The sequence below is a fragment of the Micromonospora sp. DT31 genome, from assembly GCF_049841795.1.
GTDB lineage: Bacteria > Actinomycetota > Actinomycetes > Mycobacteriales > Micromonosporaceae > Micromonospora.
On the sequence record NZ_JBNCKZ010000004.1, the window covers coordinates 111,888 to 166,952 of the forward strand.

Genomic DNA, 55,065 nt, shown 5'->3' on the forward strand with positions numbered 1-55,065 from the left:
TGGCCGCCCAGCCCGCGGTGACCTCGGTGATCGCCGGCGCGACCACCCCCGAGCAGGTGAAGGCGAACGCCGAAGCGGGCACCTGGCAACCCTCCGACGAAGACCTGAGCGCCCTGGCCGCCATCCTCTGACCGTCCCTGCCGGTACCGACGCGCCCGCCCACCGGGCCGGCCCGCGCGCCGGGCGTGCGCCCACCGGGGCCCGCCCGCGCGAGGAGGCACCCATGGCGTTCCACTCAAGGGCGGCACTCACGATGGGTGGAACGGTATGGGTGCCAAGAGGGCCTTGAGACACCCGTGGCGTTCCACTTCCCGCCAGATTCAGTCGCGAGTGGAACGCCATGGGTGTCTGCGGGCGGCCTCCTGGCGCCTGTGGTGTCTCGGGCGGCTTGGCTCGGCTCGGCTCGGAGGCGGGTGGCGGGTGGCGGGCCGGGAGTGCGGCTGCGGGGTGCGGATCAGTGGTTCGCGGCGGCGGCGCGCCGTTCTGCCAGGGCCTGGCGTACCAGGGCCACGGTGGCGTCGGGACGGCGTAGCACGTCGTCGGCGGTGAACCGGAGCACGACCCACCCGGCCGCGCGGAGCGCGTTCAGGCGCGCCACGTCCCGCCGGAAGTGAGCCCGCTCCCGGTGGTGGTCGCCGTCGTACTCGACCGCGAGGCGGAGAGCCGGCCAGGCCAGGTCCACCCGGGCCACGAAGCGTCCGCCGGCGCGCACCTCGTGCTGGGCGGTGAGCGGGCCGAGACCGGCATCGAGGAGGAGCAGCCGCAGCCGCGTCTCCATCGGGGACTCGCTCAACGGCTCGGCCATCGCCAGCACCTCGCGCAGCAGCGGAGTGCCCGGCCAACCCGGCCGGTCGGCGACGTAGGCCCGCAGGACGGGCAGCTTCACGACCCGGCGACGCAGCAGCGCGTCGACGGCGACCAGCGCCTCGGCGAGTGAGCCCTGCCGGCTTAGGTCGAACGCGGTACGCAGCCCGGTGGTGACCGGCAGCCCGCCGACGCGGGTGCGGTCCCGCTCCGGCAGCGGTGACCGGACCACCCGCAACCGTGGGTGCGGTCGCAGTCGAGCAGCAGTCGGCAGCAGCACGGTGACCGGCGCGTCGCGGGTGAGCACGTCCACGCCGAACAACCAGGCGGCGCTGCGTACCGCCAGTGCGGCACCCGGCGGCAGGCGCAACACCACCGCCTCGCACCACATCCGGTGGTCGTCGGCACTGTACCCGTCCCGGTGCACGTACACGTCCGGCAGCAGGCGGATCCACGTCGGCCCGTGCAGCATCGTCCAGGTGAGCAGCCCGTCGGAGACGGCACGACCGCCCCGGAACGGCAGGATCGCCAGGTGGCGCGGAACGCGTGCGGGAACGGACATCCGGGCAGCGTGCCGGTATGGGACGGTCACCCGTGGCCCCGGCACGGCAGGTGAGCGGTTCCGGGAAAAACCCTCGCCCGGGCTTCCGTAGGGGCGGAAGGCGTCGTACGGTAGGCCGCAAGTGACCCACGGGAGCCCGGTGCGGACCGGGCTGAGAGGGGGGCTGGGAGCCCCCGACCGTAGAACCTGATCCGGGTAATGCCGGCGCAGGGAGGAGCGTTGCCATGCCGTCCCTGGGACGACTGCATCTCATCACCGACACCCGGCCGGGGCGTGACCCGCTCGCCGTGCTGCGCGCCGCCCTTCCGGTGGCCGGCGCCGAACTCGTCGTGCAGGTGCGCGTGACCGACGACGCCACCGACCGGGAGGCGTACGAGCTGGCCTGCCGGGTGGTCGAGGCGTGCCGCCCGTACGGGGCGTCCTGCCTGGTCAACGACCGGTTGCACGTGGCGCTGGCGGTCGGCGCCGCCGGGGGACACGTCGGCGCCGACGACCTGCCGGTGTCTGCCGCGCGCCGGGTGCTCGGTCCGCAAGCGGTGCTCGGCGCGACCGCCCGCGAGCCGGCGGGTGCCCGCGCGGCGGTGGACGCGGGCGCGAGTTACCTGGGCGTGGGCCCGTGTCACGCGACCACCACCAAGCCCGGGCTGCCGGACCCGATCGGCCCCGAGGGGGTACGCGCGGTCGCCGAGGCGGTACGTGTGCCGGTGATCGCCATCGGCGGGGTGACCGCGGCGAGCGTGCCGGCGCTGCGGGCCGCCGGGGCGTACGGGGTGGCGGTGGTGGGCGCGCTCAGCGCGGCTGCCGATCCCGCGTACGCCACTGCCGAGCTGATGCGGGAGCTGACGTGTTAACAGGGGACCCTTCCTCTACCGGAGGCGTTAACAGGGGGCCCTTCCTTACCGATGTGGCGGTGGTGGGGGGTGGGCCGATCGGGTGGGCCATCGCGTGGCGGTGCGCGCAGCGCGGGCTGCGCGTGGTGGTGCACGACGACCGGCCCGGGTCGGGGGCGTCGTCGGTGGCCGCCGGCATGCTCTCCCCGGTCGCCGAGGCGTACTTCGGTGAGCACGACCTGACCGCGCTGCTCGTCGAATCCGCCGCCCGCTGGCCCGGTTTCGCCGCCGAACTGACCGAGGCCGGCGGCGTCGACCTGGGTTACCGCACCGAGGGCACGCTCGTCGTCGGGCTCACCGCCGACGACCTGGCCGAGGCGGGGCGGCTGTGGTCGTACCAGCAGGGGTTGGCCCTGCCGATCACGCCGCTGCGCCCCTCGGAGCTGCGCGACCGCGAGCCGGCACTGGCGCCGCGGGTGCGCGGTGGCGCGGTCGCGCCCGGCGACCACCAGGTCGACCCGCGCCGGCTGGTCGCCGCGCTGCGGGTGGCGGCCGAGCGGGCCGGGGTGCTGCTGCGACCGACCCCGGTGGGCGCGTTGTCCGAGGTGGACGCCCGGGTGACAGTCGTCGCGGCCGGCTGCGGCGCGGCCGCGCTCACCGGTCTGCCGGTGCGGCCGGTGAAGGGGCAGGTGCTCCGGCTCCGCGCGCCCGGCGGCGACCGGCCGGGCTTCCGGCACGTGATCCGCGGGTACGCCGACGGCGAGTCGGTCTACCTGGTGCCCCGGGACAGCGGCGAGGTGGTGGTCGGGGCGACCGTGGAGGAACGCGCGGACACCGAGGTCACCGCCGGTGGCGTGCTGGGGTTGCTGCGCGCCGCCGTGGAACTGGTCCCGGAGCTGGTCGAGTACGAGCTGGTCGAGGCCGTCGCCGGGTTGCGTCCCGGTACGCCTGACAACGCACCGCTCATCGGGGCGCTGCCCGGCCGGCCCGGCGTGCTCGTGGCCACCGGCCACCACCGGCACGGCATCGTGCTCACCCCGATCACCGCCGACCTGGTCACCGAGCTGATCGTCACCGGCGAGCCCGATCCCGCGCTCGCTCCCTTCACCCCGCAACGGTTCGGGAAGGAGCCCCTGTGGAACTGATCGTCAACGGCGCCGGCCGGACGCTGCCGGACGGTGTCACGGTCGCCGAGGTGGTCCGCGCGGTCACCGACCGGCAACGAGGGCTCGCCGTCGCGGTCAACGGCGAGGTGGTGCCGCGCGGCGGCTGGTCGGCGAGCGTGCTGCGCGACGGCGACCGGGTCGAGGTGCTCAGCGCCACCCAGGGCGGGTGACCGGATGTCCACTCTGGAGATCGGTGGGGTCACGTTCGGCTCCCGGCTCGTCCTCGGCACCGGCGGCGCGGCCAACCTGCACGTGTTGGAGCAGGCGATCCGCGCCTCCGGCACCGAGCTGGTCACGCTGGCATTGCGCCGGGTGGACACCACGCCCGGTGGGTCGGGTGGCCTGCTGGACCTGCTGGACCGCTGCGGGGTACGGCTGCTGCCGAACACGGCGGGCTGCCGTACCGCGGTGGAGGCGGTGAAGGTGGCGCACCTGGCCCGGGAGGCGTTCGACACCGACTGGGTGAAGGTGGAGGTGATCGGCGACGAGCGCACGCTGCTGCCCGACGGGGTGGAGCTGCTGCGCGCCGCCGAGGAGTTGGTGGCCGACGGGTTCACGGTGCTGCCGTACACGTCTGACGATCCGGTGCTGGCCCGCCGGTTGGCCGACGTGGGTTGCGCGGCGGTGATGCCGGCCGGGTCACCGATCGGCTCGGGGCTGGGCATCGGCAATCCGCACCACATCCGGCTGATCCGGCAGGCCGTCGACGTGCCGGTGGTGCTGGACGCGGGCATCGGCACCGCTTCCGACGCGGCGCTCGCCATGGAGTTGGGCTGCGACGCGGTGCTGCTCGCGAGCGCGGTGACCCGGGCCGCCGACCCGGTGGCGATGGCCACCGCGATGCGCTACGCGGTCGAGGCGGGGCGCCTGGCGTACGGCGCGGGGCGCATCCCCCGACGTTTCCACGCCCAGGCGTCCACCCCCGACGAGGGACGGCCCGACCTGTGACCGCCACCCACGCCGCCGGTCCCGGCACGGCGGCACCGGTGCCGGGGCGGGCGCGCGCCACTGTCGACGCCGGTCCGGAGGGAGTCGTGGTGCTCACCGATCGGCACAACGCGCGGGGGACGCTCGTCGACGTGGTCGCCGGGGCCGTGCGCGGGGGAGTGCGGTGGGTGGTGCTGCGGGAGAAGGACCTGCCGCGCGCCGAGCGGCTCGCGCTCGCCGTCGAGCTGCGGGCGCTCCTCGCCGACACGGGCGGCACGCTCGTCGTCGCCGGGTCGGACCCGCTCGACGGCGACGCCGTGCACCTGCCCGCCGCCGGGCCCTGCCCGCCGCCCGCCGTCGGCCTGACCGGCCGTTCCTGCCACGACGCGGGGGAGCTGGACCGGCTCACGACCGAGCAGTACGTCACGCTGTCGCCGGTCTTTCCCACCCGGACGAAACCCGGCTACGGCCCACCCCTGCGCCCCGAAGGGTTGCGCGCGCTGATCGCGGCCAGCCCGGTACCGGTGCTCGCGCTCGGCGGCATCGAAACCCCGGAGCAGGTCACGGCGTGCGTCGACGCGGGCGCCGCGGGCATCGCCGTACTCGGCGCGATCATGCGCGCCCCCGACCCCGCCGAAGCCGCCGCCACGCTGGGCAGCGCCTTCCAGGAGGCGGTTGGCCGCTGCCCTCCCACCGCAACCGGAGAGGAAGACAAGTGACGCCGAGAACAGTCCTCACCATCGCCGGCTCCGACTCCGGCGGCGGCGCCGGCATCCAGGCCGACCTCAAGACGTTCGCCGCGCTCGGGGCGTACGGGACAAGCGTGCTCACCGCGGTCACCGCGCAGAGCACCCGGGGTGTGGACGCCGTCCTGCCGCTGCCCCCGCAGACCGTGCGCGACCAGTTGGACAGTGTGCTCGGCGACTTCGACGTGCGCGCCGTGAAGACGGGGATGCTCGGCACCCCGGCGGTCGCCGACGCGGTGGCCGAGGCGGCCCGCGCCGGGCGGCTGCCCCGGCTGGTCGTCGACCCGGTGCTGGTCGCCACCAGCGGGCACCGGCTCGGCGTGGTGGAGGCGGTCGAGCGGCTGCTGCCGTACGCGCAGGTGGCGACGCCGAACTGCGCGGAGGCCGCGGCCCTCACCGGGCGTGCGGTGGGCACGGTCGAGGAGATGGTCGCCGCAGCCGAGACGCTGGCGGCCCGCGGCCCGCAGTTCGTGGTGGTGACCGGCGGTGACGTGGACGCCGACGGCGAGTCGGTGGACGTGCTGGCCGGCGGCGGGACCACGCGGCTGCTGCGCGCGCCCCGGGTGGACACCCGGCACAACCACGGCACCGGATGTTCGTTCTCCGCCGCCGTCGCGGTCCGGCTCGCCGCCGGCGACCCGGTGGAGGTCGCGGTGCGGGTCGCCAAGGAGTACGTCACCCGCGGGCTGACCGGCGCGCGGGGCTGGGAGTTGGGTGCCGGACGCGGTCCGCTGGATCACTTCGGCTGGTCCGCATGAACGACTTCGGCTGGTCCGCATGAAGGACAGGGAGGCTGTCATGCAGGCACGTCGCAAGGTGTACGTGGAGGGGTCCCGGCCGGACATCCGGGTGCCGTTCGCCGAAGTGGCGCTGACCGGGGACAACCCGCCGGTGCGGCTGTACGAGACCTCCGGCCCCGGCTCCGACCCGGAGGTGGGGTTGCCCGCGCTGGGCCGTGGATCGCCGAGCGCGGGGACGTCGAGCCGGTGCGCGGCGCCGGCACCCCGCTGGCGTACCACGACGCCACGCTGCCGGCCGAGCCGGCGAAGACCGCGCACTTCTGCTCGATGTGCGGGCCGAAGTTCTGCTCCATGAAGATCACCCAGGAGTTGAAGGACTACGCGGCGCGGGGCATGCGGGACAAGTCCGAGGAGTTCCTCGCCGCCGGCTCCCGGGTCTATCTGCCGCTGGCCTGAGCACCCCACCCCACGGGCCGACCCTCGGGCCGGCCCGTGGGGTGCTCGGTGCGGTGGTCGCTCGGTAGCGGTGGCTGCTCGGTCGCGGTGGTGCTCAGTCGCGGTGGTGCCGGCCGGTGCGCAGCGAGCGGGGGCCGTCGCCCTTGTCCGAGGCGAGGCCGGTGACCCAGTCGACGTACTCGTCGTCTCCAGTGGCGGCCGGCTCCGGCGTGCCCAGGACCGGGGTCGGATCGTCCTTGACCCGGCCGCGCCGGAAGAGCCCGCGTCGGGCCTTCGGCTTCCCGCCGGGCGTCGCTGCCTCCTCCGGTCCGGCGTGCCGGCCACGGGTCGACGGGACGTCCGGCCCGGCGGTGGGCCGGTCGGCCGGCCCGTCGATCCGGCCGGTGTCCGGCTCGTCCGGCCCGGTGGACGTGCGGGGCGACCCGGGAGCCGCCGCCGGGACCGGCCGTGGTGGCGCGGTCACGTCCTCGGGCATCGGGGAACGCGGTCGGGGGGAGACGGTCTCGGGGGCGTCGGGGAGGGAGCTCCGGTCGGTCCGCCCCGATCTCGCGTCCCCGGTCGAGGGCGCGTCCGGTTCGCCCCGGCCCGCGCCGGTCCCGGTCCGTGCGGTGTCCGCGCCGCGCGCCGCCGGGGCCCGGCCGACGCTGGTCGTCTCGGCGGCGGTGTCGCCGTCGCTGCGGGGATGGGGGACCGCGGCTTCGGTTGCGGTCGCGGCGAGGACGTCGATGGCCGAGGTCCGCCGCCCCGCGGGCAGTACGCCGGGCAGGTCGTGCCCGGCCTGCCGACCCGCGGCCGGCGGGCTCGCGTCCGGCCTGCCGGTGGCGCCCGGACTCGGCTCGGGCCGGCCCGGCGTGGCGGGGCTGAGCCGGCCCGGCGTGGTGGGCTCGGGTCGGTCCGGCGTGGTGGGCTCGGGCCGGTCCGGCGTGGTGGGCTCGGGCCGGTCCGGCGTGGCGGGGTTCGGCTCGGGTCGCTCCGGGGTACGGGGCTCCGGCTCGCCCCGGTCGAGGGTGGGCGAGGCCGGACCGGTGCGGTCGGCGGCGGGCGCGGGCACGGCGGTCACGTCGGCGGCGGACCGGCCGGCGGCGACCGGGCTCGCGGTGACCCCGCTCGGCGTGTTCAGGCTCGCGGTGACCGGGGCTGTGGAGACGGGGGCAGCGGTGGCCGGACTCGGGGTGGCCGAGCCCACGCTGGCAAGGGTCGGAGTGGCAGGAACCGGGGTGATCGGGCTCGTGTCGTCCGGTCGCGGGGTGTTCGAACCGCCGACCTCCGGCCAGCTCCAGTGCGCCGGAGCGGACCCCGCGCCGGTCACCGTCGCCGGCAGATCGGCCGGAACGACCCGGGTCGTGGCGGCCCTCGACGGGGGAAGCGGGGCGAGGACGTCGGTGGGTTCGACGGCGTCGGACTCACCGGCCGGGGTGGCCGGCCGGGGCAGCAGCGTGGTGACGGTCGAGCCGAGCGCCCCGGTGAGGACCGCGAACAACGCGCCGTAGTACGGCGCCAGCTGGTAGCGGTCGGTGGCCGTGCCGGTGCCGGCGGTCAGGTAGGCGAAGGCGACGAGCGCCGGACCGGCCGCACCGGTCGCGCCGCCGACGAGCGGCGGGCATCCGGCACGCCGGGCCAGCGCGCCGACCGCGCCGCCGGCGAGCAGCGCCAGCACGGGCGGCAGGAACATGGCCAGGCTCTGCGCCGACGACGTGGACAGCCAGGACGGATCGAGGATGCCGAGCCGCACCGGGGACAGCGGGCGGGTGGACAGGACCGTGGGCACGGCGGAGACCAGCGCCAACAGCCAGACCGTCCCGGTGGTGATCGCCACCCCCCATCCGAGCGGCGGCCTGAGCAGCACGGCGATCGCCACGCCCGCCCCGACCACCGCGCCGAGGACGGCGCAGATGCCGACGGCCGACACCGGATCGGCGGATCCGGCCAGTTCGGCGGCGCGGGCCGGTTGCATGGCAAGCGGAGCGATCGCCAGGGCGCCCAGCGCGCTGACCCCGGCGATGGAGAGCACCTCGGTGCTGCCGGGCGGGCGGTCGTCCGAGCGGGCGAAACGCCCGGTGAGAGCGGCCGCGGCGACCGTGGTGACCGCGGCGACCCAGCCGACCCAGGTGAGCTGGGCGGGCCACCTGTTGACCGCCTCGTCGACGAACGCGCCGTCGAGGCGGAGGACGCCGAAGCCGTACGCGATGCCCAACTGGCCGGCTCCGGCCAGGACGCTCACCCCGAGCGCCGTGAGCAGCAGCCTGCCCCACGTACGAAAGGCCATGTCGGGCACGTTACGGCCCGGTGCCCCCGATCGCCACCTTGCCGCCGCGCGGCGCGGCGAACCCGCCCGGAGGCCGGCTACTTCAGCTCGACCAGGCGGGCGAGGTAGGTGGTGTCGCCGACGTTCGTCAGCATGTGCACCGCGCCCGGGTCCCGGTAGACCACGCCACCGGTCGGCTCGTCGGCGTCGATCGTGGTGCCGTCGATCGTCTGCACCACGTTCTTCGCGCCCTGGACCGCCACCACCAGGTACGGGTGGTCGTGGCGGTGCAGCGGCTGCCGCTCACCCGGTTCCAGGCGGATGTGCCAGACGCGTACCCGGTCGTTCTCGTAGACGATCTCCTGGCCCACCGGGCCGAGTGCGAGGTCGGTCATCGTGATCCGTCCAGTTGGGGGAGCACCTCGGCGGCGATGAGTTCCACGTGGTCGAGGTCGTCGAAGTCGATAAGCCGCAGGTGGACCCGGGTGGCCCCGATCGCGGCGAACTCGCCGAGCCGGTCGACGAGTTGGGCGGGGGAGCCGACCACCGGGTCCTCCGGCGGCAGGGCGCTGGTGACGTGCAGCGGCGCGGCCCGGCGCTCGGCCTCGGCGTCGGTGCGCCCGATCGCCACCACCACACCGGCGGACAGGGTCAGCGGGGGCCGACCGGAGGCGGCCCGTCCGGTGCGGTCGCACGCCTCCCGGACCCGCTCGTACGCGGCGGCGGTCTCCGCGACGCTCTTGAACGGCATGTTGAACTCGTCGGCGTGGCGGGCGGCCAGCTCCGGGGTGCGCTTCGGCCCGCGACCGCCGACGATCACCGGCGGGCCGGGCTGCTGGACCGGCTTGGGCAGGGCCGGCGCGTCGACCAGCCGGTAGTGCTCGCCGGTGAAGCTGTACGTCTCACCGGGCGGGGTGCGCCACAGCCCGGTGATGATCTCCAGTTGTTCGGCCAGCCGGTCGAAGCGTTCGGAGACGGCGGGGAACGGGATGCCGTACGCGGTGTGCTCGCGCTCGTACCAGCCGGCGCCGATGCCCAGCTCGACCCGGCCGCCGCTCATCTGGTCGACCTGGGCGACCATGACGGCCAGCGGCCCGGGCAGCCGGAACGTGGCCGACGTGACGAGCGTGCCGAGGCGGATGCGGGAGGTCTCCCGGGCCAGCGCGGCGAGCGTCAGCCAGGCGTCGGTGGGGCCGGGCAGCGCCGGCTCGTCCCCCATCGCCTGGTAGTGGTCGGCGCGGAAGAAGCCGTCGAAGCCGGTCTCCTCGACCAGCCGGGCGAACCGGAGCTGGTCGGCGTAGTCCGCTCCGCGGTGGGGTTCGGTGAAGATGGTCACCCGCATGGTCACCGCCCTCCCGTCGCCGCGGCGCGCGTCGACGTCTCGACCGGGGCGGGTACGCCGAGGGCGTCCCGCTCCATCAACAGTTCGTGCAGTTCGGCGCTGATCCGGGCGACGTCGGCCAGGTGTGCGTGCCGGCCCAGCGTGCGGGGCCGGGGCACGGCCACCTCGACCACCTGGCGGATCCGCCCCGGTCGCGGGCTGAGCACGACGACCCGGTCGGCGAGCAGCACCGCCTCGTCGATCGAGTGGGTGACGAAGACGATGGTGGCCTTCGTCTCCATGTGCACGCGCTGCAGTTCACCGGAGAGTTCCTCCCGGGTGAGCGCGTCGAGCGCGGAGAACGGCTCGTCCATCAGCATCACCCGGGGGGAGCCGATCAGGGAGCGGCAGAGCGACACCCGCTGCTGCATGCCGCCGGACAGTTCGTGCGGCAGGCGCTTCTCGAAGCCGCCCAGCCCGGCCATCTCCAGCAGCGCGCGTGCCCGGTCGCGGTGCTTCGCCCGGCTCCAGCCGAACATCTCCACCGGCAGCAGCACGTTGTCGAGCACCGAACGCCAGGGCAGCAGGGCCGGCCGCTGGAAGAGCATGGCGATGTCCCGGCGGGGTCTGGTGATCGGCGTGCCGGCGACGGTGATCTCGCCGCCGGTGACCGGCAGCAGGCCGGCGATCATCCGCAGCAGCGTGGACTTGCCGCAGCCGGAGCGGCCCAGGACGGCGACGAACTCGCCCTCGGCGACGTCGAGGTCGATGCCGCGCAGCGCCTCCACCCGCCCCGAACGGCCGTCGAAGGTGCGGGACACCCCGGACAGTTGGATCATCTCTCGCCGGCTCCCTTCCACCGTCGTCGCGATCGAGCCGGGCAAGCGTAGCGGGATCCGTGCTTATAGCACCGTCGGGGGTGGACGTCAGTCCGCTTTCGACATGGGACTTCGTTCATTCCGCAACCGGGAGGGCGGCTGTGCCCGGTCCACCTTCTCGTAGTCTGTTGCCCGCGAAGAGTCCCCTCGCGACGGTCCAGTCGGTCGAACTCCCTTCCGACCCCGTCGGACCCACGACCCGACCGGCGAACATTCCCTGGTCGGAAAGGACATGGTGCACTGATGAGAAGGCTGACCCGTACGGTCACCGCCGCGGCTCTGGCCACCGCACTGGCCCTCGTCGCCGGCTGCAGCAGCGACTCGGACACGTCCGAGAACGGTGGTGGCGGCAACGGCGCGGCACTGGAGAAGGTGACCTACCTCACCTCGTTCGGCAACTTCGGCCGTGACTCCTACGCCTGGGTGGCGAAGGACAAGGGCTTCTTCAAGGAGGCCGGTTTCGAGGTCGACATCAAGCCCGGCCAGGGCACCGGCGGCGTGGTCCAGGTCGCCGGCGGCCAGGCGGACTTCGCCCCGGTCGACCTGACCGGCGCCATCCTCCAGTTCGCCAACGGCCAGGCCCAGGGCTTCGTCGCCGTGGCGGCGGTGCAGCAGCGCACCATGGCCGCCATCGCCACGGTGGAGGGCAAGAACATCGCCACCCCGAAGGACCTCGAGGGCAAGAAGCTCGCCGACACCCCGACCTCCGTGGTGCGCAACCTCTTCCCGACGTACGCCCGGCTCGCCGGCATCGATGCCAGCAAGGTGACCTGGGTCAACGGGGAGGCGCAGACGCTCATCGGCATGCTGGGCTCCGGGTCGGTGGACGGCATCGGCCAGTTCGTCGTCGGCCAGCCGACCATCGAGACGGTCACCAAGAAGAAGGCCGTCATGCTGCCCTACAGCAACGTGATGCAGGACCTGTACGGCAATGTGCTGGTCACCTCCACCAAGAACGCCAAGGAGAAGCCGGAGATGGTCAAGCGGTTCACCGCCGCGCTGCTCAAGGGCCTGGAGTACTCCCTGGCCAACCCGGACGAGGCGGGCGAGATCCTGAAGAAGAACGTGCCCGCCGCCGTTCCGGCCGCCGCTGCCGCCGAGCTCAAGCTGATGGCCGCGTACGTGCGGTCGAGCAACTCCGGCACCGCCCTGGGCACCCTGGACGAGGGCCGGGTCGCCAAGGTGATCTCGCTGCTGCAGGGCGCGGGCGCCATCAAGCGTGAGGTCGCCCCCAAGGAGATCATCGACTTCAACCTCGTGCCGAAGGCCTGACGGTCGGCTCGGACCACGGGGGTGCGGCCCGCCGGGACACCTGGTGGGCCGCACCCCCTTCGCGTGCCGGCGGTCCACGCCGGCCGAGAGAGGAGGACACCGTGACGCAGTTGACCGGGACCCCGGCCGGGGCGCCGGTGCCGGACCCGTCGACGGAGGTGGTGGCCGCTCGGCGGCGGCTGGTCGTACACCCTGCCGCATTCGCGCTGCCGGCGCTCGGGTTGGTGATCGCGGTGGCCGGGTGGTGGCTGGTCACCTCGGGGCTGCATCTGGTCCACCCGGCGGCGTTGCCACCGCCGCAGGCGGTGTGGCGTTCGTTGGGCGCCACCCGCGACGTACTGCTGCCGGCGCTGGGGATCACCACCTGGATGACCGTGCTCGGCTTCCTGCTCTCGTCGGCCGTCGGGGTGCTGATCGGGATGGCGCTGGCGGCGTCCCGGCGGGTCGAGCGGATGTTCTCGCCACTGCTGGTGGCGGTGAACGCGGTGCCGAAGATCGCATTCGGACCGCTGCTGGTGGTGGCCGTGGGCTGGGGGCAGAAGCCCATCCTGACCATGGTGTTCCTGCTCTGCTTCTTCCCGATCGTGCTCGCCACCGCGACCGGGTTGACCACCACCCCCGCGGATCTGGCCGAGCTGAGCCGGTCGCTCAACGCCTCGTGGTGGCAGTCGTTCCGCAAGGTGCGCTTCCCGGCCGCGCTGCCGCAGGTCTTCGTCGGGTTGAAGGTGGCCATGCCGCTGGCCGCGATCGGGGCGGTCATCGGCGAGTTCTACTCCGACCGGCCCGGCCTCGGCTATCAGATCCTGCAGTACAACGGGGTGGGCGACACCGCCACCGCCTGGGCGGCGATCGTGCTGGTGGCCCTGATGAGCATCGCGCTCTACGCCGCTCTGAGCCTGGTCGAGCGCCTGGCCCTGCCCTGGGTGCGGGCCACCACGTCCGCCCGCTGACCCCGACAGGTGTGGCCCCACCGCAACCGGCCCGGAGCCGGCCGCGGTGGGGCCACACCCACAGCGGGAGAGGTCAGCCGGCCAGGCGCCAGCGACCGCCCCGGGCCACGAGCGTCGTCAGCGCCTGCGGCATCAACCCGGAGTGGTTGTCCGGCGTCATCCGGATCGGCCCGGACAGGCCGTCGAGCTGGGCGGTCTCCAGGAGGTCGCGCAGGCCGTCCCGGTCGACCTCGCCCGGCTTCCCGCCGGTGCGCAGCTCGGCATCGGCGATCAGTTGGACCGCGTCGGCGGCGAACGAGGAGAAGCCGTGGTAGCCGCCGAACTTGGCGGTGTAGTCCTGGAACCACTGCCGTCGGGCGGCCTTCGCCGGCGTGGTGGCGATGACGTCGTCGATCACCATCGTCTGGGTGAAGATCAGCGTGGCCCGCTCGGTGGAGCCGGCCGCCGTGCCCAGGAACAGCTCGCCGGCGGCGGAGGAGTCGAAGAAGAGTGATCCGGTGAACTTGTTCCGCCGGGCGGTGGTGGTGGCGAGCGTCGCCTGCTGCGGGGTGGTCCAGAGGACCAGCGCCTGCGGCTTGCGCTTGACCAGTTCGTCGATCTGCGTGCTGACCTCGGTGTCGGTGGCGCGTACCGCCTGGTTGGCCACCAGCCGGACGTTGGTCTTGTCCAGCTCGCGGCGCAGCGCGGCGAGCCCTTCCTGGCCGTAGCCCTCGGCGCCGTGCAGCAGCGCGACCTTACGGATGCCGCGCCGGGCCAGTTCGGTGGCGAGCGCGGCGGCGCTGTCCGCGGCGGTCGGTGCGAGCTTGAACACGTACCGGCGTTGCTCCACCGGTTCGGTGATCGCGCTCGATGAGGCGAGCGCGATCGTCGGAATGCGTTTCTCGCCGATGGTGCGGGCCGCCCCGACGGCGCATTCGTCGCAGCCGCCCATGATGACCGCGCTCACCTGTGAGTCGCCGCTGAAATCATTGATGTTCCGCAAGGACTCGGCCGCGTCCGAGCGGTTGTCCTTGATCCTCAGCTCGATCTTCCGGTCGCCCAGCGCGCCGGAGGCGTTCAACTGCTCGACCTTCAGTTCCAGAGCCGATTTGTACACCTTGCCGATCGGTGCGGAAGCGCCGGAGAGTTCCAGGTCGGCGGCGATCACGATCGGGCTGGTGTCCTGCGGATCCCCGCCGATCCCGCAGCCGGTGAGCGTGGTGGCCAGCATGGCCGAGGCGAGCACCGCGATGGTCGCGGAGCGGATGGGGCTCAACTCAGTCCTCCAGGGGTGCGGTTCGGGACAAGCCCGATCACCGCCGTCCGTCCGTCCTCAGTGGAGAAGCGGGATTGGTGTGCCGTACGGTGTGCGCGAAGCCTGCAAAACCTTGCCAATGCCGGGGCCTGCGGTCAAGCGCGGACGCCCGGATCAGTTTCGGGACGCTCATCCCACATGCTGGGGCAAGGAAACGCGGTCTGACAATTACTGATCAGATGCGGGCGACCACTCTGGAGTCACATCCCCTGTTCAAGGGGGTCGACGTAAGAAGGTACTAGGTGACCGGATCACCGGTTGAGTGGAGCGAGACCGTTTCCTACCTCACTGCGGCTTCCCAAAAACGATCTCGTCTGATGAAATTCCGGCCGTGCCGCGCGTGGCGCTGGCCGCTGCACCAGGCACGGGTCAGCGGGTCGCGTGTGGAAGAAACGACGGAGGCGATGTCGTGAGCACCCCACCTACGACCCTGCCCGGGAGCCCTGACGCGGACCAGCGGAACCGGCGACGGCGCCTGCCCAGGCTGCGCGACGCGCGGATCCGCTCCAAGCTCGCCCTGATCCTGGTCGTCCCGGTAGCCGCTGTCATCGCACTGGCAACAATCCGACTCGTCGCGGTGGGCCAGGGCGCGTACGAGGCGGACCGGGTCCGCTCGTTGACCGCCGTCTCGCTGGACATCTCGGCGCTCACCCAGGAGTTGCACAGGGAGCGGATGGCGGCGGCGGCCTTCCTGGCCGACCCGAACGGGAAGCCGGACGCGTACAACCTGCGGGCCCGTGGCACCGACCAGCGGGTCACGGCGTACCAGCAGGAGCGGGACAGGCTCGGGGACGTGCCGGCCTCGGTCCGCAACCGACTCGACGTGATCGACGGTCACCTGTCCAGCCTGAGCCGCACCCGCCAGGAGGTGGTCGACCGGTCGCAGATGCCGGTGGCCGAGGCCAGCCTGCGGTACGGCATCGTCCTGGACGACCTGGTCGCCTACAGCGACGCGCTGGCGCAGCAGCCGGGCGTGGAGAGCCTCGCCGACGCCCGCCGGGCGGTGGCCGCGTTCGCCCACGCCAAAGCCGAGGTGGCCGAGGAACAGTCGGTCGTCTTCACCGCGCTCAGCGGTGGCCGGCTCGACGAGGAGCAGTACTCCTCCTTCGTGGCCACGCTCACCGGCCAGCAGGAGGCGCTGGTGACCTTCTCCCGGTCCGCGACGCCGAGCCAGCGTGCCCTGGTGGAGCGCACCGTCTCCGGTGACGCCGTGCAACTCGCCGACCGTGTCGCCACCGACCTGTCCCGGTCGGTCGGGCGTCCCGCGCTGGTCACCCGCGACGAGGCCGCCGCCGCCATCGGCGCGGTGGACGACCTGATGCGGTGGGCGGAGATCCAGCTCCTGGACGAACTGCTCGCCGACGCCGACGAGGCGCGCACCGCGGTGATCCGGCAGGCCATCATCGAGGGTCTGCTCGTGCTGCTCACCCTGGCCGTCGCCGTGTCGCTCGCCGTGGTGCTCGCCCGCTCGCTCAACGACTCGCTGCGCCAGCTGCGTGAGGGCGCGCTCGCGGTGGCGAACCACGACCTGCCGGACGCGGTGAGTCGACTGCAGAACGTCAACGCCATCGGCGACGGCGGCGTGGACGAGATCCTGCGGCAGGTACGCGACCCGATCAAGCTCACCAACCGCGACGAGGTCGGTCAGGTGGCGGTGGCCTTCAACGTGGTCCACCGGGAGGCGGTCCGGGTGGCCGCCGAGCAGGCCGCGCTGCGGACAAGCGTCTCGGCGATGTTCCTCAACCTGGCCCGCCGTTCGCAGAACCTGGTCGACCGGATGATCGGCGAGCTGGACGCGATCGAGCGTTCCGAGGAGGACCCGAAGCGGCTCGCCCAGCTCTTCGAGCTGGACCACCTGGCCACCCGGATGCGCCGCAACGACGAGAACCTGCTGGTGCTCGCCGGCGCCGACTCGGCCGTACCGCGCCGCGACGACGCGCTCCTGGTGGACGTGCTGCGCGCCGCGCAGTCCGAGGTGGAGCTCTACAACCGGATCGAGTTCGGCACCGTGGACACCGACATCTCGGTCGCCGCGCACGCCGTCAACGACGTGGTCCGGCTGGTCGCGGAGCTGCTCGACAACGCCACCCGGTTCTCGCCGCCGAACACCTCCGTGGTGGCCGACGGCCGGCGGATCCGCGACTACGTGCTGATCCAGATCGAGGACCGGGGCCTCGGGCTCAGCGACGACCAGCTCGACTCGCTCAACCGGCGTCTGGCCGCCCCGCCGACGGTCGACGTGGCCGCGTTCCGGCTGATGGGTCTGGCCGTGGTGAGCCGGCTCGCCACCCGCTACGGCATCCGGGTCGAGCTGCGCCGCAACGTCGAGGGGGGCACCGTCGCCCAGGTCACGCTGCCAAACGCGACGGTGGTACTGCCGGCCAACCGCGGCCAGGCCCCGCTGACCCGGCCGCGCCAGCCGCTGGCCGTCGAGCAGGCGCCGCTCGTGCAGGCCGGCGCCGCCGAGGCACTGGCCGGCGGCGGGCGGACCGCCACCGCGACGCTCACCGAGCAGTGGCGCGGCGCGACCAACCCGTCGCCCGTCCGCTGGCAGGCGCCCGCCGAGGCGCGGGACACGGTCACCCCGGCCGTGCAGCTCGGCGGGGCGGCAGGCGCGCTGGGCTCCGCACCGCGGGCCGTCGCGGCGCCTGCGGCCACCCCGACCCCGGTCTCCGGCGCGGGCTGGTCGGCGGGTGGACCGACCGTCGCGTACCCCGCCCTGGAGCCCTTGCCCAAGCGGACGCCGGGGGGCGAGGCCGCCGCGGCGGCGACCCCGGCCGCGCCATCCGCCTTCCAGCCGTTCGCGGCGGCGCCGACGCCGAACACCACCCCGGCCGCGCCGGTGGTGGCCCGGCCCGAGCCGCGGGCCGAGGCGCCGATCTTCCGGGAGATGGAGGCGGTCTGGTTCCGCTCGCACGGAGAGGACGAGACCACCATCTTCGCCCGACCCAGTTTCGACGAGCCGGCCGCGGCGGCACCGCCCGCGACGCCGACCCGTCCACCACTGCCCACCCGCACACCCGGCGCCCAGACGGCAGGGCTGACCACCCCCCAGGGGTACGGTCAGCCGGCCCCGTCCGCACCGGCGGCGCCGTCCACGTTCACACCACCGGCCGCCGCGCCCCCACGGGTCGAGCCGGAGCCGCCCGCGCCCGAGCCCGCCCCGACGACCGGTGCGGACGCCTGGCGTACGGCCGCCGACGAGGGCTGGTCACGGGCCAGCCGGGCCGCGGAACCCACCACCGGCGGCACCACCCGCTCCGGACTGCCCAAGCGGGTTCCGCAGGCCCAGCTCGTGCCCGGCGGGATCGAGCCGAAGGGCGGCCGGGACCGTAGTCGACGCACCCCCGACGAGGTACGGGGCCTGCTGTCCGCCTACCACCGCGGAGTCCAGCGGGGCCGGACGGCCGGCACCGACCCGAACAGCACCCCGACCAAGGAGACGAACCGATGAACAGGCCGGCGGCCATGCAGGACATGGGTTGGCTTCTCACCAACTTCGCCGACAGCGTGGCGGGCATCGCGCACGTGGTGGCGGTGTCCGCGGACGGGCTGCTGCTCGCCTCCTCCCGGGACCTGCCCGGGGACCGGGCCGACCAGCTCGCCGCGATCACCTCCGGGGTGGTGAGCCTCACCGAGGGTGCGGCGCGGATGTTCAGCGCCGGTGGCGTGCTGCAGACCGTGATCGAGATGGACAGCGGCTACCTGTTCCTCATGTCCATCAGCGACGGCTCGTCGATGGCCGTGCTGGCGGCGCGCAGTTGCGACGTCGGTCAGGTCGGCTACGAGATGGCACTGCTCGTGGAGCGGGTCGGTCAGGCGCTCGTCCCGCTGCCGAGGGACGCCGTCCGGTCCTGACCGGACAGGGCTGTCAGCTGAACCGGAGCCGGTCCGGCTCCGTACGAGGGGAGGTGATCGCGAGATGGATCCGCGCCGTGATCCGCGTGGCGCGCTGGTGCGGCCCTACGCGGTCACCCGAGGGCGCACCGAGCCGTTGCAGAACATCGCGCTGGAAGCGGTGTTGTCGAGCACGCCCACGCAGTCGGCCGAGGCGCGCTTCGCCGGGCATGACAAGTACCGCATCTCCTCGGTCTGTGAAGGCCGGGCACAGTCGCTGGCGGAAATCGCCGCTTACACCCGGATGCCGCTGGGCGTCACCCGGGTGCTGGTCGCCGACATGGTGGCCGAGGGCCTGCTGACGCTACACACTGCCGCTCCCGCGACGGGCTTCGCGGCGCGGATGAACCTGCTTGGAAGGGTGCTAAGTGGACTTCGCGAACTATGACCCTGTCGGGGTGAACCACGGGCGGGAGATCATCTCCGCGAAGATCGTGGTCGCGGGCGGCTTCGGCGTGGGCAAGACCACACTCGTCGGGGCGATCTCCGAGATCCAGCCGCTGCGGACCGAGGCGCTGATGACCGCGGCCGGCGTGGGCATCGACGACCCGTCGAAGGTGCCGGGTAAGGAGACCACCACGGTCGCCATGGACTTCGGCCGGATCACCATGGCCGACGACCTGATCCTCTACCTGTTCGGCACGCCCGGCCAGACCCGGTTCTGGTTCATGTGGGACGAGATCATCCGGGGTGCGGTCGGGGCCGCCGTGCTGGTGGACACCCGCCGGATCGCCGACGCGTTCGCCCCGCTGGACTACTTCGAGAACCGCGGGCTGCCGTACGTCGTGGCCTTGAACCGGTTCGACGACGCGCCGCACTACGAGATGGAGGAGATCCGGGAGGCCCTCGCCATCTCGCCGGAGGTGCCGCTGGTGATGTGCGACGCCCGACGGCGGGAGTCGGTCAAGCAGGTGCTGGTGACCGTGGTCGAGCACGCCATGCTCCGGCTGCAGGCCGAGCACGGCTACCCGGCCTCGGTGGGCTGACCGCCTGCGGGTCAGTCGACCCGCAGGCGGTAGCCCCGCTTGACCACGGTCTGCACCACGCGGGGCGCCTTCAGGCCGACCCGCAGGCGGGCGACGGCCATCTCCACCGCGTGCTCGTCCGCCCCCCGCGGCAACGTCCGCAGCAACGCGGTGCGGGACAGCACCTTTCCGGGGGAGGCCGCGAGCGCCCGCAGCACCGCCATCGGCGCCGGGGCGAGCCGACGCAGCTCCCCGTCCACCACCGCCGCGTGGCCGCGTAGCGTCAGCACGTGCCCGGCGGCGGTCACCGAGACGGTACGCCGGGGCAGCTCGTCGACGATCGTGCGGACCAGCGCGCCCAGCCGCGCCCGGCTCGGCGCGCTCACCGGTATGCCCCGCCGCACCAGCGGCTCGGCGGTGACCGTGCCGACGCAGCCGGCCAGCACGTCGCCGCGCAGCGCCTCCAGCACCGTCTCGGTGCGGTCCCCGGCCGCCCGGAACAGGGCCTCCGCCGCCGGTGCGGAGGTGAACGTGACCGCGTCGACCAGCCGCCCGGCGACCAGGTCGATGAGTCGGTGCAACGGCGCCGGGTCGGCCGGTGGCGCCCACCGGTAGACCGGCACCTCGACCACCGTGGCTCCGGCCGCCACCAGCGCCTCGGTGTACTCCGGCTGTTGCTCGCCGTGCAGTTGCAGCGCCACCACCTGGCCGGCCACGCCGCGCCGGACCAGATGCCGGACCACCTCGTCGCAGCTCTCCGACACCGGCGACCAGTGCTCGTGCAGCCCGACGGCGCGGACCGCACCTGTCGCCTCGGGGCCCCGGGACACCACGTACGCGGGGGCGAGCGCGGCGCGTAGCGGCTCGGCCAGTCCCCAGCCCTCGGCCGCCTCCAGCCAGCCGCGTATCCCGATGCCGGTGTTGGCGATCAGCACGTCCGGCGGACGCTCCAGGCAGGTCCGGGTGGCCTCGCGCAGGTCGGTGTCGTCGGCCAGCGGGACGATCCGCAGCGCCGGGGCGAGCACGACCCGTGCGCCGCGCCGCTGGAGCAGGGCGGCCAGTTCGTCGCGCCGCTGGTCAGCGGTGACCCCGATGGTGAAGCCGGCCAGATCGTCGCGCATCACTGCTCCGGGGGCGACGGAAACGGGACGTGGACACCTGTCTGCCGCTGTCCGGCCGGCCCTCGCGTCATCGCGTGTGCACTGTCCGTCATGTCCGAGAAGCGTGCCGTCGGGCGGTTTCCGGTCCGGGTCTCTCCTGTTACGGTCCTGTCACGGGTGCCGGGCGCCGCGAAGGCGGATGACGGATGGTCATACCGCCGGTAGGCTGGCCGGCATGACCGCCAAGGTGACGCTGTCGTTCTCCGACGAGACGATCGAGGAGGCCCGCCGGTTCGCCAAGCGGGAAGGGCTCTCCCTCTCCGCCTGGATGGACCAGGCCGCCCGGGAGAAGGCGCTGCGCGAGGTCTTCACCGCGCACGCCGCCGCGGTCGGTCGCGCCGGCCTGGACCTGGAATCCGCCGCCCTGGCCGACGCCCAGGAGGTCGCCATGGTCGACGACGCCCTGTTCGGCGGGCGCCCGCGTGCTGCGTAGGGGCGAGATCTGGCGCATCTCCGGCGCCCGGGAGCGGTACGGCCTGGTGATCAGTTCCGACGTCTACAACTCCACAGGCGTGCCGATCGTGATCGTGGCCGAGGTGGTCGAGGAGTCGCTGCTGCGTGATTCTCCGCTCGCCGTGACGATGGGCGGCTTCGTGGTGATGCCCGACCGGCTCTCCTCGCCCATGAAGAAGTGGTTCACCGAGTGCGTGGACGTCGCCGACACCGAGACCATGCAGCGGGTCGGCCGGGCGTTGCGCATCCTTCAGGAACTGTGACCCGTCCGACAGCACGGGCGCGGGCCGCGCTCGGCGCGACCCCGTTTTGACCTGCCGCCGGGCAGCCGGGTATCGTTGCCTGCTGTTGTACGACATTCTTAGGCGTGCCGCATCAGGTACGCTTGGTCGTTCGTGCGCGCTGGTCCGGCCGGGAGGTCCTGGCCACCTCGGCGCGCGACCCCAGACCGACGACGAGACAAGGTAGACCTGTGCGTACGTACAGCCCGAAGCCGGGTGAGATCGAGCGTCAGTGGCACGTCATCGACGCCTCTGATGTCGTGCTGGGCCGCCTGGCGACCCACGCCGCCACGCTTCTGCGTGGCAAGCACAAGCCGACTTTCGCGCCGCACGTCGACACGGGCGACTTTGTCGTCATCGTGAACGCGGGCAAGGTTGCGCTGACCGGCAACAAGCGCCAGACCAAGGTCGCTTACCGCCACTCCGGTTACCCGGGTGGCCTGAAGCGGGTCGGCTACGACGAGCTGCTCAGCAAGCGGCCCGAGCGGGCCGTCGAGATGGCCGTGAAGGGCATGCTCCCGCACAACAAGCTGGGCCGGCAGATTATCAAGAAGCTGAAGGTCTACGCCGGTGCCGAGCACCCGCACGCCGCGCAGCAGCCGGAGCCGTTCGAGATCAAGCAGATCGCGCAGTGAGCGCGGGCGAAGGAAGCAGCATGACCGACATCACCGAGACCGAGGTCGCCCCCGAGGCCACCGAGGCGCCGGCGCCCGTCGCGCGCGCACCTCGCGGTGACCGCCCGATCCAGACCGTCGGCCGCCGCAAGGAAGCCATCGTCCGGGTCCGGATCGTCCCCGGCACCGGCAAGATCACCTGCAACGGCCGCGACCTCGAGGCCTACTTCCCGAGCAAGGTGCACCAGCAGCTCATCAAGGACCCGCTGGTCACCGCCGAGAAGCCCGAGTCCTTCGACGTGATCGCCAACCTGCGCGGCGGCGGCACCACCGGTCAGGCCGGCGCGCTGCGGCTCGCCATCGCCCGGGCGCTCATCGTCAACGAGCCCGACGACCGCCCGGCGCTGAAGAAGGCCGGCTTCCTGACCCGCGACGCCCGGGTCAAGGAGAGCAAGAAGTACGGCCTCAAGAAGGCCCGTAAGGCTCCCCAGTACTCGAAGCGCTGATCACCAGCGTCTTGTACCACTGACGGACGGCCGGGTGGCCTCCCTTCCCGGGGAGGCGACCCGGCCGTTCCGCGTTTCTCCCTCTCATCGGCGGTTCCACGGAGGTTGCGGGTATGGGCCGGTTGTTCGGCACGGACGGCGTACGCGGGCGGGCGAACGTGGATCTCACCCCGGAGTTGGCGTTGGCGGTCGCGGTGGCCGCGGCACACACGCTGGCCGAGACCGACCGGAGCCATCCGCCGCTGGCGGTGGTCGGCCGGGACACCCGCGCCAGCGGCGAGATGCTGGAGGCGGCGGTGGTCGCCGGACTGACCAGCGCGGGCGCCAACGTGGTGCGGGTCGGCGTGCTGCCGACCCCGGCGGTGGCGTTCCTCACCGCCGAGATCAAGGCCGACCTCGGCGTCATGCTCTCCGCCTCGCACAACCCGATGCCGGACAACGGCATCAAGCTCTTCGCCGCCGGCGGGCACAAGCTGCCCGACGAGATCGAGATGCGGATCGAGGAGGCGGTGAAGGCCAACGCCACCACCGCCTGGGAACGACCGGTCGGCGCCGGTGTCGGCCGGGTCAACGACCTGCTCGACGGGGCCGACCACTACGTCCAGCACCTGGTCGGCACCGTGCCGCACCGCCTCGACGGGATCAAGGTCGTGGTCGACTGCGCCAACGGCGCGGCGGCGGACGTGGCCCCGGTCGCCTACCGGGAGGCCGGCGCCGAGGTGATCGCCATCCACGCCGAGCCGGACGGGCTCAACATCAACGACGAGTGCGGCTCCAACCACATCGACGCGCTGCGCGCCGCGGTGCTGGAGCACGGGGCACACCTCGGCATCGCCCACGACGGCGACGCCGACCGGTGCGTCGCGGTCACCGCCGACGGCGAGGAGGTCGACGGCGACCAGGTCATGGCGATCCTCGCCCTGGCCATGCGCGACGCCGGCGAGTTGACCCAGGACACCCTGGTCGCCACCGTGATGAGCAACCTCGGCCTGCGGCTGGCCATGTCCGAGCACGGCATCCGGTTGATCGAGACCAAGGTCGGCGACCGGTACGTGCTGGAGGAACTGCGCGCCTCCGGGCTCGCGCTCGGCGGCGAGCAGAGCGGGCACATCGTGCTGCCCGCATACGCCACCACCGGCGACGGCGTGCTCACCGGCCTGCACCTGATGGCCCGGATGGCCGCCACCGGCACGCCCCTGGCCGACCTGGCCGCCGTGCTCACCCGGCTGCCCCAGGTGCTGATCAACGTGCCGGTCGGTGACCGTACCGTCGGTGCCGCCGCGCCGGCCGTCCGCGCCGAGGTCGAGCGGGCCGAGGCCGAGTTGGGAGAGACCGGGCGGGTGCTGCTGCGCCCCTCCGGCACCGAGCCGCTGGTGCGCGTCATGGTCGAGGCCGCCACCGAGGCCACCGCCCGGCAGGTCGCCGAGCGCATCGCCGAGCAGGTCCGTACCGCCAGCCCGGTCGCCTGACCCGGGCGCGGCGTGGCGCACGCCCCGGCGCCGATCAGAGTCGCAGGCGGGAGGCCCGGTCGAACGTCTCGGCCGGGTCTTCGCCGTCGGTGAGGTCGATGTCTTCGACGAGCCGACCGTCGCCGAGCCGGATCAGGCGGTCACACCGGGCGGCGATGGCCCGCTCGTGCGTGGCCAGCAGGACAGTCATGCCGTGCCGCTCGCGCAGGTCCAGGAGCAGGTCCAGGATCTGGGTGCCGGTGGTGGAGTCCAGGTTGCCTGTGGGTTCGTCGGCCAGCAGCAGCCGTGGGCGGCCCATCAGCGCGCGGGCGATGGCGACCCGCTGCTGTTGACCCCCGGAGAGCTGGGCCGGGAAGGCCCGTTCGCGCCCCTGCAGACCGACGGCTGCGAGTAGTTCCCGCGCCCGGGTGGCGTGGTCCGCCCGGCCCGGCCGTGGCAGAACCGGGGCGATCACGTTGTCGAGTACGGTCAGCGCCGGTAGCAGGTGGTACCGCTGGAACACGAACCCGACCCGCTGCCGGTAGCGGGCGAGCGCGCCCCGGCGCAGCGCGGTGACCTCCACGTCGTCGACGGTCAGGCTGCCCCGGTCGGCCCGCTCGATCGCGCCGATCAGGTGCAGCAGCGTCGACTTGCCCGAGCCGCTCGGCCCGGTCAGCGCCACCACCGAACCGCTGGCGATCTCCAGGGACACCTCGTCGACGGCGGTGAGCCGCGCGGTGCCGGTGTGGAACTCGCGGACCAGCCGTTCCGCGCGCACAGTGCTTCCGGGGGTCGGGTCCATGGTCACTCCTCGGCCAGTAGGCGTGCGGTGGGAAGGCGGTGCAGCATCCCGGCGGGGATGAGCGCCGCGAGGCAGGTGACAAACATCCCGGCTGCGGCCACCACAGCCGCGACGGTGACCAGGGCGGAGGGCACCTCACCCACCAGCCAGGCCGCGCCGCCGAGCCCGAGGCCCGCCCCGGTGAGCGCGCCGAGCCCACCGAGGAACAGCGCCTGCCAACCGATGAGGCGGACGAGGGCACCGTCGGTCCAGCCGGTCGCGCGCAGCGTGGCCAGCTCGGCGGCGCGGTCACGGATGTCCAGGTAGAGGACGTCGGCGACGGCGGCGGCGCCGAGCAGCACGGTGGCCGACGCGGCGAGCGTGTCGGCGCCGCGCACGCTCAGCGACACGGTGTCGCCGAGCAGGCTGCCGACGACCGCACCGCGGAAGGCGTAGGTGACGGCGGCGACCAGGGTGAGGGCGGCCACGCCGATGGCCAGCGCGCCGGCACCCAGCAGGGTGCGCCCCGGGGCGCGGGCCAGGTTGACCAGGGCCATCCCGGCGACGGTCCGGGCGCGGCGGGCACGGAAGATGCCGACCACCTGTGGCCGCAGCGCGGCGACGGGGTGGGTGCGGGCGGCCCGGAGCGCCGGCGGCAGACCCGCCGCCAGCGCCAGCAGCAGGGCCACCGGTACGGCGAGCAGCGCCTGCCGCCAGTCGACGTCGATGCCGAGGGCACGGCCGAGGGGCACCGCGAGACCGACGGCGAGCAGCCCGGCGACCAGCCCGAGCGCGGCGACCTCACCGAGGACGAGCGCGCCGATGCGGCGGGCCGACCAGCCCAGGCAGGCGAGGACGGCGAGCTGGGAACGGCGGTCCCGGACCGCCGCGGTGACCGCGTTGCCGAGGAACAGCGCGCAGACCACCAGCACCAGGGCGAACAGCACGGCGCTCTTGCGGTCGACCGCCCTGGTGATGACCGAGGCGACCCCGAGCGCCGACCAGTTCTCGGCCAGTCGCAGTTCGGGGCGGCCGAAGTCGCCCGCGGGCAGGTCGACGGTCTGTGGGGCAGGGGAGGAGCCCAGGGTGATGTCCACGTCGAGACCGGTGGCCACGGCGATCCGCTCGGCGGTCAGCCGGACCCGTTCGGCGGCGCGCTCGCTGTAACCGTCCACGTCGTCCACCCGGACCCGGATCGCGCTGATCGGGGCGCTGCGTTGCGGGCTGTTGCCGGCCGCGAGCAGTCCGGGCAGGCTGGACAGGTTGGTGAGCAGCAGTGGGGGCGCGGACAGGTAGCCGGACGGGTTGCCGCTGGGCTCCAGCGCTCGTCCGCCGAGCGCGTCCCGGCTGCGCGCGTCCGCCCCCTCGGCGCGCGGCGGCTCGTACGTCTCCAGCGGCACCCGGCCCACGTCGCTGAAGCCGGTGAGCTTCTCGGGGTCGAACAGCCCGACGGCCTTCCACAACCGGACGTCCTGTCTGCCGGTGCCGAGCCGCAGCGACGTCAGCGGACGGTGGCCGGTGTCCTCGCTGAGCCACGGGCGGGGCCTGGTGACAAGGTCCTGTGCCGTGCCGTACACGGTGGGGTCGGGGGTGACCGGACGGACCCGCAGGGTTCCGTCGGGCATCCGGTCGTACGTCGCCTGCCCCGGCTGCACGACGACCTGGAGTTGGCCGTGGCAGCAGGCGTCGGTTCCGAGCCCGGCGGCGAGCTGCGACCGGTACGCGTCCAGCGCGTCGCGTTCCGCGCCACCGGCCGCGGTGGACGGCAGGCCGCGTAGCCGTTGCGCCAGTTGCCGCGGTGGGACACCGGCGATGCTCGCGTCGAGCCGGGTGCGGGTGAACGTGGCCCGGACCGCGCCGTCGAGGAACGGTCGGTTGGTGGCGAGCACCGGCATGGTCCGACTGGACAGGCCACCGCTTGACCTGTCTACCACCGTGGTCTCGGTGGCGGTCAGCGGCCGGCCGTCGACAACCGTGTCGTTCAGGCCCACCAGGTCCTGTTCGGCGGCCGGGTCGACGGCGGCGAGCAGGAACGGCACCGTGAGGTGCACGGTCACGGTCAGGCGGGACAGTGGGGCGGGTACCTTGCCGGACGTGGCGGATGATCGGTTCTCCGGGCTTTCGAAACGACCGCCGGGCAGCATCCGGAAAGCCTCGACCTGCCAGATCCGCCGCTCGCTGAGGTCGTGCAGCATGTCGCCCTGCTCGGTCCGCAGGTCACAGACGGGCGCGGTACGCCCACCCGGCAGCACCTCGCGGGGCACCAGTCCGCAGTCGTTGGTGTCGTACGTCCGCCCGTCGGTGTACCGGACCGCGTCCAGGTAGTACTGCTCGTCGATGACCGGGTAGGCAAGCGGGTGGGTGGTGACGTACACGTAGGTCGGTTCGGCGGCGGTGTGGCTGAGGCCGCGTTCGGCGAGGAACTCACGGTCGATCCGGATGATTTGCCGGTCGAGGGACGGGTCCACTGTCGCGGTCACGTCCAGTGGCATCGCGATGGACGTGGTGGAGTAGCCGAGCATGGCGATCGGGGCCGCGACATCGACTCCCTCGACGGCCCTGACCTGGTCGTACTGTGCGGTGGTGATCCCACCGTAGGTGCCGGACAGGTAGTTGGGCCGGACGAGCCCGCGTTCGGACTCCAACGGTGTGCGGGTGCCCTTCGGCCGGACCAGGATGTCGTAGGCGGCCCGGGTGTCCCGCTCGACGGCGCCGGTGACGGCGAGGCGGGAGGTCGTGGTGGCGCCGGTGAGGACCACGAAGCCGGTGGTGGCCACCAGCACGCCGATCAGGAGCGCGACCGACCGCCCGGCCCGACCGCGAAGCTGACTCCAGATGAACCCGACCATCGCGCCTCCCCGTGTACTGAGCACACTGTGCGCGATACATTGTGACAATGCAAGGCCCCGCCGGGGTGCCTGTCCGAACCGGATCGGAGATGACGGTGGCGATCCAGCACGCGGTCCTGGCCCTGCTCGCCCGGGGCCCCAGCCACGGTTACCAGCTGAAGGGTGCCTTCGAGGCGGCGGTCGGGCCGCAGTGGGGCCCACTCAACATCGGACACCTCTACCAGATCCTCGACCGGCTCTCCCGGGACGGGCTGGTGGTGGCCGAGCGGCAGCCCCAGCCGGTCAAGCCCGACCGCCTGGTCTACGAGATCACCGTGGACGGCCGGGCCGAACTCGACCGCTGGCTGTCGGAGCCGAGCCCGCGCAGCGGCGGTTTCCGGGACGACTTCTTCCTCAAGGTGACCTCCGCCGCCCGCTCCGGCGCGGCGCAGACCGTCCGGCTCGTGCTGGCCAACCAACGCGGCCATCTCATGCGCGAGCTGCGCAACCTCGACGGATCGCGCCGGCAGGCCGACGATCCCGTGGTCCGGCTGCTGCTCTCGGCCGCCATCCGGCACGTCGAGGCCGACCTGGCCTTCGTGGACGACGCGGAGGCGGCGCTGCTCGCCGACGACGGCGCCACGCTCGCCGGTCTCGCCGCGGCGGCATCGGGCCGCAACGGCGTACCCGGGCGGTCGGCCGCGGACCGGCAGGCGTCGGAACCCGGTGCCGCGCGGGCCGCGGGCTGAGTGACCGGGTCGCCGCTCAGGCGTCCGCGCGCAGGCCGCGCAGCCGGTTCACCGCCTCGGCCAGCACCTCCGGCCGCTTGCAGAACGCGAACCGGATCAGGTGACGGCCGGCCGCCACGTCGTCGTAGAACACCTGCGTCGGCACCGCGACCACGCCGCAGCGCTCCGGCAGCGCCCGGCAGAACTCCACCCCGTCCCGACCGCCGAGCGGCGTGACGTCGGCGGTGACGAAGTAGGTCCCTTCCGGCGTGAGCACACCGAACCCGGCATCGGTGAGGCCGGCGACGAGCTGGTCCCGCCGCCGTTGCAGGTCGTCCCGGAAGCCGGTGAAGTACGCGTCCGGCAGGCCGAGCGCCACCGCCACGGCCGGTTGCAGCGGGCCGGCGTTGACGAACGTGAGGAACTGCTTCACCCGCAGCACGGCGGCCACCAGCGGCGCCGGCCCGCTCACCCAGCCGACCTTCCAGCCGGTGCAGGAGAACGTCTTGCCGGCCGAGGAGATGCGCAGCGTCCGCTCCCGCATGCCGGGCAGCGTGGCCAGCGGCCGGTGCGGCCCGGAGGCGTCGGTGAAGACCAGGTGCTCGTAGACCTCGTCGGTGACCGCGTACACGTCGTGCTCCTGGCACAGCTCGGCGACCAGGGCCGACTCGTCGGCGGTGAACACCTTGCCGGTCGGGTTGTGCGGCGAGTTCAGCAGCACCAGCCGGGTCCGGGGCCCGAACGCGGCGCGCAGCTCGGCCGGGTCGAACGCGTACCGGCCGTCCGCGTCGGGGCGCAGCGTCACGGTGCGGCGGACCGCGCCGGCCAGCGCGATCGAGGCGGCGTACGAGTCGTAGTACGGCTCGAAGCAGATCACCTCGTCGCCCGGCTCGCAGAGGGCGAGGATGCTCGCGGCCACCGCCTCGGTGGCCCCGGCGGTCACCACCACCTCGCCGTCCGGGTCGTAGTCCAGGCCCCAGAACCGGCTTTGGTGCGCGGCGACGGCGGCGCGCAGCGCGGGGATGCCCGGCCCGGGCGGGTACTGGTTGTGGCCGGTGTGCAGCGCCTCGGCGGCGGCGGCGAGCATCTCCGGCGGGCCGTCGGTGTCCGGGAAGCCCTGCCCCAGGTTGACCGCGCCGGTGCGGACCGCCAGCGCGGACATCTCGGCGAAGACGGTGGTGCCGAACGGCCGCATCCGGGCCACGAGGGGATCGGTGGTCGTCACGGTGTCCAGCCTACGACCCGCCGCCGACGGCTCACCTGATGGTGCAGGCCGCGCCCGGCCCGCCCGACTGTCGGGAGACGATCTTGCCGTCGATGGTGATCTGGCAGGTCACGCTGCCCGAGCCGATCGGAGAGGTGATGAGCCGCACCCGGTCACGGTCGTTCGTGGTGAACCTCAGCCGCCAGGGCGTGGCCACGGTGTCGGATTGGAGGTACTCGGCGTCGGCGTCGTGGAACAGGACCACCACCTCGCGGGTGGTGCCGGTGACCTCGTACAGCACGGTGAACCGGCCGGGACCGCCGGACGGTGCGGTCGCCGGCGCCGACGACGGGCGCTTCGGCGTGCCGGGCGGCGGCCCGTCGTAGGTCTCGTCCGAGGTGCGCGGCCCGTCGGAGGTGGTGTCCGACGCGGCCGGTTCGTCGTTGTCGACGGCGGAGCCGATCATGGGCAGCCCGCAGCAGCAGATGATCAGCACCACGACGGCGACCAGGGCGACCCCGAGCCCGATCTTCCAGCCGCGCCCGGAGTCGCCCGGGTTCGCGCCCGGATAGGCGTACGGCGGGGGGTAGGGGCCGGGCGGGTACGCGGACGGCGCTCGGCCTGAGCCGTCGGGCTGCGGGGGCCGGCCGGGCTGCGACGGCTGGCCGGGCTGCGGGGGCCGGCCGGAGCCGGAGGGCTGTGCGGGCCGGCCGGGGCCCGCCGGGGCGGCCGGACGTGGCGCGTCGGGCGTCCAGGCGGTCGCGCTGCCGACGGCCGGCGGCTCGGCCGGTGCCGCCCAGCCCTGGCCGGTGGCCGGTGCGGGGAGGTCGCCGGGTTGCGTCGCCGGGTCGTACCGGTCCGTGGGGTCGTATTGGTCCGGGGGGTCGACCGGGTCGGTGGAGCGGGCAGCGTCCGGTGGGCCGGGCGGTGTCCACTCGGTCGGCTTCCACGGGGTCGGTGACCAGGGCTGTCCGGGCGTCCACGGCTGCGGCGCGGCCAAGGCGTCCGGCGGAGTCCGGGTGGACTCCGTGGCCGGCGGTGCGGTCGGGTCGGCCGGACCGGGGGTCGGCTCGGGGGCGGCAGGAGTCTCGGACATCGGCTCAGCTCACAGGGGTACGACGCGGGCGACCGCGAAAACGGTGGGGCCGGCTGCGACCGGGGCCACCAATGTAGGGCGTGCCGGCCACCGGTAGCAGCCCTGCCACCAGCGGGAGCAATGCCCCTGTTTGTTCCGCGATGCCCGTCGAACTGCCCGGTTCGCTCAAGGGTGGTGATTGTTAAGCCGCCTTCCGCGCACACGTGATGAGCGAAACTCGGTTAGGCTGCGGACCATGTGTGGAATCGTGGGTTATGCAGGGGCGCGCCCGGCGCTCGGCATCGTGCTGGACGGGCTGCGGCGGCTCGAATACCGCGGCTACGACTCGGCCGGTGTGGCCGTGGTCTGTGCCGACCGGCTGCTGACCGAGAAGAAGGCCGGAAAGCTGGCCAACCTGGAGAAGCTGCTCTCCGAGCGGGCCGCCGACGCCCCCGAGGGCTGCGCCGCGAGCCCGATCGGCATCGGCGACGGCACCACAGGCATCGGCCACACCCGGTGGGCCACCCACGGCGGCCCGACCGACCGCAACGCCCACCCGCACCTCTCCCCGGACGGCCGGGTCGCGGTGATCCACAACGGCATCATCGAGAACTTCGCGAAGCTGCGCACCGAACTGGAGGACGACGGGGTCGAGTTCGCGAGCGACACCGACACCGAGTGCGCCGCGCACCTGATCGCTCGCGCGCTGGCCGACCTGCGTGCCGCCGGTGAGGTGGACAGCCCGCAGTTGCTCGCCTCGGCCATGCGGGCCGTCTGCGAGCGCCTCGAAGGGGCCTTCACGCTGCTCGCCGTGGACGCCGCCATCCCCGGCGCGGTGGTCGGCGCGCGGCGCAACTCGCCCCTGGTCGTGGGCCGCGGCGACGGCGAGAACTATCTGGCCAGCGACGTCGCGGCCTTCATCGAGCACACCCGGGACGCGGTCGAGCTGGGGCAGGACCAGATCGTCCTGATCACCCCGGACAGCATCGAGATCACCGACTTCGCCGGTCAGCCGGCCAGCGGCAAGGACTTCCACATCGACTGGGATTCGTCGGCCGCGGAGAAGGGCGGCTACGACTGGTTCATGCTCAAGGAGATCGAGGAGCAGCCGCAGGCCATCGCCGACACGCTGCTCGGCCGGCTCACCGAGAGCGGCGAGATCGCCCTGGACGAGGTCCGGCTCAGCGAGCAGGACCTGCGCGATGTCGACAAGATCTTCATCGTCGCCTGCGGCACCTCCTACCACGCCGGCCTGGTCGCCAAGTACGCCATCGAGCACTGGACCCGCATCCCGTGCGAGGTGGAACTGGCCAGCGAGTTCCGCTACCGCGACCCGGTGCTGGACCGGTCCACGCTGATCGTGGTGATCTCGCAGTCCGGCGAGACGATGGACACGCTCATGGCGCTGCGGCACGCCAAGGAGCAGAAGGCCCGCGTGCTGGCCATCTGCAACACCAACGGCTCCACCATCCCGCGCGAGTCCGACGCGGTGCTCTACACCCACGGCGGCCCGGAGATCGCGGTCGCCTCCACCAAGGCGTTCCTCACCCAGGTCGTCGCCTGCTATCTGATCGGGCTGCACCTGGCCCAGGTGCGCGGCATCAAGTTCGCCGACGAGGTGGGCGCGGTGGTGGCGCAACTCCAGGAGATGCCCGCCAAGCTGCGGGAGCTGCTGGACCGGATCGAGCCGGTCCGTGAGCTGGGCCGTGAGCTGAAGTCCGAGCCGACGGTGCTGTTCATCGGCCGGCACGTGGGCTACCCGGTCGCCCTGGAGGGCGCGCTGAAGCTCAAGGAACTGGCGTACATGCACGCCGAGGGCTTCGCCGCCGGCGAGCTGAAGCACGGCCCGATCTCGCTTGTCGACGAGGGCACGCCGGTGATCTGCATCGTGCCCTCGCCGGTCGGCCGGGGCATGCTGCACGACAAGGTCGTCTCCAACATCCAGGAGGTACGCGCGCGGGGCGCCCGCACCATCGTGATCGCCGAGGAGGGCGACGAGGCGGTGGTCCGCTACGCCGATCACCTGATCTACGTCCCGCGTACGCCGACGCTGTTGGCGCCCCTGGTCACCACCGTGCCGTTGCAGGTGCTGGCCGCCGAGATCGCCGCTGCCCGTGGGCACGACGTCGACCAGCCCCGCAACCTGGCCAAGTCGGTCACCGTCGAATAGCCGGTCCGGCCGCGGCCCCCGCCTCCCGTCACCGGTGGTGGGGGCCGCGCCGTGTTCCGGCCGGCCCGGCGCGGGCGCTCACTCGCCCAGCACGATCCGGGCCATGCCGTCCAACGCCGGATTGTCGTCGTCCCAGTAGCCGGTGTGACCGCGTCGGCTGCTGGGAAAACGCCGACCGCCGAACCCCGGTGCGCTCGGGTCGGCGCCGAACCAGAGCCGGTCGCCGGACGGGTCGAGCAACGCCGCCGCCGGGCCGAGCGGTGTGCCGGCGAGCAGGGCGCGGCGGGCCAGTTCCTCCGGTGGGCGGGTCAGCCGGATCACGTCGTCGGACGCGGTCGACGACCAGACCTGGCCGGCGGGCATCCGCAGCTCGGCGGCGTGGTCGACGCCGACCCCAGGTGAGCCGACGAAGACCAGCGCGTCGGCGCTGAGTCCGTGGTCGCGGGCGGCCGCGCCGACCACCAGGGAGCCGTAGCTGTGCCCCAGCACGGTCTGCCGGGCCGGCGGGCCCTCGTGCGCCGCCCGCAGCCCTTCCTGGAACCGGTGCAGGGCGGGCCCGGCGTCCTCGGCCCGCCGGGTGCCCGCCGCCTCGTGGAGGAAATCCGGCGCGTCGTAGTCCAGCCAGAGCACCGCGGCCGTCTCCTCGCCCGGCCCCAACGCGGCGCACCGTTGCAGCACCCGGGCGGCCCGGCCCAGCTCCGCCGGCGCGTCGGCGAGGTCCGAGGTCATGCCCGGCACGTACGTGAGCACCGCCCCGGACCGGTCCGGGTTGCCGAGCGCCACCACCGTGCGCCCGTCACCGGCCGGATCCAACCCCAGCAGGTACGCCCGTGGCGTGCCCGGCGCGGCCAGCCGCTCGCCGAGCTCGTCCAGGCCGCGCAGCGCGGCCTCGACACCGGCCAGCCGGGCCCGGCGGGCCGCTTCGAGCGGGCCCGCCGGCATCGGGACCAGCAACGCCAGGCGGCGGGCGAGCAACTCCAGCCGGCGGTCGGCGAGCAGCAGCCGGTTGGCCTGGTCGCGGGCGGCGGCCGGTATCCCGTCGAGGCGGCCGATCCGGCCCGGCTCGCGCCCCACCAGCCAGCGCCGCTCGGCCGGGCTCAGGCCGGCCCACCAGCGGCTCACCTCGGCCGGCACGGCACCCGGCCCCGGCCGGCCGGCGGGAGGCACGCTGACCCAGCCGGCCACCGTCGCCGTGGTCAGCTCGGACAACCGGCCGGCCGCCTCGCGGTCGGCGGCGTCGGCCAGCGCCAACGCGCCCCGGATGCCGGCCTGTGCCCGCACCACCGCCGGGCCGCTCCCGGCGGCCGGCCGCGCCGGATCGGGCCGGACCGCGCCGGTGCGGTCGACGAGCAGACCACCGCTGTCGGCGCGGGCCACCTCGACGCCGAGCCGGGCCTTGGCCGAGCCCAGCCGGGCGCCGAACTCGGCCAGCACCTGGTCGACTTCGAGCAGCGCGGGCAGCACGTCGGTGAGGTCGGTGCGCAGCTCCCCGATCCGCCGTTGCGCCGCGGTCGAGGCCGCACCGGTCCAGCCCGGCCGCAGCGTGCCGATCCGGGCGGTCAGCGCGTCGGCCCGGTGGCGCACCGGGCCGACGAGACCCCGCCAGGCGACCCCGGCGTCGGCCCAGGCGGCGGGGTCGGCCCGCCACAGCTGCGGGTAGCCGACCTGGCCGGCCCGCTCCGGGGCGGCAGCCGGCGCGGACCGGCCGGCCGGTCCGCCGCTCACCGGGGGACCCCGGAGAGCCGGCGGGCGGCCCGGTCGTCCACCGCCTCGTAGCCGTCCGCCCCGTCGCCCAGTGCCCCGGCGACGCCGGCCACCCGGGCGGCGAGCGTGCCGGACCACCGCCGCACCGCCGCGTCCAGCTCGGTCAGCGCCGCCCCGCAACGCCAGCCGTCGACGGGCGACACCGACAGCGTGTCCGGAGCCCCGCCCAGCCCTCGGGCCAGCCGCTGCGCATCGCCGGCGACCTCCCGCGCCACCGCCCGCAACAGCTCCGGGTCGACGTCGAACGGTTCCTGCGCCACCTGACCTCCCCACCCCGCCCGGCCCCACCGGCCGGTCTCGGACACCCGGGACGCTAGGCGGGGCGCGGCCGGACCTGCCGACCCCTGTGGACAAGGTCCGAGGTTTTCCACAGGCTCGTCCACCGACCGGCCGTCGGTCCGTACCGTCGGTAGGGTGAGGCCGTGATCGTGGCGGCCGGCCCGACCGGCGACGAACGGGACGGTGTGGCATGAGACCGGTGTGGCGGGTCGCGGACGTACGCGCCGCGGAGGCGGGCCTGATGGCCACGCTGTCGGGCGGGACGCTGATGCAGCGGGCCGCGGCCGGGCTGGCCCGGCGCTGCGCGTTGCTGCTGGGTGACCGGGGCGGGGTCTACGGCGCGCGGGTGCTGCTGCTGGTCGGCTCCGGTGACAACGGCGGTGACGCGCTCTTCGCCGGCGCGCGCCTGGCCCGTCGGGGCGCGGCGGTCGCCGCGCTGCTGCTCACGCCGGAGCGGGCACACGCCGACGGCCTGGCCGCGCTGCGCGCCGCCGGTGGACGGGTGGTCGACCGGCCGCCCGCCACGGCCGACCTGGTGCTCGACGGCATCGTGGGTATCGGCGGCGCGGGCGGGCTGCGGGAGACCGCCGAGCGACTCGCCGCGAGCCTGGTCGAGCGCCGGGGGCGGGACGGCCGGCCCGCCACCGTGGTCGCGGTCGACGTGCCAAGCGGCGTGGAGGTCGACACCGGTGACGTCCCGCTCGCCGACGACGGTCGGCCCCGCGCGGTCCGCGCCGACGTCACGGTGGCCTTCGGCGCGCTCAAGCCGGCCCTGGTGGTCGGTCCGGCCGCCGCGTTGGCCGGCGCGGTCGAGCTTGTCGACATCGGCCTCGCGCCGTGGTTGCGGGGCACCCCGGCGCTCGGCGTCACCGAGGGGTCGGACGTGGCCGACTGGTGGCCGCCGCTGGGCCCCTCGTCGGAGAAGTACACCCGGGGCGTGGTCGGGGTGGCGACCGGCTCGGCGACATACCCGGGGGCGGCGGTGCTCTCGGTCGCCGGGGCGCTGGCCGGCCCCACCGGGCTGGTCCGCTACGCCGGCAGCGCCCGCGCGGAGGTGCTGCACCAGCACCCGTCGGTGATCGCCACCGGTCGGGTCGCCGACGCCGACCGGGTGCAGGCGTGGGTCTGCGGCTCGGGGCTGGGCACCGGCGAGGAGGCCGCCGCCGAGCTGCGTGCGGTGCTGGCCGCGCCGGTGCCGGTGGTGCTCGACGCGGACGCGCTGACCCTGCTTGTCGACGGCGCGCTCGCCGACCGGCTGCGCGGCCGGGACGCGCCGATCGTGGTGACGCCGCACGATCGGGAGTTCGCCCGGCTCTGCGGCGAGGCGCCGGGTGCGGACCGGGTGGCCGCCGCGCTGCGGTTGGCGGCCTGGATGAACGCGGTGGTGCTGCTCAAGGGGGACCGGACGGTCGTCGCCACGCCCGACGGCCGGGCGTACGTCAACCCGACCGGCACTCCGGCCCTGGCCACCGGGGGCACCGGCGACGTGCTGGCCGGGTTGCTCGGGTCGCTGCTGGCCGCCGCGGTGGCGCCGGAGCGGGCGGCTGCTGCCGCCGCCTACCTGCACGGGCTGGCCGGCCGGGAGGCGGCGCGGAACGGGCCGGTGACCGCGCCCGACGTGGCCGACGCGCTGCGTCCGGTGGTGGCCCGGCTGGGCTGATCGGGGCTGCCGTGGCGAACCGGTCGCACGGCTCGCCCGCATGATGATCACTGACGGAAGTAGGCTGAGGGCATGTGGCAGTCGGAGGTGCGCGTCGACCTGGACGCGATCCGGGAGAACGTGGCCCGGCTCAGCGCCGGCACCAGCGCCGAGCTGATGGCGGTGGTCAAGGGCGACGGGTACGGGCACGGCATGGTGCCGGCGGCCCGCGCGGCGCTCGACGCCGGTGCCGACCAGCTCGGCGTCTGCACCCTCGACGAGGCGCTGCGACTGCGCCAGGAGGGCATCACCGCGCCGGTGCTGGCCTGGCTGCTCGATCCGGGCCTGCCGCTGCACGACGGGGTCGCGGTGGGGGTCGACCTCGGCTGCGCCAGCCTCGGCCAGCTCGACGAGATGGTCGGGGCGAGCCGGCGGGCCGGCCGTCCGGCCCGACTCCACCTCAAGATCGACACTGGGTTGGCCCGAGGCGGGGCCACCGTGGCCGACTGGCCGACGTTGCTGGAGGCCGCCGCGAAGGCCGAGGCCGAGGGCCTGATCGAGGTGGTCGGCGTGTGGAGCCACTTCGTGTACGCCGACTCGCCCGGCCATCCCACCACCAACCGCCAGCTCGCCGTCTTCCGGGAAGGGCTGGAGATGGTGACGCGCGCCGGACTGCGGCCCCGCTACCGGCACCTGGCCAACTCGGCGGCCACGCTGACCCGGCCGGACACCCACTTCGACCTGGTGCGCCCCGGCATCGCCGTCTACGGCCTGTCGCCGATCGCGGGCGAACGGTTCGGCCTGCGGCCGGCGATGACCGCCCGTGCCCGGGTGATGCTGACCAAGCGGGTCGCGGCCGGCACCGGCGTCTCCTACGGCCACACCTACCGCACCGAGCAGGAGACCAACCTGGCCGTGGTGCCGCTCGGCTACGCCGACGGGGTGCCCCGGCACGCCTCGAACACCGGTCCGGTGCTGCTCGCCGGCAAGCGCCGGACCGTCTCCGGCCGGGTCTGCATGGACCAGTTCGTGGTCGACTGCGGTGATGACGAGGTGGCCGCCGGCGACGTGGTGACGCTGTTCGGCAGCGGCACGGACGGCGAGCCCACGGCCGACGACTGGGCGGACGCGGTCGGCACCATCAACTACGAGATCGTGACCCGGTTCGGCGGGGTGCGGGTGCCCCGGGTGTACGACGGCGAAAGCGCCGCATGAGCCAGCGTCTTCGGTTGCCGCGACCGCGTACCGCGGCCGGCCGGGTCGCCGGGCTGGTCGGCGCGGCCGTCGGGGTGGCCGCCGCCGGGCTCGCGGCGAGCGTGGTCCGCGAGCGGGCGCTGGTCCGCCGGCTCAAGAACGACCCGACCGACAGGTACGCCGGCGAGGCGTTCGGCGAGCAACGCCACGACGAGGCGTACTGCCTGGAGATGCCGGACGGCACCGACGTCCACGTGGAGGTGGTCGAGCCGACCCGACCGGTCACCGGGCATCCGACGGTCGTGCTGGTGCACGGGTTCTGCCTGGACATGGGCACGTTCCACTTCCAGCGCAAGCGGCTCGCCGAGCGCGGTGACTACCGGGTGGTCGCGTACGACCAGCCGGGGCACGGCCGTTCGGGACGGTTGGAGACCGGCGAGTACGACCTGACCGCGTTGGGGCACACGCTGCGCCGGGTGCTCGACGAGGTGGCCCCCGACGGGCCGCTGGTGCTGGTCGGGCACTCGATGGGCGGCATGACGATCATGGCGTTGGCCGAGCTGTACCCGGAGTTGTTCGGCGACCGGGTGGTCGGCACCGTGCTGATGGCCACCTCCGGCGGCCTGGCGGCGGAGACGAAACTGGTGGCTCCGGCACTGCTCGGTCGGGTCGGCGCGCCGGTGCTCTACATGATGAGCAACGCCACCCGGTACGGCGGCACGGTGATCGACCGGGCGCGCCGGTCGACGTCGAACGTGGCCTGGCTGCTCACCCGCAGGTACGGCTTCGGCACCGCGAACCCGAGCCCCGCCCTGGTGTCGTACGTCGAGATGATGAACTCGCGCACCTCGGCCGACACGGTCACCCGCTACCTGCGGACGCTTGCCACCCACTCCCGGTTCCCGGCGCTGGCCGCGTTGGCCGGCACGCCGGTGCTGGTGATCGTGGGGGACAAGGACATGATCACGCCGATGACGCATTCCGAGGAGATCGTCCGGCGGCTGCCGGAGGCCGAGTTCGTGACGATCCGGGACAGCGGGCACGTGGTGATGCTGGAGCACGCCGACGAGGTGAACGCGGCGCTGGAGAGGTTCCTGGAGTCGCTGTGAGCGTGGTGGTGGAGCTGAGGACCGTCGAGGACACCCACGAGTTCGGCCGCCGGCTGGCCGGGGTGCTGCACGCGGGGGACCTGCTGCTGCTCAGTGGCCCGCTGGGGGCCGGCAAGACCGCCCTCACCCAGGGCATCGGGGCCGGGCTGGGCGTACGCGGTGACATCACCTCGCCGACCTTCGTCATCGCCCGGGTGCACCGGCCGGACCCGGCCCGGGGCGGCCTGGTGACGCTCGTGCACGCCGACGCGTACCGCCTGGGGGAGGCCGCCGATCCGCGGGCCGAGATCGACGACCTCGACCTGGACGCCTCGGTGGAGGAGGCGGTCACGGTGGTGGAGTGGGGCGAGGGGATGGTCGAGCAGTTGGTCGAGGCGTACCTGGGGGTCCGCATCGACCGGCGCGACGACGACACCCGGGTGGTGACGTTGGCGCCGGTCGGCGGCGACTGGGCGGGCCGGTTGGCCGCCCTGGGCTGAGCACGCTAGGGCTGCAGGGGCATCGTCCAGCAGTTGGAGTAGACCGTCCGGCCGGCGAGCCGGTCAGTCAGCCAGGACACCGCGTCACCCTGGTCGGTGATGAGCGGCACCAGGTGGTTGGTGGGGATCTTGTCGCCGAGGTTCGGCAGGCTGATGGCGGCGTAGGTGACGTTGGCGCCCCTGCGGCACCAGTCGACGGCCAGTTGGCGGGCCTGCCGGTGGGGCACGATGTCGTCCTGGACGCCGGTCGCCGTACCGGACCGGCGGCTAGCAGTGACCGTCCGGCCAGGTGACCGGCCAGTAGGTTACGCTCCGGTAACTTTTCTTCCGGCGTCCGGCGGCGCCGCCGGCGAGGAGTGTCGGCCCGGGCTGGTATGAAGACGGTGATCGACTACGAGAGGTTGCCGATGCCCGACGCCCCCACCCTGGACCTGCCGGCGTTGCTGCCGGAGGACTGGCGTGCCGTCCTCACCCCCCACCTCGACCCGGCCCGCACCGCCGCGCTCGCCGAGTTCGTCGCCCGGGAGTACGCCACCCAGACGGTCTTTCCGCCGCTGGCGGATCTCTTCTCCGCCTACCGGCTGTGCGGCCCGGCCCGGACCCGGGTGCTCATCCTCGGGCAGGACCCCTACCACAAGGCGGGGCAGGCGCACGGGCTGAGCTTCAGCGTGCGTGACGGGGTGGCGGTACCGCCGTCGCTGCGCAACGTCTTCAAGGAACTGGGCGACGACCTGGGCGTGCCGAAGCCGCGCAGCGGCAAACTCGACGGCTGGGCCGCGCAGGGTGTGCTGCTGCTCAACTCGGTGCTGACGGTGCGTCAGGCCACGCCCGGCTCGCATGCCAACAAGGGCTGGGAGGAGTTCACCGACGCCACGATCCGGGCGCTGGACGCGCTCGACCAGCGGGTGGTGTTCCTGCTCTGGGGCGGTTACGCACGCAAGAAGGCGGCGCTCGTCACCAACCCGCAGCACGTGGTGCTGGAGGCCGGGCATCCGAGCCCGATGAACCCGCGCGGCTTTCTCGGCAGCCGCCCGTTCAGCGCGGCGAACAAGGCGTTGGCCGACGCGGGGCTGCCCACCGTCGACTGGGAACGGTCAGCCGGCTGACCCACCCGGCGCCGCGCCGGCGGCGGTGAGGCGCCGGCGGTACCGGCCTAGCAACTCCGCCGTGCGCCGGTCCGTCACCTCCACCTCCACCAGCGGCTCGACCGGGTACGTGCGGTCACCGAGGCGGATCTCCACGGGCTCGGGCAGTTCCTCGCACATCCGCGCCCGCAGTTCGCCGTAGCGGGTTCGCCAGCGGTGCTCGCCCGGCTCCTCAGGTCCCGGGTGGATGCCGCCCCACTCCTGCCACCGGGCGTTCCAGCGCTGCGCGTGTGACCGGTCGAGGAACGTGTTGAACTGCGGCGAGTCCCGCCGGCGCACCGCGATCTCGACCGCGTCCACCGGCAGCGGCGCGCCCTGCAGCAGGGCCGCCATGCCGCCCGTCAGCACGTACGGCAGACCGCCCAGGGCCTCGATGATCCGGTCCAGCCGGAGGTCCTCGACCCGCTCGGCCAGCACGGTCCCGGCCATCTCGTCCAGTGCCGCGTCCAGGTGGCTGTCCAGCGCCTCGACCTCGATCCGCAGTTGCCGCCCGAGCGCGGTGAGGAGGCGTTCCGCGGTGGTCAGGCCGGGCAGCCGGTCGCCACGTTCGATCCGGGCGATGCCGGCCTGGCTGAGGCCGCAGCGGGCCGCCAGCGCGGCCTGGGTGAGCCCCGCCAGTTCGCGTTCGTGCCGCAGGGTGCGGGCGATCTCCCGGGCCAGGCGACTCTCCGTCATCTCCAGAGAATGGCAACCCGTCTTCGAGCGTTATGCCTCTGAGTCATATTTATGACCGAGAGGCATAACGCGCTTCGGGGATCTCTTCGGTCCGGACACTACGCACGGTGAGCGGACGAGCGGCGAGACCGTGCCGAGTGAGCGGGGAGGCCGTGCCGGGGCGGGTGGCGAGGGCGTGCCGGGGCGGCGGGCGGGGTGGACGGCTAGGCTGGCTTACCGTGCTCGTACTCGTGGTGGACTCCTCGACGCCCGCGGTGGCCGCGGCGCTTGTCGAGGTCTCGGCGGACGGCGTCGCGATCCGGGCGTCCCGGTGCACGGTCGACGCCCGGGCCCACGGCGAACTGCTCGCGCCGCACGTCGACGCCGTGCTGGCCGACGTCGACGCCCGACCGGCCGACCTGACCGCGATCGTCGCCGGCCTCGGCCCCGGCCCGTTCACCGGGCTGCGGGTGGGCCTGGTCACCGCCGCCACCATGAGCCAGGTGCTGGACGTCCCTACGTACGGCGTCTGTTCGCTGGACGGGCTCGGCCACCCGGCGGCCGCCGGCGAACCGGTGCTTGCCGCGAGCGACGCGCGGCGGCGGGAGATCTACTGGGCCGTCTACGACGGCGCCGGACGGCGCGTCGCCGGGCCGCAGGTCGCGGCCCCGACGGTGGTCGCGCAGCGCGCCCGGGAACTGGCCGTCACCGTCGCGGTCGGCGACGGCGCGCACCGGTACGCGGACGTGCTCGGGCTGCCGGTGCGGGACGAGCCGCGCTACCCGGACCCGCTGACGCTGGTCCACCTCGCCGCGCCCCGGATCCGCGCGGGCGCGCCGAGTGAGCTGCTGACCCCGCTCTACCTGCGCCGCCCGGACGCGGTGGCGGCCACCGGTCACAAGCCGGTCCTGCGATGAGGCTGAGCCAGTTCCGCTGGTGGCACGTCGACGAGGTGCTGCCCATCGAGGCGGACCTGTTCGGAGCCGAGCGGTGGTCGGCGGGCATGTTCTGGAACGAACTCGCCAACGGGCACCACTACCTGGTCGCCACCGACGACGACGGCGCCGTGCTCGGCTACGCCGGGCTGGCCGTCGCCCCGCCCGACGAGGCCTGGGTGCAGAACATCGCGGTCCGCCGGGACGCCCAACGCCGGGGCGTGGGCCGGCTGCTGCTGGAGGCGCTGCTCGCCGAGGCGGCCCGGCGTGGCGTACGCAGCACGCTGTTGGAGGTCGCCGCGGACAACGCTCCGGCGCAGCGCCTCTACGCCACCTACGGCTTCGAGCCGATCGGCGTGCGGCGCGGCTACTACCAACCGAGCAACACCGACGCGCTGGTCATGCAGCGCACCGAGGACTGACGAGCATGGCTGACGAACCCCTGGTCCTCGGCATCGAGACCTCCTGCGACGAGACCGGCGTGGGCATCGTGCGGGGGCACACGCTGCTCGCCGACGCGCTCGCCTCAAGCGTCGAGGAGCACGCCCGGTTCGGCGGCGTGGTGCCCGAGGTGGCCAGCCGGGCCCACCTGGAGGCCATCGTGCCCACCATGGACCGGGCGCTGCGCTCCGCCGGCGTCACCATCGCCGACGTCGACGCCATCGCGGTCACCTCCGGGCCGGGCCTGGCCGGCGCGCTGCTCGTCGGGGTCGCCGCCGCCAAGGGGTACGCGGTGGCGGCGGAGAAGCCCGTGTACGGGGTGAACCACCTCGCCGCGCACGTGGCCGTGGACACCCTCGAACACGGCCCGCTGCCCGCACCGGCGATCGCGCTGCTCGTCTCCGGCGGGCACTCCTCGCTGCTGCGCGTCGACGACCTGGCCCGCGACGTCGTACCGCTCGGCGCGACAATCGACGACGCGGCCGGGGAGGCGTTCGACAAGGTGGCCCGGCTGCTCGGGCTGCCGTTCCCCGGCGGGCCGTACATCGACCGGGAGGCGCGCGCCGGTGACCCGGCGGCGATCGCCTTCCCCCGCGGGCTGACCGCCGCGAAGGACCTGGTCGGGCACCGGTACGACTTCTCCTTCTCCGGCCTGAAGACCGCGGTGGCCCGCTGGGTGGAGGCGCGGCAGCGAGCCGGTGAACCGGTCCCGGTGGCCGACGTGGCGGCGTCCTTCCAGGAGGCGGTCTGCGACGTGCTGGTCGGCAAGGCACTGGACGCCTGCCGCAGCAGCGGCATCGACACGTTGGTGATCGGCGGCGGGGTGGCCGCCAACTCCCGGCTCCGGGTGATGGCCGAACAGCGGGCCGACCGACACGGCATCCGGGTGCGTACGCCCCGGCCGAAACTCTGCACGGACAACGGCGCGATGGTGGCGGCGCTCGGCTCGCACCTGGTCGCCGCGGGCGTCGCCCCGAGCCGGCTGGACCTGCCGGCCGACTCCGCGATGCCGCTGACCGTGGTCAGCGTCTGACCGGGAGGGAAACGACATGATCGTGCGGATGTGGGAGGCGAAGGCCGAGTCGTACGGCTTCGCCGACCTGATCACCTGGGTCTGCGAGACCGTGCTGCCGGAGTTCGAGCACGACCCGATGCACGTCTCCAGCGAGGTGTTCACCTCCACCGACCACCGGCTGGTGGTCATCTCCAAATGGCGGAGCAACCCGCGGGAGCTGCCCGACCCGCCGACCCGCCTGGTGGCCCGCGCGCCGCACACCTGGGACTTCACCCAGGTCGACCGCTGAGGGTGGAAAAGCGTTGGTGTGCGGCTCGCGCCGGCGGCTAGCGTCGGCGCGTCATGCGCTTCTCACCGGCCGGCGACCCCGGCACCCCTGACGTGCGCTCCGCCACCCGTTACCTGGTGTGGCTCGCCGGGCGCCACCCGGTTTACTTCGGCGGGGGCATCACGCTCGGGGTGATCTGGATGCTGGCCCAGGCGCTGGTGCCGGCCGCCATCGGCCGCGCCGTGCAGGACGGCCTCACCGACCGGAACCCGGACGCCCTGCTGCGCTGGAGTCTGGTCCTGCTCGGCCTGGGTGTGGTGCAGACGGTGTCCGGGATCCTGCGGCATCGCTGCGCGGTGCACAACTGGCTGGGCGGGGCGTACCGCACCGTGCAGGTCACGGTGGACGCCACCAATCGGCTCGGCGCCGCGCTGCCCCGTCGGGTGGCCGCCGGTGAGGTGGTGAGCATCGGCACGTCCGACATCGAGCACATCGGCGGCGCGCTCGACATCACCGCCCGGGGCGCCGGTTCGGTGGTCGCCGTCGTCACGGTCGCGACGATCCTGCTCACCGCGTCGGTGCCGCTCGGCCTGGTGGTGGTGCTCGGGGTGCCGCTGCTGATGGGGCTGGTGGCCATGCTGATCCGCCCGCTGCACCGACAGCAGGCCGCCTACCGGGAGTCGACCGGCACGCTCACCGCCCGCGCCGCGGACATCGTCTCCGGCCTGCGGGTGCTGCGTGGTGTCGGCGGGGAGCCGATGCTGTCCGCCCGCTACCGGGAACGGTCCCAGGCGTTACGCGCCGACGGCCTGCGGGTGGCCCGGGTCGAGTCCTTGCTGCAGGCCGCGCAGATCCTCCTGCCGGGCGTCTTCGTGGTGCTGGTGACCTGGCTCGGCGCCCGGTTCGCGTTGCGCGGCGAGATCAGCGTCGGTGAGCTGGTCTCCTTCTACGGCTACGCCGCGTTCCTGGTCAGCCCGCTGCGCAACCTCACCGAGGCGGCCGACAAGCTGACCCGGGGGCACGTCGCGGCCCGCCGGGTGGTGCGGCTGCTGCGGCTGGCCCCGGAGTTCGCCGACCCGGCCCGTCCGGCCCCGGTGCCCGACGGCCCCGGCGAGCTGGTGGACGTCCACTCCGGGCTGGTGCTGCGACCGGGACGGCTCACCGCGTTGGCCACCGGCGCACCGCAGGACGCCGCGGAGATCGCCGACCGGCTCGGCCGGTACGTCGACGGGGACGTCACGCTGCACGGCGTACCGCTGCGGGACCTGGCGCTGGCGACGGTGCGGGAGCGGATTCTGGTGGCCGACAACGACGCGCAGCTGTTCAGCGGCGTGCTGCGCACGGAACTGGACCCGCACGACCGCGGCGACCGCGGCGCCGTCGAGGCGGCGTTGGCCGCGGCGAGCGCGACGGACATCCTCGACGCGCTGCCCGGCGGGTTGGACGGCACGGTCGCCGAACGCGGCCGGGAGTTCTCCGGCGGGCAGCGGCAGCGGTTGCGGTTGGCCCGCGCGCTTGTCGCCGACCCGGAGACGTTGATCCTGGTCGAGCCGACGAGCGCGGTGGACGCGCACACCGAGGCGCGGATAGCGGACCGGCTGGGCACGGCCCGGCGGGGCCGCACCACGCTCGTCTGCACCACCAGCCCGCTGGTGCTCGGCCGCGCCGACCACGTGGTCTTCGTGGAGGACGGCAAGGTCGTCGCCGAGGGCCGGCACGAGGAACTGCTCGCCGCCGAACCCCGGTACGCGACCGTGGTGAGCCGGGAGGAGGACCGGTGAGCGGCGCGCTGCCCGTCGCCGACCGCGACCAGGTCCGTCGGTACGCGCGGGAGCTGATCCGCCGGCATCCGCGCGGCCTGGCCGCCGCGCTCGGCCTGCACGCGCTCGCCGCGGCGGCCGGTCTGGTCACCCCGCGCCTGCTCGGCGACCTGGTGGAGGGGATCTCCCGGGGCGTCGCCGCGACCACCGTGGACCGGGTGGTGGCGGCCATCGCCGCGTTCGTGGTGGTGCAGTCGGCGCTGGTCCGGTTCGCGCACCTGGCGTCCGCCCGGCTCGGCGAGCGGGTCCTCGCGGAACTGCGTGAGGAGTTCGTCGACCGGGTGCTCGCGTTGCCCCTGGCCACCGTGGAACGGGCCGGGACCGGTGACCTGCTCACCCGCACCTCCCGCGACGTCTCCGCGTTGTCCCGCACGGTCCGGTTCGCCGGTCCGGAGACGCTCATCGCGGCGGTCACCGTGCTGCTGATCCTCGGCGCGCTGGTGCTGACCGGGCCGCTGCTGGCGCTGCCGAGCCTGCTCGCGGTGCCGGTGATCTGGGCCGGCACCCGCTGGTACCTGCGCCGGGCCCCGGAGGGCTACCTGCGGGAGAACGCCGCCTACTCGGACATCACCGACGGCATCAGCGAGGTGGTCGAGGGGGCGCGGACCACCGAGGCGCTGCGCCAGCAGGCCCGCCGCCGGGCCCGCGGCGACGGGGACATCCGCCGGTCGTACGCGACCGAGCGCTACACCCTGTACCTGCGGACCGTGTTCTGGCCGGTGGCCGAGTTCGGTTACCTGGTGCCGATGGTGGCGACGCTGCTCATCGGCGGCTGGTTCCACCTCAAGGGTTGGGTCAGCCTCGGCGAGGTCACCGCCGCCACGCTCTACGCCCAGCAGCTCACCGACCCGGTCGAACGGCTCCTCGCCTGGCTCGACGAGTTCCAGGTGGGCGGCGCGTCACTGGCCCGGCTGCTGGGCGTGGCCACCGGCCCGGCGCAGCCGACCCCGGTGCCCGTCGCCCCCGGCCGGACGGACGCGGAGGGCCGGTTGGCCGCGCACGACGTCCGGTACGCCTACCGGGCCGGGCACGACGTGCTGCACGGCGTGACGCTGGTTCCCCGGCCGGGGGAGCGGTTGGCGATGGTCGGCCCGTCCGGCGCGGGCAAGTCGACGCTGGGCCGGTTGCTGGCCGGGGTGCACCCGCCGACCGCCGGCACGGTGACCGCCGACGGGCGACCCCTCACCGAACTGCCGCTGGACGAGCTGCGTACCCATGTCGCGCTGGTCAGCCAGGAGCATCACGTGTTCATCGGCACGCTCGCCGACAACGTGGCGATGGTCCGGCCGGACGCCGAGGCGGCCCGGGTGCGTGCCGCGCTGGCCGCGGTGGACGCGCTGGACTGGGCGCAGGCGTTGCCGCAGGGGTTGGCCACGCCGGTCGGCGCGGGCGGGTACCCGCTGACCCCGGCGCAGGCGCAGCAGGTGGCGTTGGCCAGGCTGGTGCTCGCCGACCCGCACACCCTGGTGCTGGACGAGGCCACCTCGCTCATCGATCCGCGTGCCGCCCGGGCGTTGGAGCGGTCGCTGGCCGCGGTGCTGCACGGCCGGACCGTCATCGCGATCGCGCACCGGCTGTTCTCCGCGCACGACGCGGACCGGGTGGCGGTGGTCTCCGACGGCCGGATCACCGAGCTGGGATCGCACGACGAACTGGTCGCCGCGAACGGGTCGTACGCCGCGCTGTGGCGTTCCTGGCACGGGTGAGGGGCCCGGTCAGGAACGGCGCCTCAGCCGCCAGGTCGCGTACCCGCCCGTGCCCAGCGCGATCAGGAACACCGCCCACACCACCGAGGTGCTGACCTGCACCCCACTGCCCACGTTGGCCGCGGCGGCGGCGACGAGCGAGTCGCTCTGCGCCGGCGGGAGCGCGGCCGGCGGCAACTGCTGCCAGCGGACCAGCCCGGTGCTCTCCAGCATGGTCATGTGGTCGTTGACGAACTTGTTCGAGTCCTCGGCCAGCTTGCGCACGATCGGGTCGCGGGTGCTGGCCCGCACCGCGCCGATCACCGGGAAGATCTTGCCGTGGGCGACCCGGAGCCGGGTGACGAAGATCTGGTCGAACCGGGCGCCTTTGGCGTTCTGCATCTCGGTCAACCACCCCTTCTGCTCCGTCGTCGGATCGGTCGGCAGGGTCGCGCCGAGCTTGTTGGCCGCCTCCACCACCAACTGGTCCAGCACCGCGTGCTGCCGGGCGATCTCCGCGCCGACCTCCCGCACCCGGGCCGACTGCCCCTTCTCGGCGGCCATCTGCCCGGCCGGCATCTCCCACAGCCCGGCCAGCCGTACGCCGTTGAGCAGCGTCATGTCGGCGGCGTTCATCTGCACGCCGGGGTTCGGTGCGGCCTGCGCCGCCCCGGGAAGGACGCCGATCCCCGCGCCGAGCGCGGCGAGCAGCAGGACCACCCGGTACGCCCGGTGACGACGTGCGGATTCCAGCGATGCCATGGTTGCGGTGCCTCCTCGGTCCGGACCGGTACGCGGGGTGTGCCGGCCGGCCGTGCGGGCCGGCCGCCCGTCCGCACACTGGTACGGCCCGGCGGGCCGATCAGTTCAGCGGGTCGGCGAGGAGTCGTTCGAACGCCAGTTCGGCGGCGCCGATCAGCGCCGCGTCGTCACCTAGCTTCGGGGTGCGCAACCGCACGTGTTCCACGCAGGCGGGCAGCCCGTTGGTGTTGAGCCGGCTGCGCACCTGTGCGGCGGCGGCCAGGTAGAGGTCCCGCATCGTGCCCCCGAAGATGACCATTTCCGGGTTGAAGATGTTGACCAGGTTGGCGACGCCGAAGCCGAGCCAGTCGCCGGCCCGCCGTACCGCCGTCTGTGCCTGCGCGTCGCCGCGGTCGGCGGCGTCGAAGACGGCGAGCAGGGCGTCCCGACCGCGCGCCTCGGACCGGCCGGCGGCGCGCAGCAGGCCGTGTTCGCCGATCTCGGTCTCCCAGCAGCCGCGCCGGCCGCAGTCGCAGCGCACTCCGCCGGGGACCACCACCATGTGGCCGACCTCGCCGCCGTAGCCGCCGTGTCCGGTCAACCGCCGGCCGCCGGCGATGATGCCGGCACCCACGCCCACGTCACCGTAGATGTAGATGACGTTGTCGCATCCGGCGGCCGCGCCCCGCGCGTGCTCGGCGTACGCGGCCACGTCGGCCACGTTGCCCACCGTGATCGGCACGTCGGTGCCCAGTTCCGCGGCGAGCGCCCCGCCGATCGGCTCGTCCACCCAGCCGGTGGTGGGGCTGAGCCGGACCAGCCCGTCCTCGCGGCGGACCATGCCGCACACCGCCAGCCCGGCGCCCACGCAGACCGAGTCCGCCGGCACCGACCGGTGCATCTCCTTGACCGCGTCGGCCAGCAGCGGCGCGGCCTGCCCGGCGAGGAGGTTGCGCGGCCGGTCCAGCTCGCGGCGGTCGAGTACCTCACCGCCGAGCCCGACCCGCGCCGCCCGCAGCCGGTCCACCTCGACGCTGTACGCGTACGCGTAGACCCGCCCGGACTCGGGCCGGACGACGAGCGACGGTCGTCCGGCCCGCCGGGTCTCCTTGGGTGTCTCCTCGCTGACCAGTCCGGCGCCGGCCAGGTCGGCGGTCAACGCGCCGATGGTGCTGCGGTTGAGCCCGAGCGCGGTGGTCAGTTCCGCCCGGCTGGTGGCGCCGTGCACGTGCACGTAGCGGAGCAATGCGCCCAGGTTCTGCCGGCGGATCTCGTCCTGACTGGGGCCCGCGCGCATTGCCACTGCCATGGTGTTTCCGTACCCGGGTCAGCGCGTGCCGGTGGCGGCGGCCCGCCGACGCGACAGCGCGTCGATGGTCGCGGCGGCGAGCAGCACCACGCCGGTGACCACGAACTTGACGCCCGAGCTGTATCCCATCAGTCCCATACCGTTGTCGATGACCGCGACCACCGCGCCACCGAGCACGGCGTCGAGGACCCGGCCCTTGCCGCCGAAGAGGCTGGTGCCGCCGATCACCGCCGCGCCGACGGCGTAGAGCAGTACGTTACTGCCACCTGTGTTGGGGTCGACCGAGTTGGCCCGGCTGGCAGCCACGATGCCGCCGATCGCGGCCATCGAGGAGCAGATGACGAAGACGGAGATGCGGATCCGGTCGACGTTGATGCCGGCCCGGCGGGCCGCCTCGGCGTTGCCGCCGACCGCGTAGATGTGCCGTCCGTAGCTGGTGCGCTGGAGCACGAACGTCCAAACGATCAGCAGGAGCGCGATGATCGGCACCACGATCGGCACGCCCTTGAGCGAGACGACGAGCACGTTGCGGCTGCGCTCCAGGTTGAGCACGTAGACCGCCACGCCGAGGATCACGGCGAGGCCGGCGATCCGGACGGCGACCACCGCGATCGGGTCGGTGATCAGGCCGCGGGCGGCCCGGTTGCGGTGCCGCAGCAGTTGCACGGCCGCGTAGCCGGCGACGGCCACGGCGGCGAGCGCCCAGCCCAGGGCGGGGGCGAGGTTGCGGTTGGCGATCGCGACGAGCACGTCGTCCCGGACCGCGATGTTGGCGCCCTCGTCCATGAGCGTCAGCACCACGCCCTGGAAGGCCAGGAACCCGGCGAGCGTGACCACGAAGGAGGGGATGCCCACCTTGGCGACCAACAGGCCCAGCACGGTGCCGATCACCACACCGGTGACGACGGCGGCGAGCACCGCCACGTACCAGGGGTAGCCGAGCACCGTCACGACGTTGGCCAGGATCGCGGCGCAGACGCCGCTGGCGAAGCCGGCGGAGAGGTCGATCTCGCCGAGCAGAAGGACGAAGACCAGGCCCATGGCGATGAGCGTGACCGCCGCGCCCTGGGTGAACAGGTTCGCCAGGTTGCCGGCGGTGAAGAACGACGGGCGGGCGATGGAGAAGCCCACCGCCAGCGCCACGAGCATGACCACGGCGGGGAGTGCGCCGATGTCGCCGCCGCGCACCCGGCGCCAGTAGTTGTTCACGTGGCCGCCCAGGGTCGGTGTCGGGGCGACGCCGGCCGGGCCTTCCTTCTTCACGACGGTGGCAGTCATCGGACGGCTCCTGGGGTGGTGTCGGCGGGCGCGGCGCCGGCCGGCTCGCCGGTGAGGCCGAGGCTGCCGGAGCGGCCGGCGGTGATCAGCTCGACCACCTGCGAGTGGGTGATGTCGGTGGTCTTCACCTGGGCGACCATCTGGCCGAGGTAGAGCGCGGCGATCCGGTCGGAGACGGCGAAGACGTCGTTCATGTTGTGCGAGATGAGCACCACGGCCAGGCCGTTGTCGGCCAGCCGGCGCACCAGCTCCAGCACCTGGGCGGTCTGCGCGACGCCGAGTGCGGCGGTCGGCTCGTCCAGGATGACCAGCCGGCTGTTCCAGAGCACGGCCTTGGCGATGGCGACCGTCTGCCGCTGGCCGCCGGAGAGGCTTGCCACGTGCTGGCGCAGCGACTTCACGGTGCGCACGCTCAGCCCGGCGAGCGTCTCGGCGGCCATCTGCTCCATGGTCGGCTCGTCGAGCACGATGCCGCTGCGCTTCTCCCGGCCGAGGAACATGTTCTGCACGATGTCGAGGTTGTCGCAGAGCGCCAAGTCCTGGTAGACGACCTCGATCCCGAGCGCGGCGGCGTCGCGAGGGCTGTTGATGGTCACCGGCCGGCCGTCGAAGACGAACTCGCCGGCGTCGGTGGGGTGGATGCCGCTGATGCACTTGACCAGGGTCGACTTGCCGGCGCCGTTGTCGCCGACGAGCGCGGTCACCTCGCCTGCTTGTGCGGCGAAGGCGACGTCACGCAGCACCTGGACGGGACCGAAGCTCTTGTCGATCCCGCGTAGCTCCAGCAGGGGGGTTGCGGACACGGGGTTCTCCTTTGGGCGGAGGGAGGTCTCGGATCCCGTCCGGCGCGGGCGCCGCCCGGCACGGGGTCTCCCGTGCCGGGCGGCGCCGCCTGAGGCGGGTGGGTCAGCTCACGCCGGCGTCGGTGCAGAGCTTCGTGAAGGCACCGGTGCATAGCTCTTCCTTGGTGACGTAGCCGTCGGCCACCACGTCCTTGACGTTGTCCTTGTAGATGGCCTTGGGCTCCAGCAGCACGGACGGGACGTCCCGGTTGCCCTGCGGGTCGTTGACCGTCTGGCCGGTGTCCTTCTTCTCGCCCTTGGCGAGCGCGATGGCCAGCTCGGCGGCGGCGTCCGCCTCCTTCTTGACCGCCTTGTAGACGGTCATGCACTGGTCACCCGCGAGGATGTTCTGCAGGCCCTCCTTGGTGGCGTCCTGACCGGTCACCGGGACCTTGCCGTTGAGCTTGTTCTTCTTAAGCACCGAGATGGCCGCGTTGCCGAGACCGTCGTTGGCGGCGAGCACGCCGTCGATCTTGCCGCCGGCCTTGGTCATCTGCTGCTCGAAGATCGTAGCGGCCTGCGCGTTGTCCCAGGCCGGCACCGAGTCGTCTGCGACCTTGGTGTACTCCTTCGAGTCGAACTTCGGCTTGAGCACCGAGTCGTACCCGTTCTTGAACAGGGTGGCGTTGTTGTCGGTCGGCGAGCCGTTGAGGTACGCGATCGACGGGTTCTTGACGCCCTTGTCGGTCAGGCACTTACTCAGGCCCTCGCCCTGGAGCTTGCCGACCGCCTCGTTGTCGAAGCTGACGTAGTACTGGGCGGAGCCGCCCAGGGTCAGCCGGTCGTAGTCGATGGTCGCGACGCCCTGCGACTTGGCCTTGTCGAGCACGGCCTTGCCGGTGCCGGAGTCCAGGTTGACGATCATCAGGACGTTGACGCCGTTGGTGATCATCTGGTCGGCGATGGTCTGGAACGCGGTCTTGTCGTTCTGCGCGTTCTGGATGTCGGACTCGACGCCGGCCGCGTCGAACGCCGCCTTGAGGTACTTGCGGTCCGCGCCCTCCCAGCGGGCGGAGGACTTGCTGTCCGGCAGGATCACGCCGATCTTCGGTTTCTTGGCGTTGGCGCCGCCGGCCTCGTCGGACGAACCGCCGTCGTCACCACAGGCGGCCATGCTGCCGGTCGCGAGCAGCCCGACGGCCGCGAAGGTGAGGAAGCCCTTGCGCATGTGCAGGGTCCTTTCGAGGGGGGGAGTGGTGATGTTTTGTTGTGTCCGGCAACGTATTCCCCGCCCTCCATGAGTCGCAAGACTGTCGAGGTCAGAAGTTTTGTTGGCGGCGGTAACAATTCCGCAACGTCGGCGACACGCCCCCCCGGTGCGTGCGACTCCTCGCGGAGTCCGGTGGCAGGTGGCAGGTGGCGTGGCGGACGGCGGTGCGGGGTGCGGGGTGCGACGCCAGGGTCGGGCCGGAGTGCCACATTCCGCAACGGTCTCTTGACGCGGCGCGGAAGTTCCACGAAGATCCAGCTATACATCGACAGACGTTCACGTTTTTCCTCCGTATGGGAGCGCTGTCGACGCGACTCACGGGGGTGTCCTATGCGTGTCGTATTCGGCTCCGCACATGACAGGTCGCGCCCGTGAGTGCCGCCGAACTCCTCGCCACCATGTCGATCTGCCTGGTCTCGGCGGTCCTCGTCTGCTCCGGCCTCGGCAAGCTGGCCACGCCCAGGCACGCCCGCCAGCTCTTCATGGCGCTCCTGCCGGTGCGTCGCGGCACGGCCCTCTCGCTGGTGCGGGCGGTCGCGGCCGTCGAGGCTGTCGTCGGTGCGGCCCTGCTCGTGCCGGCCGGCCGGCCGGCCGCCGCCGCGGCGACCGCCGCCCTGGGGGCCGGCTTCGCGGCGGCCGGTCTCGCGGGTCGGCAGCGCGGGACGACGTTGCCCTGCGGATGCTTCGGTCGGCCAGAGGGCCGTCCGCTGGGTGTGCGAAACGTCCTGATCGGGCTCGCGCTCGTGGGCTTCGGCACCGCGCTGCTGCTCACCTCGCCGGCGGCTCTCCCGGCCGACCGGATGGCCGTCGTGGCCGCGAGTCTCGTCGCGGGCATGGCCCTGCTGTTGTGGCGCGGCATGGTCGTCGACCTGGTCCGGCCCCCGACGCGCCCGGCCGGCGCGGAGCTGTCTAAGGAGATCGCTGGATGAGTTACGTCTTCGGGTTCGGGTTGCTGGTGGTCGCGGGCGCCGTGGTGGTGCTCTTCGCGATGCTGGGCGAGCTGTACGCGCGCTCCGGCGGCATGGAGGGCGCGGGCGCGCCCGGCGGCGGCAGCGGCACCGTCCGGTTGCTCGACGGAGCCCGCGTCGGGTCGCGGCCGGAGCGCTGGCCTGCCGGTCTGGCGGAGGTCGCCACCGCGGACCTGCGGGTCGTGCTCGTGTTCAGCACCTCCTGCAACAGCTGCGAGAAGGCGGCCGGCGAGGTCGGCGACCTGGCCGACACGCGTGACTTCGCCATCCTGATCTCGACGATCGACCAGGAGCGCGGCGAGGACTTCATGACCCGACACGAACTGGCGGGACTCCCGCACCACATCGACGTGGGGGGCGAATGGGTGGCGGAAGAACTGGGCGTGATGACCAGCCCGTCGGCGCTGGTCTTCCGGCACGGGCGCCTGGTTTCGGCATTGTTGTTCACCGATCTGGCGGCGCTCAGCGCCGCCGTCTTCCCGGTCAAGGAGGCTGTTGGGAATGAATGAGGAGAAAATGACGGCGACAGGCCGTCGCGGGGGTAGCCGGCGAGGCTTCCTCGCAAAGATCGGCGTCGCCGGCCTGGTGGCGTCGGGGGCGGTCTTCGCCCGCTCGACGCCGGCGATGGCGGCTAACTACCAGTGCTGCAGCCTCGTCTACGTCCCACCGAACATCTCGTACTCGACGTGCAAGTCGGCCACCTACAAGTACATCTGGTACTGCTCGGTCAACGGCTACCTGCACTGCAACTGCTGCGAGAAGAAGAACAGCTCGGGCAAAATCACCGGATCTGGCATCCACTGCCAGTACAACTGAGCCCGCCGATGGTCGTCTGGCTCGTCGTCGGCATCGCGGGAGCGGTGCTGCAGATTCTCAGTCCTTGAGGCCTCTCCATGGCTGGGGTCGCCAGCCCTATGTTGAGGCGGAACGTATCTGAAGGACTTCGATTCCTGGCGGGCCTCGCGGTCGGCGGACTCGTCGCCGGAATGGTTCTCGCCGTGCCGGTCTACCTGATCGGATCGGCGGTCGGGGAACTGGTCCCCGAGACATGGCGGGTGGTGGCCCTCGTCGCACTCGCGGTGCTGTTCGGCGTTCTGGATCTGCTCGACCGGACGCCGCACATCTGGCGACAGGTGCCGCAGCGACTGGTCCGGACCCTGCCGGCCGGCACGCTCGGGGTGGTCTGGGGAATCGATCTGGGTCTGCTCTTCACCACGCAGAAGACCACGTCGCTGATCTGGTTGGCCACGGCAGGCGTCGTGCTTGTCGCACCCGGATCCGCGCCGTTGGTGCTGGTTGTCACGGCCCTCACCGTGACCCTCCTGGTCACTATCTGGAGCCTGACCAGGAAGGCCGCCGAGATCGAGGAAAGGAGTGACCGGCTATGGGTGAGTCGGGTTCGACGGGTCTCCGGAGCGGCGATGCTGCTGCTGGCGGCAGCCCTCGCCGTGACCGTCGTTTCCCCGTGACCCCCACCCTGGAACCCGACACGACCCAGGGGCAGGTGGTGATCACCAGGTTCCACTGCGGTGATCTGGTGCGCGTGCTGATCGTTCTGCTGCTGCATCTGCGGGTGAAGCGGGACGTCCGTCGCCATGCCGAGGGCTTCCTCGGCATCAGGCTGCTCGTGCGGTGGCGGGAGCGGACGGTGTGGAGCATCTCGCTCTGGCGGGATCTCGACAGCGTCTACTCGATGGGCGGGGTGTCCAGGCACGTCGCCGCGTCGAGGGTGCCCGCGAAGCTCGGCGTCACCACCAGTTGCGACATCTTCTGCCACGTCGGTGAGTGGACCCGGGTCATGTTCGGCGGCGACAGGTGTCCGTCCCGGCCCGGCGGACGCTCCGGAGATTGACGTCCAAACACACGTGAACAACAGGTTCTGCTAATCGGGAGGAGTCCCAGAATGCCTTTGCCAACCGACCGCGGCGTCGTGGTCATCGACGTCGAGGACGACGGTACGCGCACCGTGCGCATCTGTGCGGAGGTCGT

Annotated in this window: 56 protein-coding genes, 2 pseudogenes and 1 riboswitch (2 of these 59 running past the window's edge); of the genes and pseudogenes, 38 read left to right on the forward strand and 20 right to left on the reverse strand. The window is 73.3% G+C overall.

From position 1 onward, the window contains the following. A protein-coding gene (locus tag ACLQ2X_RS09020; RefSeq protein WP_425680511.1) for an aldo/keto reductase crosses the window boundary here: on the forward strand, positions 1–131 show its final stretch. The gene continues 832 nt to the left of window position 1, outside the view; the window shows 131 of its 963 coding nt (coding positions 833–963); its start codon lies off the left edge, out of view; it ends in the stop codon at positions 129–131. Positions 132–454: 323 nt separating this feature from the next. On the opposite strand, the gene ACLQ2X_RS09025 is transcribed toward ACLQ2X_RS09020, so the two are convergent. Continuing rightward, a complete protein-coding gene (locus tag ACLQ2X_RS09025) occupies positions 455–1,366 on the reverse strand; it encodes an endonuclease domain-containing protein (RefSeq protein WP_425680512.1) in 912 nt (303 codons plus the stop codon). Between the two features lie 118 nt (positions 1,367–1,484). Beyond that, a riboswitch (TPP riboswitch) is annotated at positions 1,485–1,596 on the forward strand. On the opposite strand from ACLQ2X_RS09025, the gene thiE reads away from it, so the two are divergent. The 7 genes and pseudogenes from thiE (at position 1,591) to ACLQ2X_RS09060 (ending at position 6,231) form a co-directional block, all read left to right on the forward strand. Then, complete coding sequence (gene thiE, locus ACLQ2X_RS09030) at positions 1,591–2,217, forward strand: thiamine phosphate synthase (protein ID WP_425680513.1); 627 nt, start codon at positions 1,591–1,593, stop codon at positions 2,215–2,217. It overlaps the preceding riboswitch by 6 nt. Then, positions 2,211–3,341, forward strand: coding sequence for a glycine oxidase ThiO (gene thiO, locus ACLQ2X_RS09035; protein ID WP_425680514.1), 1,131 nt, complete (start codon positions 2,211–2,213; stop codon positions 3,339–3,341). The genes thiE and thiO overlap by 7 nt, the downstream gene beginning before the upstream one ends. Then, positions 3,332–3,532 carry a sulfur carrier protein ThiS gene (thiS, locus tag ACLQ2X_RS09040; RefSeq protein WP_425680515.1) on the forward strand — a complete coding sequence of 67 codons (201 nt, stop codon included), beginning with the start codon at positions 3,332–3,334 and terminating at the stop codon, positions 3,530–3,532. The genes thiO and thiS overlap by 10 nt, the downstream gene beginning before the upstream one ends. A gap of 4 nt (positions 3,533–3,536) precedes the next feature. Next, positions 3,537–4,310: a thiazole synthase gene (locus tag ACLQ2X_RS09045; protein WP_425680516.1), complete on the forward strand. Its 774-nt coding sequence runs from the start codon at positions 3,537–3,539 to the stop codon at positions 4,308–4,310. A 38-nt stretch (positions 4,311–4,348) separates the two neighbouring features. Continuing rightward, entirely contained in the window at positions 4,349–5,008 is a 660-nt protein-coding gene (locus ACLQ2X_RS09050) for a thiamine phosphate synthase (protein ID WP_425680739.1), read from the forward strand. Continuing rightward, complete coding sequence (gene thiD, locus ACLQ2X_RS09055; RefSeq protein ID WP_425680517.1) at positions 5,005–5,793, forward strand: bifunctional hydroxymethylpyrimidine kinase/phosphomethylpyrimidine kinase; 789 nt, start codon at positions 5,005–5,007, stop codon at positions 5,791–5,793. The genes ACLQ2X_RS09050 and thiD overlap by 4 nt, the downstream gene beginning before the upstream one ends. A 40-nt stretch (positions 5,794–5,833) precedes the next feature. Then, a pseudogene (locus ACLQ2X_RS09060) lies at positions 5,834–6,231 on the forward strand (hypothetical protein). Between the two features lie 94 nt (positions 6,232–6,325). On the opposite strand, the gene ACLQ2X_RS09065 reads toward ACLQ2X_RS09060, so the two are convergent. From ACLQ2X_RS09065 to ACLQ2X_RS09080, 4 genes are all read right to left on the reverse strand, one after another. Continuing rightward, the gene (locus ACLQ2X_RS09065; RefSeq protein WP_425680518.1) at positions 6,326–8,497 is read right to left on the reverse strand and encodes a hypothetical protein; all 2,172 of its coding nucleotides are present in this window, start codon (positions 8,495–8,497) and stop codon (positions 6,326–6,328) included. A gap of 77 nt (positions 8,498–8,574) precedes the next feature. Continuing rightward, entirely contained in the window at positions 8,575–8,877 is a 303-nt protein-coding gene (locus ACLQ2X_RS09070) for a cupin (protein WP_425680740.1), read from the reverse strand. Beyond that, complete coding sequence (locus tag ACLQ2X_RS09075; RefSeq protein ID WP_425680741.1) at positions 8,868–9,818, reverse strand: LLM class F420-dependent oxidoreductase; 951 nt, start codon at positions 9,816–9,818, stop codon at positions 8,868–8,870. The genes ACLQ2X_RS09070 and ACLQ2X_RS09075 overlap by 10 nt, the downstream gene beginning before the upstream one ends. 2 nt (positions 9,819–9,820) lie before the next feature. Next, positions 9,821–10,636: an ABC transporter ATP-binding protein gene (locus ACLQ2X_RS09080; RefSeq protein ID WP_425680519.1), complete on the reverse strand. Its 816-nt coding sequence runs from the start codon at positions 10,634–10,636 to the stop codon at positions 9,821–9,823. A 282-nt stretch (positions 10,637–10,918) separates the two neighbouring features. Between ACLQ2X_RS09080 and ACLQ2X_RS09085 the strand changes: the two genes are divergently transcribed. Then, positions 10,919–11,947, forward strand: coding sequence for an ABC transporter substrate-binding protein (locus ACLQ2X_RS09085; protein WP_425680520.1), 1,029 nt, complete (start codon positions 10,919–10,921; stop codon positions 11,945–11,947). Positions 11,948–12,105: 158 nt separating this feature from the next. Then, positions 12,106–12,897 carry an ABC transporter permease gene (locus ACLQ2X_RS09090; protein WP_425680742.1) on the forward strand — a complete coding sequence of 264 codons (792 nt, stop codon included), beginning with the start codon at positions 12,106–12,108 and terminating at the stop codon, positions 12,895–12,897. A 73-nt stretch (positions 12,898–12,970) separates the two neighbouring features. Here the strand turns inward: ACLQ2X_RS09090 and ACLQ2X_RS09095 are convergent, their stop codons facing one another. After that, the gene (locus tag ACLQ2X_RS09095) at positions 12,971–14,152 is read right to left on the reverse strand and encodes an ABC transporter substrate-binding protein (protein WP_425680521.1); all 1,182 of its coding nucleotides are present in this window, start codon (positions 14,150–14,152) and stop codon (positions 12,971–12,973) included. A 448-nt stretch (positions 14,153–14,600) separates the two neighbouring features. Between ACLQ2X_RS09095 and ACLQ2X_RS09100 the strand changes: the two genes are divergently transcribed. The 4 genes from ACLQ2X_RS09100 (at position 14,601) to ACLQ2X_RS09115 (ending at position 19,074) form a co-directional block, all read left to right on the forward strand. After that, positions 14,601–17,645: a sensor histidine kinase gene (locus ACLQ2X_RS09100; protein WP_425680522.1), complete on the forward strand. Its 3,045-nt coding sequence runs from the start codon at positions 14,601–14,603 to the stop codon at positions 17,643–17,645. Then, positions 17,642–18,049 (forward strand): roadblock/LC7 domain-containing protein, encoded by a 408-nt coding sequence (locus ACLQ2X_RS09105; RefSeq protein WP_013288588.1) that lies wholly within the window; start codon positions 17,642–17,644, stop codon positions 18,047–18,049. Before ACLQ2X_RS09100 ends, ACLQ2X_RS09105 begins: the two co-directional genes overlap by 4 nt. Before the next feature lie 64 nt (positions 18,050–18,113). Continuing rightward, positions 18,114–18,476 (forward strand): DUF742 domain-containing protein, encoded by a 363-nt coding sequence (locus ACLQ2X_RS09110; RefSeq protein WP_013288587.1) that lies wholly within the window; start codon positions 18,114–18,116, stop codon positions 18,474–18,476. Then, the gene (locus ACLQ2X_RS09115; protein WP_425680523.1) at positions 18,457–19,074 is read left to right on the forward strand and encodes a GTP-binding protein; all 618 of its coding nucleotides are present in this window, start codon (positions 18,457–18,459) and stop codon (positions 19,072–19,074) included. Before ACLQ2X_RS09110 ends, ACLQ2X_RS09115 begins: the two co-directional genes overlap by 20 nt. 11 nt (positions 19,075–19,085) lie before the next feature. Here the strand turns inward: ACLQ2X_RS09115 and ACLQ2X_RS09120 are convergent, their stop codons facing one another. Further along, entirely contained in the window at positions 19,086–20,174 is a 1,089-nt protein-coding gene (locus tag ACLQ2X_RS09120; RefSeq protein ID WP_425680524.1) for a uroporphyrinogen-III synthase, read from the reverse strand. A 214-nt stretch (positions 20,175–20,388) separates the two neighbouring features. Here ACLQ2X_RS09120 and ACLQ2X_RS09125 point away from each other — a divergent pair, with 214 nt between their 5' ends. From ACLQ2X_RS09125 to glmM, 5 genes are all read left to right on the forward strand, one after another. Then, positions 20,389–20,646 carry a DUF6364 family protein gene (locus ACLQ2X_RS09125; RefSeq protein ID WP_425680525.1) on the forward strand — a complete coding sequence of 86 codons (258 nt, stop codon included), beginning with the start codon at positions 20,389–20,391 and terminating at the stop codon, positions 20,644–20,646. After that, entirely contained in the window at positions 20,636–20,929 is a 294-nt protein-coding gene (locus ACLQ2X_RS09130) for a type II toxin-antitoxin system PemK/MazF family toxin (RefSeq protein WP_425680526.1), read from the forward strand. The genes ACLQ2X_RS09125 and ACLQ2X_RS09130 overlap by 11 nt, the downstream gene beginning before the upstream one ends. A 209-nt stretch (positions 20,930–21,138) precedes the next feature. After that, complete coding sequence (gene rplM, locus ACLQ2X_RS09135) at positions 21,139–21,582, forward strand: 50S ribosomal protein L13 (RefSeq protein ID WP_425680527.1); 444 nt, start codon at positions 21,139–21,141, stop codon at positions 21,580–21,582. A gap of 20 nt (positions 21,583–21,602) precedes the next feature. Then, positions 21,603–22,067 carry a 30S ribosomal protein S9 gene (gene rpsI, locus ACLQ2X_RS09140; protein WP_425680528.1) on the forward strand — a complete coding sequence of 155 codons (465 nt, stop codon included), beginning with the start codon at positions 21,603–21,605 and terminating at the stop codon, positions 22,065–22,067. 113 nt (positions 22,068–22,180) lie between these two features. Beyond that, positions 22,181–23,536, forward strand: coding sequence for a phosphoglucosamine mutase (glmM, locus tag ACLQ2X_RS09145; protein WP_425680529.1), 1,356 nt, complete (start codon positions 22,181–22,183; stop codon positions 23,534–23,536). 34 nt (positions 23,537–23,570) lie between these two features. On the opposite strand, the gene ACLQ2X_RS09150 is transcribed toward glmM, so the two are convergent. Together ACLQ2X_RS09150 and ACLQ2X_RS09155 are read right to left on the reverse strand one after the other, a co-directional pair. Beyond that, positions 23,571–24,317, reverse strand: a complete 747-nt coding sequence (locus ACLQ2X_RS09150) for an ABC transporter ATP-binding protein (protein ID WP_425680530.1) — start codon at positions 24,315–24,317, stop codon at positions 23,571–23,573. A gap of 2 nt (positions 24,318–24,319) precedes the next feature. Then, entirely contained in the window at positions 24,320–27,145 is a 2,826-nt protein-coding gene (locus tag ACLQ2X_RS09155) for an FtsX-like permease family protein (RefSeq protein WP_425680531.1), read from the reverse strand. An 89-nt stretch (positions 27,146–27,234) separates the two neighbouring features. Here ACLQ2X_RS09155 and ACLQ2X_RS09160 point away from each other — a divergent pair, with 89 nt between their 5' ends. Further along, positions 27,235–27,873: a helix-turn-helix transcriptional regulator gene (locus ACLQ2X_RS09160; RefSeq protein ID WP_425680532.1), complete on the forward strand. Its 639-nt coding sequence runs from the start codon at positions 27,235–27,237 to the stop codon at positions 27,871–27,873. 16 nt (positions 27,874–27,889) lie between these two features. Here ACLQ2X_RS09160 and ACLQ2X_RS09165 read toward each other — a convergent pair whose 3' ends face one another. Continuing rightward, positions 27,890–29,086: a pyridoxal phosphate-dependent aminotransferase gene (locus ACLQ2X_RS09165; RefSeq protein WP_425680743.1), complete on the reverse strand. Its 1,197-nt coding sequence runs from the start codon at positions 29,084–29,086 to the stop codon at positions 27,890–27,892. A 22-nt stretch (positions 29,087–29,108) separates the two neighbouring features. Beyond that, entirely contained in the window at positions 29,109–30,152 is a 1,044-nt protein-coding gene (locus ACLQ2X_RS09170; protein WP_425680533.1) for an MmpS family transport accessory protein, read from the reverse strand. Between the two features lie 235 nt (positions 30,153–30,387). Between ACLQ2X_RS09170 and glmS the strand changes: the two genes are divergently transcribed. Then, positions 30,388–32,301 carry a glutamine--fructose-6-phosphate transaminase (isomerizing) gene (glmS, locus tag ACLQ2X_RS09175; RefSeq protein ID WP_425680534.1) on the forward strand — a complete coding sequence of 638 codons (1,914 nt, stop codon included), beginning with the start codon at positions 30,388–30,390 and terminating at the stop codon, positions 32,299–32,301. Positions 32,302–32,379: 78 nt separating this feature from the next. Here glmS and ACLQ2X_RS09180 read toward each other — a convergent pair whose 3' ends face one another. Further along, a complete protein-coding gene (locus ACLQ2X_RS09180) occupies positions 32,380–34,026 on the reverse strand; it encodes an alpha/beta hydrolase (protein ID WP_425680535.1) in 1,647 nt (548 codons plus the stop codon). Then, positions 34,023–34,325, reverse strand: a complete 303-nt coding sequence (locus ACLQ2X_RS09185) for a type VII secretion target (RefSeq protein ID WP_425680536.1) — start codon at positions 34,323–34,325, stop codon at positions 34,023–34,025. The genes ACLQ2X_RS09180 and ACLQ2X_RS09185 overlap by 4 nt, the downstream gene beginning before the upstream one ends. Positions 34,326–34,534: 209 nt before the next feature. Here ACLQ2X_RS09185 and ACLQ2X_RS09190 point away from each other — a divergent pair, with 209 nt between their 5' ends. The 4 genes from ACLQ2X_RS09190 (at position 34,535) to tsaE (ending at position 38,765) form a co-directional block, all read left to right on the forward strand. Then, positions 34,535–36,004 (forward strand): NAD(P)H-hydrate dehydratase, encoded by a 1,470-nt coding sequence (locus ACLQ2X_RS09190; protein ID WP_425680537.1) that lies wholly within the window; start codon positions 34,535–34,537, stop codon positions 36,002–36,004. 72 nt (positions 36,005–36,076) lie between these two features. Continuing rightward, positions 36,077–37,198, forward strand: a complete 1,122-nt coding sequence (alr, locus tag ACLQ2X_RS09195; protein ID WP_425680538.1) for an alanine racemase — start codon at positions 36,077–36,079, stop codon at positions 37,196–37,198. Next, positions 37,195–38,286: an alpha/beta fold hydrolase gene (locus ACLQ2X_RS09200; protein WP_425680539.1), complete on the forward strand. Its 1,092-nt coding sequence runs from the start codon at positions 37,195–37,197 to the stop codon at positions 38,284–38,286. Before alr ends, ACLQ2X_RS09200 begins: the two co-directional genes overlap by 4 nt. Then, positions 38,283–38,765 (forward strand): tRNA (adenosine(37)-N6)-threonylcarbamoyltransferase complex ATPase subunit type 1 TsaE, encoded by a 483-nt coding sequence (gene tsaE / locus ACLQ2X_RS09205; RefSeq protein ID WP_425680540.1) that lies wholly within the window; start codon positions 38,283–38,285, stop codon positions 38,763–38,765. Before ACLQ2X_RS09200 ends, tsaE begins: the two co-directional genes overlap by 4 nt. Positions 38,766–38,770: 5 nt before the next feature. Here tsaE and ACLQ2X_RS09210 read toward each other — a convergent pair. Beyond that, positions 38,771–39,004: pseudogene (locus tag ACLQ2X_RS09210) on the reverse strand (lipase family protein); the annotation flags it as partial. A gap of 168 nt (positions 39,005–39,172) precedes the next feature. Here ACLQ2X_RS09210 and ung point away from each other — a divergent pair. After that, positions 39,173–39,871, forward strand: a complete 699-nt coding sequence (gene ung / locus ACLQ2X_RS09215) for a uracil-DNA glycosylase (RefSeq protein ID WP_425680541.1) — start codon at positions 39,173–39,175, stop codon at positions 39,869–39,871. Here ung and ACLQ2X_RS09220 read toward each other — a convergent pair. Next, complete coding sequence (locus tag ACLQ2X_RS09220; protein ID WP_425680542.1) at positions 39,860–40,585, reverse strand: helix-turn-helix domain-containing protein; 726 nt, start codon at positions 40,583–40,585, stop codon at positions 39,860–39,862. The two genes, ung and ACLQ2X_RS09220, sit on opposite strands and share 12 nt — an antisense overlap. A 218-nt stretch (positions 40,586–40,803) precedes the next feature. Here ACLQ2X_RS09220 and tsaB point away from each other — a divergent pair, with 218 nt between their 5' ends. From tsaB to ACLQ2X_RS09250, 6 genes are read left to right on the forward strand one after another with little or no spacing between them, the layout of a single operon-like run. After that, a complete protein-coding gene (gene tsaB, locus ACLQ2X_RS09225) occupies positions 40,804–41,481 on the forward strand; it encodes a tRNA (adenosine(37)-N6)-threonylcarbamoyltransferase complex dimerization subunit type 1 TsaB (RefSeq protein WP_425680543.1) in 678 nt (225 codons plus the stop codon). Then, positions 41,478–41,921 (forward strand): ribosomal protein S18-alanine N-acetyltransferase, encoded by a 444-nt coding sequence (gene rimI / locus ACLQ2X_RS09230; protein WP_425680544.1) that lies wholly within the window; start codon positions 41,478–41,480, stop codon positions 41,919–41,921. Before tsaB ends, rimI begins: the two co-directional genes overlap by 4 nt. 5 nt (positions 41,922–41,926) lie before the next feature. Then, positions 41,927–42,973 carry a tRNA (adenosine(37)-N6)-threonylcarbamoyltransferase complex transferase subunit TsaD gene (gene tsaD / locus ACLQ2X_RS09235; RefSeq protein ID WP_425680545.1) on the forward strand — a complete coding sequence of 349 codons (1,047 nt, stop codon included), beginning with the start codon at positions 41,927–41,929 and terminating at the stop codon, positions 42,971–42,973. Between the two features lie 16 nt (positions 42,974–42,989). Then, the gene (locus tag ACLQ2X_RS09240) at positions 42,990–43,244 is read left to right on the forward strand and encodes a hypothetical protein (RefSeq protein ID WP_425680546.1); all 255 of its coding nucleotides are present in this window, start codon (positions 42,990–42,992) and stop codon (positions 43,242–43,244) included. Between the two features lie 53 nt (positions 43,245–43,297). After that, complete coding sequence (locus ACLQ2X_RS09245) at positions 43,298–45,004, forward strand: ABC transporter ATP-binding protein (protein WP_425680547.1); 1,707 nt, start codon at positions 43,298–43,300, stop codon at positions 45,002–45,004. Further along, entirely contained in the window at positions 45,001–46,749 is a 1,749-nt protein-coding gene (locus ACLQ2X_RS09250; protein ID WP_425680548.1) for an ABC transporter ATP-binding protein, read from the forward strand. Before ACLQ2X_RS09245 ends, ACLQ2X_RS09250 begins: the two co-directional genes overlap by 4 nt. Before the next feature lie 9 nt (positions 46,750–46,758). Here the strand turns inward: ACLQ2X_RS09250 and ACLQ2X_RS09255 are convergent, their stop codons facing one another. The 5 genes from ACLQ2X_RS09255 to ACLQ2X_RS09275 form a co-directional block, all read right to left on the reverse strand. Further along, positions 46,759–47,490, reverse strand: coding sequence for a DUF4142 domain-containing protein (locus ACLQ2X_RS09255; RefSeq protein ID WP_425680549.1), 732 nt, complete (start codon positions 47,488–47,490; stop codon positions 46,759–46,761). Positions 47,491–47,590: 100 nt separating this feature from the next. Continuing rightward, on the reverse strand, positions 47,591–48,766 hold the full coding sequence (locus ACLQ2X_RS09260; protein ID WP_425680744.1) for an ROK family transcriptional regulator: 1,176 nt from the start codon (positions 48,764–48,766) through the stop codon (positions 47,591–47,593). A gap of 30 nt (positions 48,767–48,796) precedes the next feature. Continuing rightward, complete coding sequence (locus ACLQ2X_RS09265) at positions 48,797–50,056, reverse strand: sugar ABC transporter permease (protein WP_425680550.1); 1,260 nt, start codon at positions 50,054–50,056, stop codon at positions 48,797–48,799. Then, positions 50,053–50,859, reverse strand: coding sequence for an ATP-binding cassette domain-containing protein (locus ACLQ2X_RS09270; RefSeq protein WP_425680551.1), 807 nt, complete (start codon positions 50,857–50,859; stop codon positions 50,053–50,055). The genes ACLQ2X_RS09265 and ACLQ2X_RS09270 overlap by 4 nt, the downstream gene beginning before the upstream one ends. A gap of 103 nt (positions 50,860–50,962) precedes the next feature. Beyond that, positions 50,963–52,066 carry a sugar ABC transporter substrate-binding protein gene (locus tag ACLQ2X_RS09275; protein ID WP_425680552.1) on the reverse strand — a complete coding sequence of 368 codons (1,104 nt, stop codon included), beginning with the start codon at positions 52,064–52,066 and terminating at the stop codon, positions 50,963–50,965. 413 nt (positions 52,067–52,479) lie between these two features. Here ACLQ2X_RS09275 and ACLQ2X_RS09280 point away from each other — a divergent pair, with 413 nt between their 5' ends. The 6 genes from ACLQ2X_RS09280 to ACLQ2X_RS09305 form a co-directional block, all read left to right on the forward strand. Further along, entirely contained in the window at positions 52,480–53,037 is a 558-nt protein-coding gene (locus ACLQ2X_RS09280; protein WP_425680553.1) for a MauE/DoxX family redox-associated membrane protein, read from the forward strand. Then, the gene (locus ACLQ2X_RS09285; protein WP_425680554.1) at positions 53,034–53,585 is read left to right on the forward strand and encodes a hypothetical protein; all 552 of its coding nucleotides are present in this window, start codon (positions 53,034–53,036) and stop codon (positions 53,583–53,585) included. The genes ACLQ2X_RS09280 and ACLQ2X_RS09285 overlap by 4 nt, the downstream gene beginning before the upstream one ends. Then, a complete protein-coding gene (locus ACLQ2X_RS09290; RefSeq protein WP_425680555.1) occupies positions 53,578–53,892 on the forward strand; it encodes a hypothetical protein in 315 nt (104 codons plus the stop codon). The genes ACLQ2X_RS09285 and ACLQ2X_RS09290 overlap by 8 nt, the downstream gene beginning before the upstream one ends. 77 nt (positions 53,893–53,969) lie before the next feature. Further along, positions 53,970–54,545: a hypothetical protein gene (locus tag ACLQ2X_RS09295; RefSeq protein ID WP_425680556.1), complete on the forward strand. Its 576-nt coding sequence runs from the start codon at positions 53,970–53,972 to the stop codon at positions 54,543–54,545. Next, the gene (locus ACLQ2X_RS09300) at positions 54,542–54,928 is read left to right on the forward strand and encodes a hypothetical protein (protein ID WP_425680557.1); all 387 of its coding nucleotides are present in this window, start codon (positions 54,542–54,544) and stop codon (positions 54,926–54,928) included. The genes ACLQ2X_RS09295 and ACLQ2X_RS09300 overlap by 4 nt, the downstream gene beginning before the upstream one ends. A 51-nt stretch (positions 54,929–54,979) precedes the next feature. Then, a protein-coding gene (locus ACLQ2X_RS09305) for a hypothetical protein (RefSeq protein ID WP_387188769.1) crosses the window boundary here: on the forward strand, positions 54,980–55,065 show its 5' portion. The gene runs 172 nt beyond the window's last position; only the first 86 of its 258 coding nucleotides appear in the window; its start codon is at positions 54,980–54,982; the stop codon falls past the right edge of the window.

Coding starts and splice junctions, on each gene's coding strand:
- ACLQ2X_RS09025 (WP_425680512.1), bottom strand. CDS start 1,366: ATGTCCGTTCCCGCACGCGTTCCGCGCCACCTGGCGATCCTGCCGTTC.
- thiE (WP_425680513.1), top strand. CDS start 1,591: ATGCCGTCCCTGGGACGACTGCATCTCATCACCGACACCCGGCCGGGG.
- ACLQ2X_RS09045 (WP_425680516.1), top strand. CDS start 3,537: ATGTCCACTCTGGAGATCGGTGGGGTCACGTTCGGCTCCCGGCTCGTC.
- ACLQ2X_RS09065 (WP_425680518.1), bottom strand. CDS start 8,497: ATGGCCTTTCGTACGTGGGGCAGGCTGCTGCTCACGGCGCTCGGGGTG.
- ACLQ2X_RS09075 (WP_425680741.1), bottom strand. CDS start 9,818: ATGCGGGTGACCATCTTCACCGAACCCCACCGCGGAGCGGACTACGCC.
- ACLQ2X_RS09080 (WP_425680519.1), bottom strand. CDS start 10,636: ATGATCCAACTGTCCGGGGTGTCCCGCACCTTCGACGGCCGTTCGGGG.
- ACLQ2X_RS09085 (WP_425680520.1), top strand. CDS start 10,919: ATGAGAAGGCTGACCCGTACGGTCACCGCCGCGGCTCTGGCCACCGCA.
- ACLQ2X_RS09105 (WP_013288588.1), top strand. CDS start 17,642: ATGAACAGGCCGGCGGCCATGCAGGACATGGGTTGGCTTCTCACCAAC.
- ACLQ2X_RS09110 (WP_013288587.1), top strand. CDS start 18,114: ATGGATCCGCGCCGTGATCCGCGTGGCGCGCTGGTGCGGCCCTACGCG.
- ACLQ2X_RS09120 (WP_425680524.1), bottom strand. CDS start 20,174: ATGCGCGACGATCTGGCCGGCTTCACCATCGGGGTCACCGCTGACCAG.
- ACLQ2X_RS09125 (WP_425680525.1), top strand. CDS start 20,389: ATGACCGCCAAGGTGACGCTGTCGTTCTCCGACGAGACGATCGAGGAG.
- rpsI (WP_425680528.1), top strand. CDS start 21,603: ATGACCGACATCACCGAGACCGAGGTCGCCCCCGAGGCCACCGAGGCG.
- glmM (WP_425680529.1), top strand. CDS start 22,181: ATGGGCCGGTTGTTCGGCACGGACGGCGTACGCGGGCGGGCGAACGTG.
- ACLQ2X_RS09150 (WP_425680530.1), bottom strand. CDS start 24,317: ATGGACCCGACCCCCGGAAGCACTGTGCGCGCGGAACGGCTGGTCCGC.
- ACLQ2X_RS09155 (WP_425680531.1), bottom strand. CDS start 27,145: ATGGTCGGGTTCATCTGGAGTCAGCTTCGCGGTCGGGCCGGGCGGTCG.
- ACLQ2X_RS09160 (WP_425680532.1), top strand. CDS start 27,235: ATGACGGTGGCGATCCAGCACGCGGTCCTGGCCCTGCTCGCCCGGGGC.
- ACLQ2X_RS09170 (WP_425680533.1), bottom strand. CDS start 30,152: ATGTCCGAGACTCCTGCCGCCCCCGAGCCGACCCCCGGTCCGGCCGAC.
- glmS (WP_425680534.1), top strand. CDS start 30,388: ATGTGTGGAATCGTGGGTTATGCAGGGGCGCGCCCGGCGCTCGGCATC.
- ACLQ2X_RS09190 (WP_425680537.1), top strand. CDS start 34,535: ATGAGACCGGTGTGGCGGGTCGCGGACGTACGCGCCGCGGAGGCGGGC.
- alr (WP_425680538.1), top strand. CDS start 36,077: ATGTGGCAGTCGGAGGTGCGCGTCGACCTGGACGCGATCCGGGAGAAC.
- ACLQ2X_RS09200 (WP_425680539.1), top strand. CDS start 37,195: ATGAGCCAGCGTCTTCGGTTGCCGCGACCGCGTACCGCGGCCGGCCGG.
- ung (WP_425680541.1), top strand. CDS start 39,173: ATGCCCGACGCCCCCACCCTGGACCTGCCGGCGTTGCTGCCGGAGGAC.
- ACLQ2X_RS09220 (WP_425680542.1), bottom strand. CDS start 40,585: ATGACGGAGAGTCGCCTGGCCCGGGAGATCGCCCGCACCCTGCGGCAC.
- rimI (WP_425680544.1), top strand. CDS start 41,478: ATGAGGCTGAGCCAGTTCCGCTGGTGGCACGTCGACGAGGTGCTGCCC.
- tsaD (WP_425680545.1), top strand. CDS start 41,927: ATGGCTGACGAACCCCTGGTCCTCGGCATCGAGACCTCCTGCGACGAG.
- ACLQ2X_RS09240 (WP_425680546.1), top strand. CDS start 42,990: ATGATCGTGCGGATGTGGGAGGCGAAGGCCGAGTCGTACGGCTTCGCC.
- ACLQ2X_RS09245 (WP_425680547.1), top strand. CDS start 43,298: ATGCGCTTCTCACCGGCCGGCGACCCCGGCACCCCTGACGTGCGCTCC.
- ACLQ2X_RS09255 (WP_425680549.1), bottom strand. CDS start 47,490: ATGGCATCGCTGGAATCCGCACGTCGTCACCGGGCGTACCGGGTGGTC.
- ACLQ2X_RS09260 (WP_425680744.1), bottom strand. CDS start 48,766: ATGCGCGCGGGCCCCAGTCAGGACGAGATCCGCCGGCAGAACCTGGGC.
- ACLQ2X_RS09265 (WP_425680550.1), bottom strand. CDS start 50,056: ATGACTGCCACCGTCGTGAAGAAGGAAGGCCCGGCCGGCGTCGCCCCG.
- ACLQ2X_RS09275 (WP_425680552.1), bottom strand. CDS start 52,066: ATGCGCAAGGGCTTCCTCACCTTCGCGGCCGTCGGGCTGCTCGCGACC.
- ACLQ2X_RS09285 (WP_425680554.1), top strand. CDS start 53,034: ATGAGTTACGTCTTCGGGTTCGGGTTGCTGGTGGTCGCGGGCGCCGTG.
- ACLQ2X_RS09290 (WP_425680555.1), top strand. CDS start 53,578: ATGAATGAGGAGAAAATGACGGCGACAGGCCGTCGCGGGGGTAGCCGG.
- ACLQ2X_RS09295 (WP_425680556.1), top strand. CDS start 53,970: ATGGCTGGGGTCGCCAGCCCTATGTTGAGGCGGAACGTATCTGAAGGA.